The sequence below is a fragment of the Caulobacter sp. CCNWLW153 genome (genome assembly GCF_036889365.1).
Taxonomy (GTDB): Bacteria; Pseudomonadota; Alphaproteobacteria; order Caulobacterales; family Caulobacteraceae; genus Caulobacter; species Caulobacter radicis.
Genome location: NZ_JBAKFV010000007.1, coordinates 115,344 through 170,734 on the forward strand (window position 1 = coordinate 115,344; position 55,391 = coordinate 170,734).

Below are 55,391 nucleotides of genomic sequence, written 5' to 3' on the forward strand. Positions count from 1 at the left end.
GAAGTCGCCGCAGTCGACGTGCGGGGTGTAGTCGGGACGGTGCTTGCCGCGAAGACGCATGGCGATGAACGTCGCCAGACGACCGACAACGGCGTCCTTGGCGTCGACCACGATCCACTTCTTCTCGACCTCGGCGGGCTTCAGGGAAGCCGTGGTCTTTTGCATGGGATTGATCCGTAATTCTTGTGCGTCGGGAGCCGAGGAAGTGGTTCCGTCCGCGTGAGGGGCGGCTGATACCTAAGGGTTGGCCGCCTGTCAACATTGCGCATGCATAAAGTTCGGAAAGCCTTGCAGCGCAAGGGTTTGAGCGATGCGGTATTCAAATACCGCACTCATTCACTTTCCACGCCCGAGCAAGAAAAAGGCGAGCGTCCGAGGCCGCCCGCCCTTTTCCCTGGATGAGGCTGTCCCTTCGCCTACCTGGCGGCGTCGAAGCCGAAGGCGTGACGCATGACCTGGAAGATGTAGCTCTCCTCGACCACGCCGCGGACGAGGTAGGCGCCCGGACCGTCGGCATAGACCCCGACGTCCTCGCCGGCGTGGGCGGCGCTGGGCAGGTGGGCCACGGCCTGCTGGTGGTAGTCGACCTCGTCGAGGTCTTCCTTGGCCGGGTCGGCGCGCAGGTTGTTCCCTTCGACGCCGCCGGGACCGGTGGCGAAGCTCAGCACCGTATAGGCCTTGCCGTCGCCGGCCACGACCGGCTCGCCCTCGTTGCCGGCCAGGCCGAGGATCGGAGCGTTGCGCGCGGCATAGCCCGAGATCACCAGGCCGTGGCTGTGGTCGGCGGTGACGATGACCAGGGTGTCCTTCAGGTCGACCTTGTCGAGCACGGCCTGGACAGCGTCGGAGAACGCCGCCGTCTCGGTCAGGGTGCGCCTGGCGTTGTTGAGGTGGCTGCCCATGTCGATCTTGCCGCCCTCGACCAGCAGGAAGTAGCCCTTGGGGTTCTTCGACAGGATGTCGACGGCCTTGGTGGCCATGTCGGACAGCGAGGGCACGCCCTGCCCGCTCTGGGCGCGCTCGACCTCGTAGGGCAGGTGCTCGCCGGCGAAGAGACCGAGCACCGGGCCCGTCTTGGCCGGATCGATGGCCTTCAGCTGATCGGCGGTCGAGACATAGGCCGCTCCCTTGGCCTTGGTCCATTCGGCTGTCAGGTCGCGGCCGTCGGCGCGCTTGCCGCCCTTGGCCTCGGGCAGGAACCGCGAGCGACCGCCGCCCAGCGCGACATCGAGGCGAACCCCCGCCGGGGCCTCGACCAATTGGCGGGCGATGTCCTTGCAGCCGCCGGACAGGGCCTCGGCCGGCATGTCGCCGTCGCCTTCCCAGTCGCGATAGGCGGTATGGGCGAAGGTCCCGGCGGGCGTGGCGTGGGTGATGCGGGTGTTGGTGACCGCGCCGGCCGACAGGCCGTGGGCCTTGGCGATCTCGGCGATGGTCGCCACGCTGGTGGCGGCTTCGCTGGCGCAGCTCTCGGGCTTGGCCTCGCCGGTCAGGCCGATGACCTTGTTGCGGGTCTTCACGCCGGTGGTGATGGCGGTGATGCCGGCGGCGCTGTCGGTGACCTGGGTGTCGTGGCTGTAGGTCTTGGAGAGCGCGGTGAAGGGCAGCTTCTCGAACGACAGGGCATTGGACTCGCCGTCCACGCCACGCTGCTGGCCCTGCCAGATGCGACCCGCCACGGCGGTGGAGATGCCCATGCCATCGCCGAGGAACAGGATGACGTTCTTGGCGCGGCCGGTGTTGGGGGTCACCGCCATGGCCTTGGCCAGCGCCGCCTGGCCGGCCTTGTAGTACGGATCGGCCGCCTGGGCCGGCGAAGCGTCGGCGGCGTGAGCGAAGGCGGGCAGCAGGGCCAGGGCGCAGACGCCGGCCAGGAACGAGGAAGCGCGGATCACGGGGCAGTCTCCAGCAGGGACGTCGCGCGTGCTCTGCTGGAGTTTCGTGACAGTTCTTCGAGCGGGATCGCGGAAACCGCCGTTACGGCCGACGGACGCGCCAGGCGAAGGCGGTGGCCGCGCCCAGCAGCACGGCCGCGCCGGCCTGGTGCAGGACGCCCAGGCTCAGCGGCACGGCGGCCATCAGCGTCCAGACGCCCAGCCCGGCCTGCACCGTCACGACCCCGAGCAGGACGTAGGCGGTGATCTTGGCCTCATGCGGCAGGCGGCGGGCCCGCGCCGCTCCGGCCGCGATGACGATCGCGGCGGCGAAGACGGCGTAGGCCATCAGGCGGTGGTGCAGTTGCACCGCGCCCTGGCTGTGGGCCAGCGTGCCCCACAGGCCGTGACCGGCGTACTGGTCGGGCAGCAGCGCGCCGTTCATCAGCGGCCAGTCGTTATAGACGAGGCCGGCGTCGTTGCCGGCCACCAGCGCGCCCAGCAGGCTCTGGAAGAACACCGCGCCCAGGAAAGCCAAGGCCCAGCCGCGCCAGTCGCTGCGCTCCTCGACGCGCGGCGCGCCGTTCCAGGCGTCCAGCGCGGTCCAGATCAGCAACACGAAGAGAGCCAGCGCCAACCCCAAGTGAACCATCAGCCGCTCGGGCGCGACCGAGACCCGCTCGGACAGGCCGCTGGAAACCATCCACCAGCCGACCAGCCCCTGCAGGCCGCCCAGGGCCAGCATGGCCCCGCACCGCCAGATCAGGCGGCGCGGCAGCATGCGGCGCACCAGGAAGAAGGCGAACGGAACGGCGAAGGCGATGCCGACCACGCGCCCCAGCAGCCGGTGCGCCCACTCCCACCAGAAGATGCCCTTGTAGGCCTCCAGGGTCATGTCGGGGTTCACCAGGTGATACTGGGGGATCTGCTTGTAGAGCTCGAAATTGGCCCGCCAGGCGTCGTCCGACATCGGCGGCAGCGCGCCCATGATCGGCTTCCACTGGGTGATCGACAGTCCCGAGTCGGTCAGGCGCGTCGCGCCGCCGACGACGACCATGCCGAAGACCAGCACCGCCACGACGAACAGCCAGATGGCGACGGGTGCGGAACGGTCGGAACGCAGGAAGGAAGTCATGAAGCCGAAAAAACGCCTGTTCTGGGCCTAAATGGGGCGGCTAGACCCCTACCCCCGCCACGGCGCCGCTGTCCATGCCCGGCCCGCGCTTAAGGGAAGCCATGACGCGGACTGACGCCCGTGGCATGGTGCGACCGCTGCGGGGGCGCAGCGCGTTCCAGGGGGAAGTGCAATGAGCGGCGTGGGCGTGTTCAGCGCCGTGGTGATCGGCATCCTGGCCGGCTGGATCGCGGATCTGGCCCTGGCCCGTCGCCACAGCCTGTTCATCAAGCTGCTGATCGGCGTGATCGGCTCGTTCATCGGCGCCTTCATCGCCCAGCGCCTGCACCTGGCGATTCCCGGCTTTCTCGGCAGCCTGGTCGTCTCGGCCGTCGGCGCCACCCTGTTCCTGGCCGTGCTCGGCCTCTTCCGGAGATCCGCTTGAGCGCTCCCCTCATTCCGGCGCGCCTGCGCAAGCTGATCGGCTCGATCGGCGTGATCGTGATCCTGCTGGGTTGGATCTGGGCCTTCACCAGCCTCTACGACCACCTGCCGCTGAACCGCGCCGTGCACCTGATCTATTTCGTGGCGCTGGGCATGGGCTGGGTCCTGCCGGTCATCCCGCTGATCACCTGGATGGGCAAGGCGGACAAGCCGCTGGACGTCGGCCAGCGCTAGCCAGCGACCCGCACTGATCCGGAAACGAAAAAGGCCGCCCCGAAGGGCGGCCTTTGCGTTTCTTCCGCGGTGTTCTCTCCGGGGAGAGAATGGTCGGAGCGACAGGATTCGAACCTGCGACCCCTTGACCCCCAGTCAAGTGCGCTACCAGGCTGCGCCACGCTCCGACGCGGAAGGAGCGCCCTTATAGGCGCCGCTCTTCGCCTCGGCAATCGGAAATCTAGTGGTTTTCCACAGTCCTCAGGAACGCGTCAAAAGCCCGTCCAGACGGGCCTTGATGCTGGTGAGGTCGTCCAGCGCCTCGGTCAGGCGCCGACGCTGTTCGGGGCTGGGCGCCTGAACGGCCGCCGAATCGCCGAACGACTCATCGAGTGGAGATTCGAGAAAGGCCGCGCCGTTCTGGCCCAGGCCCGCGGCGATCACATGGGCCACGCCCTGCTCGCGGTGCAGCTTCTGGACGCCTTTGATGGTGTAGCCCTCGGCGTGCAGCAGCGCGCGCACGCCGTTGAGCACGGCGATGTCCTGCGGGCGGTAGAAGCGCCGCCCGCCAGCCCGCTTCATCGGGCGAATGAAAGAGAACTTGGTCTCCCAGAAACGCAGGACGTGCTGGGGGACGCCGAGTTCCTCGGCGGCCTCTGAAATCGTGCGGAAGGCGTTCGGCCCCTTCGCCACCGCACGGACTCCTTAGTCGTCCAAAGCGCTGTCGATGCGCGCTTTCATGACCTGGGAGGCCCTGAAGCCGATAACGCGCCGCGGCTCGATCTCGGCCGGCTCGCCGGTCTTGGGATTGCGCCCCATCCGGGCCCGCTTTTCGCGGACCTGGAAGACGCCGAATCCGGAAAGCTTGACCGTCTCACCCTTCTCGAGCGCCTCGGCCACGAGATCCAGGGTGCGCTCGACGAGACCGGCGCAGTCCTGACGAGTCAGGCCTACTTCCTCGTGGACAGCCTCGCAGAGGTCAGCCCGGGTCAGAGTCGAACCCTTCATAACGCCCCCTATACGCTTCAATGCGCGAACTCAGCACAGCCCGCGCCAATCGGTCCGTCTTGCGAAAAGGGGCGCACGAAAGCCCCGATCCCGCGCGACAAGACCTCGTCAACTTGAGACTGCATGCCGCGAATACCGCATGAAGTCAAAGGGTCAAGCCGGTTACTTCATATGCTGAAGCAGGCCGTGCGCCAACCCAAGGTCAAGCTTCGTCCGTGACCATCAAAGGCGCAGGACGCAGGCGCCCCAGGTCAGGCCGCCGCCCATCGCTTCCAGCAGAAGCAGGTCGCCCGGCTTGATCCGGCCGTCCGCGACCCCGTGGGCGAAAGCCAGGGGAATCGAGGCGGCAGAAGTGTTGGCGTGCAGCGCCACCGTCGAGATCACCTTTTCCTCGTCGATGCCGCAGCGATTGGCCACGCCCTGAAGGATTCGCTGGTTGGCCTGGTGCGGAATGAACCAGTCCACCTCGGGCACCGTCACTCCCGCCTTCTCTGCGGCGGCGTGGATGGCCTCGGAGATGTTGATCACCGCATGCTTGAAGACCTGGTTGCCCAGCATCCGCAGCTTGCCCACCGTGCCCGTGGTCGACGGACCGCCGTCGACATAGAGCAGGTCCTGCTTGGTCCCGTCGGCGCGCAGGGCGAAGCCCAGCATGCCGCGATCGGCCGTGGTCCCCTCGCCTTCCTGCGGCTCCAGCACCACAGCGCCGGCGCCGTCGCCGAACAGCACGCAGGTGCCGCGGTCGGTCCAGTCCATCAGGCGGGTCATGGCCTCGGCGCCGATCACCAGGGCGCACTTGGCGTTGCCGCGGGCGATGAAGCCGTCGGCCACCGACAGGGCGTAGACGAAGCCCGAGCAAACGGCCTGGACGTCGAAGGCGATGCCGACGCCCGCGCCCAGCTTGCGCTGCACGATGGCGGCGGTGGCCGGGAAGGTCAGGTCGGGCGTGGTGGTCGCCACGATGATCAGGTCGACGTCGGCGGGCGTCTTGCCGGCGCGCTCCAGCGCCTGCCTGGCGGCTTCCACGGCCAGGTCCGACACGGCCTGGTCGTCGGCGGCCTTGTGGCGCTGGCGGATGCCCGTGCGCTCGACGATCCACTCGTCCGAAGTGTCGACGATCTTGGACAGCTCTTCGTTGGTGACGATCTGCGGCGGCAGGTAGGCCCCGACGCCGGTCACCACGCTGCGAACTACGCTCACTCGGCGGCTCCCTGGGTTTCGGCGCCGTCAGCGCCGTCGTCCTTGGCCGCTTGGTCTTTTTCCGCGGTCAGACGCTTCAGATTACGATCGATCTCGGCGGTGAAGTCGCTGCGCGCGAGGTCCACCGCCACTCGGACGGCCGAGGCGAAGCCATTGGCGTCGGCGCCGCCGTGGCTCTTCACCACGATGCCGTTGAGGCCAAGCAGCGGTCCGCCGTTGACCCGGCCGGGGTCCAGACGCCGCTTCATCTTCTTCAGCGAGCCCGAGGCGATCAGCGCGCCCAGCATGGCCAGCGGGCCGGCCGTCAGGGTCTGCTTGATTTCATTGCCGAAGAACCGCGCCAGGCCCTCGGCGGTCTTCAGGGCGACATTGCCGGTGAAGCCGTCGGTGACGACCACGTCCACCGTGCCGTAGGCGATGTCGGTGCCCTCGACGAAGCCGCGATAGTCGAAGTCGAAGTGCGGGCTGTCCTGCAGGATGCGATGCGCCTCGCGCACCTCCTCGTGGCCCTTCTGCTCCTCGGAGCCGACATTGAGCAGGCCCACGGTCGGACGTTCCGAGCCGTGCACGGCGTGATGGAAGGCCGCGCCCATGATGGCGAACTCGACCAGTTGCTCGGCGTCGCTCTCGACATTGGCGCCGACGTCCAGCACCGCCGAGATCCCCTTCATCGTCGGCCAAGAGGCGACGATGGCCGGGCGCTCCAGATCCGCGCTCATGCGCAGGATCAGCTTGGAGATCGCCATCAGGGCGCCGGTGTTGCCGGCCGAAACGCAGGCGGCGGCCTCGCCCGAACGGATCGCCTCGACGGCGTTCCAAAGACTGGAGCCCTTGCCCCGGCGCATGGCCTGGGCGGGCTTTTCGTCCATGGCGATGGACTTGTCGGTATGGACGACGGTGCAGACCGCCCGCGCGGCCGGCGCGCGCGCCAGTTCGGCGTTCAGCGCGACCTCGTCGCCGTGCACCAGGAAGCGCACGTCGGGCAGGGTCTTGGCCGCGATCTCCAGCGCCGGAACGACCACGGACGGACCGTGATCCCCGCCCATGGCGTCGATCGAGATGACTACAGGCTTGGGCACGAGGCGCTATCGACTCCTTAGACGGTCGCGACGCGGCCGATGATTCCCCGGCGTGATATCACGCCGGAAGGCGTAAGGGCCAACTCAGCCCTCGTCGCCCTTCGTTTTAAGTCCCTTCAGGGCCGCGAAGGGAGAAAGCTCAACCGGTTCGGGCGGTTGCACGAACACCGCACCCGGCTTGCGCGGGAACGGGTCCAGCTCCAGCGCCAGATGTTCGATGACATAGCCCGAGACGTCGATCGCCTCGCCTTCCAGCACGTCGGGCGGATCGTCGCCGTCCGGCTCGAGACCCAACTCGCCGCCCTCGTCCTGCGGGGCGTGCTCGCTGTTGGCAGGCAACACGCGCAGGCTGAAGCGGGCGTCGATCGGCGTCTCGAAGTCCTCGCTGGTGACGCCGCAGGTCTGAACGACGCGGGCGCGCAGCACGCCCGACACCTCGGCGCCGTCCATCCACGAGCGCAGATAGACCTGGGCCTCCAGCAGGTCGAGCGACACCAGGCCCAGCTGCTTGGCGATGGCCTTGCGCACGGTTTCGTCGGGCGCGAGCTTCAGGTCCACCCCGCCGCGGTCGACGCGGGCCAGGGTGACGGTGCTCGGCCAGGGATCAATCAGACGTTCGGCCATTGCACTTCTCCGTTCAGCAGGGCGTCCAGCGACTGCTCCGCCAGAGCTTCGCGCGCCGACCGCACATAGGCGCTAACGGCCGCGACGTCACCCTCGCCGCGCTCCTCGAACACCGTGCGGGCCAGGGCGGCGTCCAGTTCGGCGGAGTCCGGCAACGTCGCGAAGGCCTCGTCATAGGTCTTCAGCCGGCCGTAGAAGGCGCCGGCCAGCTTCTTCATCTTCTTGCCGACGGCGGTGTCGGACACGCCGATTTCACGGAAGGCGTCGTCGAGACCGCGGACGTAGGAATCAAAAGCCGCCTGCGAGGTCTCGGCCGCAGCCTCGCCCTGCCCTTTCAACCGCTCGATCACCAGCACCACGTGCAGGGTGAAGAGCTCGAACCGGCCCTCCATCGAGTCGCGAACGCCCAGCTGCGCGTAGAATCGTGACGATCGGGCCTGGGCCGTCGCCGATGCATAGAGTTTTTCCCCCGCCAGCGTCGCGGGCCTAGGCTTGATTAGCCAATCCAGAAACATTCCACGCCTCTATTTCGCCGCGAGCCGCCACTAGATGGCCTGAGCATCCACGCGGGCCATTGAACTAAGCCCGCGCGGGCGATAGGTCAAAGTCCAGCCTTCTTCCGGTTCCGGAGCCTCAATGTCTCGCCCCGCCGTTTTCGCCGCCGCCGCCATCGGCCTCGCCGCCGTCGTCGGAGGCTGCACGCCGCTGACGAGCTATTCCGGTTTCCAGGCCATCGAGGCCAAGCCGGCCGACATGAAGATTGGCGAGGACAGCAAGTCCACCGTCCGCGAGAAGCTGGGCACGCCGTCGGCGGTCTCCACCTTCGACAACGACGCCTGGTACTACATCTCGCAGACCACCGACCGGGTGGCCTTCTACAAGCCGCGCGTGATCAAGCGCGACGTCGTGGCCATCAAGTTCAACACCGCCGACGAGAAGGTCGCCTCGGTCGACACCTTCACCCTGAAGGACGGCAAGGTCATCGCCTATAACGGCCGCGAGACCCCGACCCGTGGTCGCGAGATGACCGTGCTCGAACAGCTGCTCGGCACCGTCGGTCGCGGCGGCATGCTGCCTCAGGACGACGAGGGCGTTCCCGGCACCCGCCCCGGCGACCGTCGCTAGACTGACGATTAAGTCGGTTAACCGACACTTCAACCTTACCGAAGCTTGACTATAAGCGCGTGATTTCGTGCGACTTTTTGTCGCCGTATCAACGTTTCCTCAAGCACGCCCGTCACAACCTTCCCGTCTGATCGACGCTGGGGCCCCAACCTTGGCGTCGGTTGCTCTGGGGGAGATGGTCGTGAGCGCGCTCGATCTGCGGGCGTTGACGATGCTCATCGTCGACGACAACGCCAACATGCGCGGCATCCTGGCCGCGATCCTGAAGTCCGCCGGGGTGCGGCGCATTCTCGAGGCCGGCGACGGCGTCGAGGGCCTGAAGCTGTTTTCCGAACGCGAGGTCGACATCGTGTTCACCGACCTGATGATGCAGCCGGTGGACGGGTTGTCGTTCGTGCACTGGATCCGCAACTCGCAGGCCAGCCCAAACCCGTACGCGCCGATCATCATGATGACCGGCCACGCCACCCGCCGCAGCCTCGACGAGGCGCGTATGGCCGGGGTGACCGAATTCCTGGCCAAGCCGCTAACGGCGCGCGGGGTGATGCACCGCATCAACGAGGTCATCAACAACCCCCGCGATTTCGTCCGCACGGAGGCCTATTTCGGTCCCTGCCGCCGACGCCGCATCGACCATGACTTCGCCGGCGACGAGCGCCGCGGCGTCCAGCCCGCGCCGACGGCGCTTGGCGGCGAGGCCGAGATCCACGCGTTCGATCCGGAAGAGTGCTACTGAGGGCCTCTCTCCTTCCCAGTCCGGCCACCACGCTCGTCATCCCGGAAAGCGCGTAGCGCTTATTCGGCGACCGTGTTGGGTTGGCGGAAAAGGAAAACGCCCCGGAGCGTGAGCCCCGGGGCGTTTCCGTCTTCGTTGGAGGATCAGCCTTAGCCGTGCGCGAGCACGGCCAGCAGCAGCAGGGCCACGATGTTGGTGATCTTGATCATCGGGTTCACGGCGGGACCCGAGGTGTCCTTGTAGGGGTCGCCGACGGTGTCGCCGGTGACGGCGGCCTTGTGGGTTTCGCCGCCCTTCTTGTGTAGGACGCCGTCCTTGTCGGTGAAGCCCTCCTCGATCACCTTCTTGGCGTTGTCCCAGGCGCCGCCGCCGCTGGTCATCGAGATGGCGACGAACAGGCCGGTGACGATCACCCCCATCAGCATGGCGCCGAGGCAGGCGAAGGCGTCGACCTTGCCGGCGATGGCGTTGATGACGAAGAACAGCACCACCGGAGAGACCACCGGCAGCAGGGACGGCACGATCATCTCGCGGATGGCGGCCTTGGTCAGGATGTCCACGGCCTTGCCGTATTCGGGCTTGGTCTCGTAGGTCATGATGCCCGGGTTTTCGCGGAACTGGCGACGGACCTCGGCCACCACCGACTCGGCCGCGCGACCGACGGCGGTCATCGAAAGACCCCCGAACAGGAACGGCAGCAGGCCGCCGAACAGCAGGCCGACCACGACATAGGGGTTGGACAGGTCGAAGCTGACCGCACCCATGCCGTCGAAGAAACTGCCGGGGGCGGCGTTCTCGGAGAAGAACTTCAGGTCCTCGGTATAGGCCGCGAACAGCACCAGGGCCCCCAGTCCCGCCGAACCGATGGCGTAGCCCTTGGTGACGGCCTTGGTGGTGTTGCCGACCGCGTCGAGGGCGTCGGTGGTTACGCGGACTTCCGGGGGAAGGCCGGCCATCTCGGCGATGCCGCCGGCGTTGTCGGTGACGGGGCCGAAGGCGTCCAGGGCGACGATGAAGCCGGCCAGGGACAGCATGGTGGTGGTGGCGATGGCGATGCCGAACAGGCCCGCCAGGTTATAGGTCACGACGATGCCGACGATGATGGTCAGGGCCGGCAGGGCCGTGGACTCCAGCGACATGGCCAGGCCCTGGATGACGTTGGTGCCGTGACCGGACACCGAGGCCTGGGCCACCGACTTCACCGGACGGAAGCCCGTGCCGGTGTAGTACTCGGTGATCACCACGATCAGCGCCGTCACCGCCAGGCCCACGAGGCCGCAGTAGAACAGGTTGTCTGCGGTGAACAGCCGGCCGTCGAGCTCGATCGAGGTCGGGACCAACTGATGGATCACCCACCACACCGCCGGGATCGACAGGATCCCGGTGACGATCAGGCCCTGGTAGAGGGCTCCCATGATGTTGTTCTTCTTGCCCAGGCGGACGAAGAAGGCGCCGACGATCGAGGTGACGATGCACACCGCGCAGATGGCCAGCGGCAGGATCATCATCGAGCCGACGACGTCGGTGCCGGTGAAGAAGATCGCCGCCAGCACCATGGTTGCGACCGTGGTCACCGCATAGGTCTCGAACAGGTCGGCGGCCATGCCGGCGCAGTCGCCGACGTTGTCGCCCACGTTGTCGGCGATGGTCGCGGCGTTGCGGGGGTCGTCCTCGGGAATGCCGGCCTCGACCTTGCCGACGAGATCGCCGCCCACGTCGGCGCCCTTGGTGAAGATGCCGCCGCCCAGGCGGGCGAAGATCGAGATCAAGCTGGCCCCGAAGCCCAGCGCCACCAGGGAGTCGATCACGACCCGATCGGCGCCCTCATGCCCGACCGACAGCAGCAGGGTGTAGTATCCGGCCACGCCTAGCAGCGCGAAGCCCGCCACCAGCATGCCGGTGACCGCGCCCGAGGTGAAGGCCATCGACAGGCCCTTGGCCAGGCTCTCGGACGAGGCCTGGGCGGTGCGCACGTTGGCCCGCACCGAGATCAGCATGCCGGCGAACCCCGCCAGGCCCGAGAGGATCGCGCCCAGCGCGAAGCCGACAGGCTGCTCCCAGCCCTTGAAGAAGAACGCGAGCAAAGCCACAACCACGACGCCGACGATGGCGATGGTCGTGTACTGACGGTTCAGATAGGCCTGGGCGCCTTCCTGAATGGCCGCGGCGATCTCCTGCATCTTCGCATCGCCCGGCGAGGCCTTCAAAAGCCTGGCGGTCTGAACCGCGCCATACAGCACCGCCAGAAGCCCGGCGCCGATGGCTACGTAAAGCCAAGAACTCATGGGTGTTGTGCCCCTTCGTGTTTCAATCACGAGGGGTCGCGGTTCCCGGCATGGAGGATCGACGAGCGCCCCAGGCCAGGAGCGGCGGGCGGGCCTTAGGGCCTCATTCCCCCTCGAAGCTCCCTGATCTGGCCCCGACATCGGCGCCAGGGGGAAACACTGACATCCACAAGCCTAGCGCGCAACCGCTTGCGAGAACGGCGTTCGCGAAGCTTCAGGGGATGATCGGAGCCGAATCGACGGGCGGCGAGGCCGGCTTGGCCGCGGCCTTCGGCGCCGCCTTGGGGAACGGCACGAAATTGCGCGGCGTCTGCTTGCCGATGGTGACGGCGGCGACCTTGCCCTTGCCGACCAGAACGACGGCCTCGCGCATGACGATGGCCTTCACCTTGCCCTCGTCGAGCAGGACGTAGCTGCCGGGCTTGTTGAGCGGCTGCTTGTGGGCCGCGCGCACCAGCGCGTCACGCAGCAGCGGCTCCTTGCCGGCAAAGGCGGTGACGTCGCCCGTCGGCGGCAGGGTCAGCGACAGCTCGACGAAGATGTAGTTGATCAGGCGCCCCTCGGCGACGATCGGCAGGGCCATGGAGCCCAGCTTGATGACCGGATCTTCCTTCTCCTTCTCGCCCTCCCCGCCTTCCTTCTTCTTCTCCTTGCCGGAGGCGAAGGCGGGCGCGGCGCACAGCGCGAGCGGCGCGGCGAGCGCCAGCAGGGCGCGACGGGACAGAGCGGTCGAAGTCATGCCCGCCTGTTAACCGAGAAGGCTTGAGGTTTCGCTACCGAGGGCGGTCGCTGAACGGCGTCAGCCGTGCAGCCAGCCCAGCCGCTGGGGCGTGATGTCCTTGCCCTTGAACAGGGCGGCCACGCCTTCGCCCTCGACGAACTCGCCGATGTCGCGCACCGGCAGGCCGGCGGCGAAGGCGGCGGCCTGGAAGGCGGCGACGTCGGCGGCCGGAACGGCGCAGACGACCTCGTAGTCGTCGCCGCCCGAGGCCAGGGACATGCGGGCTTCGCCGCGCTCGGGCTGGGCTTCCAGCCACTTGCGGGCGCCGGTCGACAGCGGCAGGCGGTCGAGGTCGACCTTGACCTGAAGGCCGCTGGCCTTGGCGATGTGGCCCGCGTCGGCCAGCAGGCCGTCGGAGACGTCGGCGGCGGCGTGGGCGAACTGGCGCAGGGCCTCGCGCAGCGCCAGACGCGGCGCGGGCGTGCGATAGCGACGCACCAGGCCGCCGTCGGGATCCTCGACCTCGCCCCAGTGGGCCAGGAGACCCAGCCAGCCGTCGCCGATGCTGCCGCTGACCATCAGGCGGTCGCCGGCCTTGGCGCCACGCCGCAGAACGGCCGCGCCTTGCGGCACCCAGCCCAGCAGGGTCGCCGAGACGACCAGGGCGCCCGAGGTGGTGACCGTGTCGCCGCCCAGAAGATTGATGCCGTAGGCCTGGCCGTCCTCGGCCAGTCCGCGGGCGAAGGTTTCGCGGTCCTCGACCGTCGTGCCCGAAGGCCAGCCGACGGCCAGGAAGTAGCCGTAGGGCTCGGCGCCCTTGGCGGCGAGGTCGGACAGATTGGTGCGCAGCAGGCGCCGGGCGACGATGTCGAGATCCTCGCCGGCCAGGAAGTGCACGCCCGCGACCATGGCGTCCTTGGTGATCACCAGGTCATAGCCGGGGCGCGAGGGCAGCACCGCCGCGTCGTCGAGCAGATCGAGCGCGACGGGATCGCCGTTGGTCAGTGGACGCAGGTGGGTCGCGATCAGCTCGAACTCGTCCGGCCCCGACGGCGCGGCCGCCGGAGGGACGTCGTCGAACCACGACTCGTCGTCCTCCGCCGCCGGCGCTACGGCCGGGGCGGGATCGTCGAACCAGTCGTCGTCAGACTCGGGCGTCACGCGCGATGGCGTCCAGGGCGCCGTTGATGAAGCCGGCTTCCGGCCCCTCGAAGAACGACTTGGCGATCTCGACGTACTCGTCGATCACCACCTCGGTCGGAACGTCCGGGCGGTTCATCAGCTCGTAGGCGCCGGCGCGCAGCACGGCGCGGGCGGTGGCGTCCAGGCGCTCGAGCTTCCAGCCCGAGGCCAGGCGGCGCACGATGGCCGGGTCGATGATCGCCTGCTTGGAGACGACGCCCTTCACCAGGTCGGCGAAGAAGGTCTCGTCGGCCTGGGCCAGCTGGGCGCCTTCGGTGTCCTCGACGGCCCGGTCGAAGCGGTGCTCGGAGAATTCGCGGACCACGGCGTCGACGCCGGCGCCGGAGACTTCCATCTGGTAGAGGGCCTGCACGGCCGCCAGACGCGAAACGGAACGGGGCTGGATGCGCTTGCTCATCGCGCTTGTCCCGACAGCTGACGCTTCAAACCCACGATCTCCAGGCATTCCCGAGCGGCTTGGCCCCCGCGGTCGCCCTGCGAGAGGCGCGCGCGATTCCAGGCCTGATCCTCGTCATCAACCGTCAACACGCCGTAACCAATGGCCAACCTTTTTCCGACCGCCAGGTCCTGCAGGCCGCGGGCGGTCTCGTTGGACACGATCTCGAAGTGGTAGGTCTCGCCGCGCACGACGGCGCCGAGGGCAATGTAACCGTCGTAGCGCACGCCCGACGGGCCCTTGCCGGCCTCTTCGGCGATGGCGATGGCGGCCGGGATCTGCAGGGCGTCGGAAACCGTGACGACCTCGTACTCCGCGCCTTGGGCCTCGATCGCCTGCACGGCGCCGGCCAGCAGCGCGTCGGAAAGGCCCGAATAACGGCGCCCCTCGACGATCAGCAGACGAATCCTGTCTTCCACCATATGCCTCTGAACTCCTGGGCGGACGGGAGGCCTCGCTGGGCCGTCACACGCCGACCCGAAAAAACGAATCGTAGGATGCGCCTATAGCTCGTCTTCGGCGACGTCGCTCAAGCCTTCTTCGCCCAAAAACTTCGCGAAATCACTGGTCTCCCGGAAATCGCGATAAACCGAGGCGTAGCGGACATAGGCCACGTCATCGAGCGACTTCAGGGCCTTCATGACCATTTCGCCGACGACCGACGACTGAAGCTCGGTCTCGCCCTGGCTTTCCAGCTGGCGGACGATGCCGTTGACCATCCGCTCGACCCGTTCGCCCTCGATGGGCCGCTTGCGGGTGGCCAGCGAGATCGAACGCATCAGCTTGTCTCTGTCGAACGGCGAGCGACGGCCCGACCGCTTGACGATGATCAGTTCACGAAGCTGGACGCGTTCGAAGGTCGTGAACCGACCGCCGCACTCCGGACAGAGGCGGCGGCGGCGGATGGCCGCCCCGTCTTCCGACGGGCGGCTGTCCTTCACCTGGCTTTCGGCGTGGCCGCAGAATGGGCAGCGCATGATCTTGGGCCCTCCCCTGCGGCCTTAGCCCATTAGTTGTAGATCGGGAACCGAGCCGTCAAGGCCAGCACTTCCTCGCGCACCTTGGCCTCGACCGCGGCGTTGCCTTCCGGACCGTTGGCGGCCAGGCCGTTGACGACCTCGCCGATCAGCTCGCCCACGCGGGTGAACTCGGCTTCCTTGAAGCCGCGGGTGGTGCCGGCCGGCGTGCCCAGGCGGATGCCCGAGGTGATCGTGAACGGCGCGGTGTCGAACGGCACGCCGTTCTTGTTGCAGGTCATGTGGGCGCGCTCGAGGCTGTGCTCGGCGTCGCGGCCGGTCACGCCCTTGGGACGCAGGTCAACCAGCATCAGGTGGCTGTCGGTGCCGCCCGAGACGATGTTGACGCCCGACTTGCCCAGCGCGTCGGCCAGGGCCTTGGCGTTGGCGATGATCTGGCGGGCGTAGTCCTTGAAGGCCGGCTGCAGGGCTTCCCCGAACGCCACGGCCTTGGCGGCGATGACGTGCTCCAGCGGGCCGCCTTGCAGGCCGGGGAACACGGCCGAATTGACCTTCTTGATGATGGCTTCGTCGTTGGTCAGCACCATGCCGCCGCGCGGGCCGCGCAGGGTCTTGTGGGTGGTGGTGGTGACGACGTGGGCGTGCGGGACGGGATTGGGGAACACGCCGCCGGCCACCAGGCCAGCGAAGTGGGCCATGTCGACCATCAGGTAGGCGCCGACGCTGTCGGCGATCTCGCGGAAGCGGGCGAAGTCGATCTCACGGCTATAGGCGCTGCCGCCTGCGATGATCAGCTTGGGCTTTTCGCGCTGGGCGACCTCGGCGACGTTGTCGTAGTCGATCAGCTGGTCCTGCTGGCGCACGGTGTAGGACACCGGCTTGAACCACTTGCCCGACTGGTTGGCGGGCGAGCCGTGGGTCAGGTGGCCGCCGGCGGCCAGGTCCATGCCCATGAAGGTGTCGCCCGGCTGCAGCAGCGACATGAACACCGACTGGTTGGCCTGCGAGCCCGAGTGCGGCTGGACGTTGGCGAAGGCCGCGCCGAACAGCTGCTTGGCGCGTTCGATGGCGATGGTCTCGATCTCGTCGACCCATTCGCAGCCGCCGTAGTAGCGCTTGCCCGGATAGCCTTCGGCGTACTTGTTGGTCAGGATCGAGCCCTGGGCTTCGAGCACCGCCTTCGAGACGATGTTTTCCGAGGCGATCAGCTCGATCTGGTTCTGCTGACGACCCAGCTCCCGACCAATGCGATCGAAGATGTCGCGGTCGGCGGTCGCAAGATCGGCGCCGAAGAACTTGGTCAGGTCGGTGGAGGTCGTCATCGGCAGCTCCTTGGGGCGGGCGGCTGGGCTTTGGGCGGCGCGCTCCCGCGAGCGGGAGTCGACGGCGCTCTCTTTAGCGTCCTTCGCGCCGCGATCAATGACGGAACCGCGACGATAACCATGCGTTGGTGACGAACCTCGGCGGGGTGTTGCCGCCGCGCCGAGCGTTTTTGAGTGCAAACGAACAGAACGGGCGGGATGCGTATGGCGGCTTCACACGACGAAACGGGGTCGGATTTCTCGGACGACACCGAACTGCTGGCGCTGAGCGCGAGCATCGTCGCGGCCTATGTCGGCCAGAACAAGATTTCCCAGACAGCTGTCCCCGACCTGATCCGCACCGTGCACGGAGCCCTGGTGGGCCTGCATGGCGAGCCGGCCGCCGCCAAGCCGGCCGAGAAGCAAAAGCCCGCCGTGCCCATCTCGCGCTCGGTGCAGCACGACTACATCGTCTGCCTCGAGGACGGGAAGAAGCTGAAGATGCTCAAGCGCTACCTGCGCTCGCACTACGACATGAGCCCTGAGGACTACCGCCGCAAATGGGGCCTGCCGTCGGACTATCCGATGGTCGCTCCGGCCTACGCCGCGCGACGCTCGGACTTCGCCAAGCAGATCGGCCTGGGCAAGGGCGTGCGCCGAAGGGCCTAGAGGCTTCCTTCTTCATTCCTTCTTGCCCCAGTGGTCGTCATCTCGGCCGAAGCGCAGCGTAAAGCCGGGACCCAGGCGCCGCCGCACGGAGTCGGCGACCTCTGAAGAGGCTGTTGCAAGCGCGGCCTCCAGTCCCCCCGGGTCCCGGATAAGCCCCGCGGGCTTTCCGGGATGACGAGTTTTGGGGGCATGGGTGTGAAGCCCGAAGCCTCACGCCGCCGAAAAGATGTCGCGTTTCTTGAAGCCGGCGGTCATGAACCGGCCCATGGCCTTGGGCATGGTCAGCCAGCGCACCGGCGCGGCCGTGGCCTCGCCCTTGAGCACGCCGTCGGCGATGAACGGCGCCACCGTCTCCACGCGATCGCCGAGGATGTTGTAGAGCTTCATCGACTTGGCGCGGTCTGCGTCCGAGGCGTCGCGCATCTCCGACTGGAGGAGGTCGGTGGCCACGATGCCGGGGCTGATCGTGCCCATGCGCACGTTGGTGCCGTCGAGTTCCTTGCCCATCGACTTGGTGAAATAGGTCACGGCCCGCTTGGTGGCGCCGTAGAGCGTCAGGCCCGAGGCGGTCATGCCGTCGCTGCCGAAACCCTCGAAATTGTAGATCGCCCCGCCGCCCGGCTGGGCCAGCATGCGGATCATGGCCAGCTTGGAGGCCTTGATGACGCCCAGCAGGTTGGTGGCCACCACCGCGTCGATCTCGGCTTCCTCGATCTGGTCGAGGCGCACGCGCGGCGACACCGAGCCGGCGTTGTTGATCCAGATGTCGACCGAGCCAAAGCGCTCGACGGCGGTGTTCCAGAGCGCTTCCAGATCCGCGACCTTGCTGACGTCGCAGGCCTTGGCGGCCACCGCGCCGCCGGTTGCCTCCAGCTTGGCCAACGCCTCGGCCAGCACCTGCGGATTGCGACCCGAGATCACGACCTGGCAGCCGCGTTCGAGAAAGGCTTCGGCGAGGCCAAAGCCGATGCCGCGGCTGCTGCCGGTGATCACGATGGTCTTCACGGGGCGACTCTCCTGCGCACGAGGGCGCATCCAGCCCCAAGCCGCCACCGCGCGCAGCGGCGACGTGGCGGGAAACCGCCACGCGGAGAGGCTCAGCCCGCCCCTTCCCGCTCCAGCCAGCCCCTCGCCTCGGCCCGCGCCCAGGCGATCTCCGGCCCGATATCGAACCGCGCGTCCTCGTCGGCCAGCGACAGCAGGTCCTCGACCTCGTCGAGGGCCGAGAGGTCGAGGGCGGCGTCGCCCAGATAGGCGCCGGGCAACTCGTGCTGGTGGAAGGCGATGTCGGCCAGGATGGCGCGAACCAGGTCCACACGGGCCGGCACGCACAGCGGATCGCGGGCCAGGGCCTGGCGCAGGAACGGCGCGGGCGGCGCGTGCCAGGTCGAGCCGCCGCTCGACAGTCGGGCCTGCCAGACCAGCGGCCAGGGATCGGCCGGCTTGGCATCCGCCCACTCTTCCAGGGTCGGGCGGACCAGCAGGCGAAACAGCGGAACGGGCAGAACCGCCTCGGGCTGTCCCCGATAGGCCAGACGCTTCTCGCCGATCCAGGCGGCGAAGGCGACGCGGTCGGCCAGCGGCCAGCTCACAGCCCCGGCGACGAAAGCGTCGAGCGCTTCCAGCGCCTCGCGGCGCAGGCCCTGGTGACGAAAACGGAAGTAGTCGGCCACGCCGGACCAACCGGGATGCTCGAACGCGTCCTCGGCCAGCTCGCGCAGGTAGCCCAGATCGAAACCCAAGGCGGGTGCTTAAGCCGCGTGGCCGCCCATGCGAGCGACGTTGCAGTGCGCCCAGAGCTTTTCCATCGCGCCGACCAGCTTGCGCATCATGTCGTCGGTGTGGAACGGCGTGGGCGTGAAGCGCAGGCGCTCGGTGCCGCGCGGCACGGTCGGATAGTTGATCGGCTGCACATAGACGCCGTGATCGGCCAGCAGCATGTCGCTGATCAGCTTGGTGTGGACCGGATCGCCGACCAGCACCGGAACGATGTGGCTGTCGTTCTCCATCACCGGCAGGCCGGCGTCCTGGAACATCTTCTTCAGGGTGGCGGCGCGTTCCTGGTGGGCGTCGCGCACCTCGGGGTGCTGCTTCAGCCACTTCACGCTGGCCAGCGCCCCGGCGGTCAGGGCCGGCGGCAGCGAGGTGGTGAAGATGAAGCCCGAGGCCATCAGGCGCACGGCGTCGATCACCTCGGCGTCGCCGGTGATGTAGCCGCCCATGACGCCGAACGCCTTGCCCAGCGTGCCCTCGATGATGTCGATCTGGTCCATGACGCCGTCGCGCTCGGCGACGCCGCCGCCGCGCGGACCATACATGCCGACCGCGTGGACCTCGTCGAGATAGGTCATGGCGCCGTACGTCTTGGCGAGGGCCGCCGTGGCGCCGATGTCGGCGATATCGCCGTCCATCGAATAGACGCTCTCGAAGGCGACCAGCTTGGGCGCGTCGGCCGGGGCGGCCGCCAGCAGCTCTTCGAGGTGCGCCAGGTCGTTGTGGCGGAAGATGTGACGGGGGCCGCCGCCGTTGCGGATGCCGGCGATCATCGAGGCATGGTTCTGGGCGTCGGAGAAGATGATCAGGCCCGGCAGGATCTTCTGCAGGACGCTGAGCGTGGCTTCGTTGGAGACGTAGCCCGAGGTGAACAGCAGTGCGGCCTCTTTGCCGTGCAGGTCGGCCAGCTCGGCTTCCAGCTCCACGTGGTGGTGGTTGGTGCCCGAGATGTTGCGGGTGCCGCCCGAGCCCGAGCCGTGGTCGTCGATCGCCTGGTGCATGGCGTCCAGCACGACGGGGTTCTGGCCCTGGCCGAGATAGTCGTTCGAGCACCAGACCACGACTTCGCTCTCGCCGCCGTCGGCGCGTGTCCAGGTGGCGCGCGGGAAGGCGCCGCGATGGCGCTTTAGGTCGGCGAAGACCCGATAGCGACCCTCGTCGCGGATCTGGGAGACAGCGGCGGTGAACGCGGCTTTGTAGTCCATGCTGGTCTCTACCCGTCGAGCCGAAGCTAGGCGGTCCTTCTCTTCTTGCACGGCTTTTCGCACCACGCAGGCATAGTGTCCACCTAAGGGCCTCTACCTACAAATTGGAATTGGGCGTGGTGTCGCATCGATTGGTTCTATAATCGCAGATCGCAACCCTGCCTTGTTCAAACCAGCTCAGCAATACGCCCGCGCAGCATCTGCAGGACGGCGGAAAAGTCCTTGCCGCCGAAGCCGTTGGCGTCGAACAGCGCATACAGCGCCTCGGCCTGCGCCCCCATCGGCGTGCTGGCGCCGGCGCGCGCGGCCGCCTCCTGCGCCAGCTTCAGGTCCTTGAGCATCATGGCCGTGGCGAATCCGCCCTCGTAGCCGCGATCGGCCGGCGTGCTGGGCCCCACCCCCGGAACCGGGCAGTAGGTCGAAACCGACCAGCACTGGCCCGACGACTGGCTGGCGATCTCGAAGAAGCGGTCGGCGGCCAGGCCCAGCTTCTCGGCCAGGGCGAAGGCCTCGCAGGTTCCCAGCATCGACACGCCCAGCAGCATGTTGTTGCAGATCTTCGCCGCCTGCCCCGCGCCGTGGCCGCCGGCGTGGATGACCGCCCGGGCCATCGGCTTCAGCGCCGCCTCGACCTGCGCGAAATCGGCGTCGTCGCAGCCGACCATGAAGGCCAGGCTGCCAGCCTCGGCGGCCATGATGCCGCCCGACACCGGCGCGTCGGCGAAGCGGAAACCCGCCGCCCCGGCCTGCTGCGCCACCGCGCGGGCGCTGTCGACGTCGATGGTGGAGCAGTCGATCAGCAGGGCCGACTTCGGCGCATTGGCCAGAACCTGCTCGCCATAGACCGAGCGGACGTGCGGCCCCGCCGGCAGCATGGTGATGACGATCTCGGCGCCCTCCACCGCCTCGGCCACCGACGCGGCGGCGACGCAGCCCGCGCCGACCGCCTTTTCCAGCGCCTTGGCCGAAAGGTCGAAGGCCGCCACGGCGTGGCCGGCCTTGGCCTGGTTGGCGGCCATGCCGCCGCCCATGTTGCCCAGGCCGATGAAGGCGATCCTGGTCATCGTTACGCTCCCTAAATGCGAACCGCGCCTACGTGGGCGCGGTCCTTGTCGTTGTCGTCCGCGCGAGCGGGGCGCCTAGCGCGCCCCGGCCGGCTTGCGGAACTTGTAGATGAACTGGTCGGTCTTGCCGCGGATCGACGGGTCGAAGACCGAGACGTTGCGCTTGTCGGCGGCGTCGCGCAGCACGCGACTTTCGCCTTCGAACACGAAGCCGGCGGCTGTGACCTCGGCCTTCACGGTCTCGGGGTCGATGCGGTGCAGCTTCTCGGCGTCGCGCAGGCCCGACCCCGGTTGAGCCGAGTGGTCGAGCACCAGATAGACGCCGCCCGGCTTCAGCGACTGGAAGACCTTGCGGTTGACCACCGCCATGTCGGGCCTGCCCATCAGCGGGGTGTGCATGTCGTGGTAGTTCTGGGCGGTGAACACCAGGTCCAGCTTCTCCGGCGCGCCGAAGTTGGGCAGCAGGTTCAGGACCACCGAGACGTTCTTGTAGGCGGGGTCGGCGGCGATGGCGTTCACGGCCGGCTCGCGGTTGGCCAGCTTGGTCAGCTCGTCGGGCACATAGGCGTAGACGTGGCCGCGCGGGCCGACGGCCTTCGACAGGATGCGGGTGAAGTAGCCGGTGCCGGGAATCAGGTCGGCGACCTTGGCGCCGCTGCGCACGCCGGCGAAGGCCAGCACCTGGGCCGGCAGGCGGTCGGCGTCGCGCCTGGTGTCGACCTCGGGACGCAGCGGATTGTCGACCGCGGCGATGATGTTGGCCGGGATGGAGACCGGGGCGTCGGCGGGCGGCGGCGGCGGCGGCTCGGCGGGCCCCATCGGGGTCGTGGCGCACGCGGTCACGGCGAGCGCGGCGACGAGGCTGAGAAGCGGCTTACGCATGGTCTTCCTTCCGGCGGACTTTCTTCTTTGTCTGGCGGCAAGCTAGCGAGGCCGGGCGACGGCTTCAATGCCGCTACGGCAGAACGCTGTCAGGCGTCCGACGCATGTCGGAGGACCGAACGCCTTTTAGGCGTCCGCCAGGGGCGTCCACTCTTCTTCCGGCGGGAGGGGCGCGAAGATCGCCTGGATATCGGCGTCATCCACGGCCTCGATGCTCGGCGGGTCCCAGCGGGGCGCGTTGTCCTTGTCGACGATCACCGCGCGCACGCCCTCGATGAAGTCATGGCGGCGCACGACGCGCGAGCCGATCCGATACTCCATGGCCATGTTGTCGGCGAAGTCGGTCATGGCCTCGCCGCGCTTCAGCTGCTCGAAGGCGACCTTCAGGGTCTGGGGCGACTTGGTCTTCAGCACGGCCAGCTGGGCCTTGCCCCAGTCGCAGGAGTCAGCCTCCAGGAACTCGAAGATCTGCTCGACGCTCTCGCCGACAAACAGGCGGTTGAGGTCCTGCTCGAAGCCGACCAGCGGCGCCTTGCCGGCGTCGGCGCGATACATGCGCAGGGTCTCGTCGATGCGGCGATGGTCGGCCAGGATCGCCTTCTTCAGCCCTTCGACCGCGCCGAACTCGACGAAGTGGGTGGCGATGCCCAGACGCATGCAGTCCGAGCCCTTGATGCGCGCGCCGGTCAGGGCCAGCCACAGGCCCGCCTTGCCCGGCAGCCGCGGCAGATACCAGCCGCCGCCGACGTCGGGGAACAGGCCGATGCCGGTCTCGGGCATGGCGAAGGTCGTGCGCTCGGTGGCGATCCGGTAGTGGGCGGGCATCGAGATGCCGACGCCGCCGCCCATCACCACGCCGTCCATGATCGCCACGATCGGCCGGTCATAGTGGAACAGCAGGTGGTTCAGCCGGTATTCGGTGTGGAAGAACTTCCGCGCCTCGACGCCGTCGCCCGCCCCGCTCTCGGCCAGCATTCGGATGTCGCCGCCGGCGCAGAAGCCGCGCTCGCCCGAGTGGTCGATCATGACCATGTCGATCTCGGGATCGGCCTGCCACGCCAGCAGGGTTTCGATCATGGTCTCGCACATGGACAGCGTCAGGGCGTGCAGCGCCTTGGGCCGGTTCAGGGTGATCCGGCCGACGTTCTTCTTGACGCTGACGAGGACTTCGCGGGCTTCGGTCATCTGGGTTCTCAGGCGAATTCGGGATCTTCGACCGGGGCGCAGTCGAAGCGGTCGATCTGGCCGGCCAGCAGGCGGTAGACCGCGTCCTGCGGAACCTCCTGGGCCAGGGTGTCGGCGCGCGACAGGCCGGCATAGGCGCCGCGCAGCAGACGGCCGGCGACACCGTGGCTGACCACGATCAGGCGGCGCTGGCCTTCCGGGGCCTGTTCGGCCAGCCAGCCGGCGACGCGGGCGGTGACGTCCTCGAAGGTCTCGCCGCCCGGCGCGCGGAAAGCCCATTCGTAGCTGGCGAACACCTCGGGATTGTCGCGGCGGATGTCCTCGCGCAGGCGGCCCGACCATTCGCCGACGCTGATCTCCAGCAGACGGTCGTCGAAGCTCAGCGGCAGGCCCGTGCGCTCGGCGATGGCCTCCGCGGTATGGCGCGCGCGGCGCAGCGGACTGGCGACGATCCGCCAGGCGTCGGACGGCTCGCGCGCGATCAGGTCGGCCAGCAGGTCGCCCATGGCCCGCGCCTGGGCGCGGCCCAAGGCGGTCAGGTCGGACTCGGTCTGCCCCTGGAAACGCCCCTCGCGGTTGAACTGCGTCTGGCCGTGGCGGCAAAGATAGATCATGCGGTCGTCGCCCTCAGGTCGAAGCACTCGATGCCAGCGTTGGCGGCCGCCTTTAGCAGGGCGTCATCCCGCGAGGCCAGCGGCCAGTCGTGCTGCGCCGCCAGAGCTAGGTAGGCTGCATCGAAAAGGCTGAGCTTGGCGTCCCGCGCCAGGATGGCGAGCCCATCGACACCGAAGGCCGGTTCGCTGAAGCGCACCGATAGATCCTCGTAGATCGCGACCGCCTTTTCATACTCGTCGTCGACCAGGACCCCACGACGAGCCAACGTCAAAAGTACGCTATGCAACTCCCATTCAAAGATACTGGGGGCTTCGAAGATCAGGGCGTTGCTTTCCGCCAACAGAGCTCGCGCCGCAGGCGTAGCCTGTGTCGGAAGCAGCCAAGCCAAGGCCGCCGAAGCATCCAGAACGACCTGCCTCACCGGCGAGCGTCTTCTTTCAATTGCTCCCAAGTCAAATTCTCGGCGTCAGGGTTTGCAGCGGCTATCCGTTCACGCAACGCCTTGAAGCGCTCCACCAGTTCGGCGGCCGAAGCGCGACGCGGCGTGGTCGCCGCTTCCTCCGCCGGCGACAGCTTGGCCACCGGCCGTCCGTTGCGGGTGATGAGCACGGCTTCGCCCCCCTTCTCGACGGCGTCGAGCAGAGCCGACAGGTGGGTCTTGGCTTCCAGGACGCCGACTTCGCGCATGACGGGCTCCAATCTGACCAGTCTGGTCAGATTATCACGATCCTACCGCCGGAACATCTCGCGGGCGATGATGACGCGCATGATCTCGTTGGTGCCTTCCAGGATCTGGTGGACGCGCAGGTCGCGAACGATGCGCTCCAGCGGGTAGTCCTGCAGGTAGCCGTAGCCGCCGTGCAGCTGCAAGGCGTCGTTGGCCACCTGGAAGCCGGCGTCGGTGGCGAAGCGCTTGGCCATGGCGCACAGCTTGGTGGCCTGAGGATCCCTATTGTCGAGCGCGTGGGCGGCGCGGCGCACCATCAGGCGGGCGGCCTCCAGCTCGGTGGCCATGTCGGCCAGCTTGAACTGCAACGCCTGGAAGTCCTTCAACGGCCGGCCGAACTGGTTGCGGGTCTCCAGATAGGCCTTGGCGGTGTCGAGGGCGAACTGCGCGCCGCCCAGCGAGCACGAGGCGATGTTCAGGCGCCCGCCGTCGAGGCCCATCATGGCGAAGCGGAAGCCCTCGCCCTCCTGGCCGATGCGGTTTTCGACGGGAACGCGGCAGTCGTCGAAATTGACCTGGGCCGTGGGCTGGGCGTTCCAGCCCATCTTGCGCTCGTTGGCTCCAAACGAGAGACCCGCCGCCCCCTTCTCGACCACGAAGGCCGACACGCCCTTGGGCCCGTCGCCGCCCGTGCGGGCCATGACCACATAGACGTCCGACACGCCGCCGCCGGAGATGAAGGCCTTGCCGCCGTTCAGCACGTAGTGGTCGCCGTCCAGCCGCGCGGTCGTGCGCATGCCCGCCGCGTCCGAACCCGAGCCCGGCTCGGTCAGGCAATAGCTGGCGATCAGCTCCATGGTGGTCAGGCGCGGCAGGTAGCCTTGACGCAAGCTCTCCGAGCCGAAGCGGTCGATCATCCACGAGGCCATGTTGTGGATGGTCAGGTAGGCCGCGACCGGCACGTCGCCGTAGCTGAGGGCCTCGAAGATGATCGAGGCGTCGAGGCGCGACAGTCCGCTGCCGCCGACGTCGTCATTGACGTAGATGCCCGCGAATCCAAGGCCGGCGGCCTCGCGCAGGACGTCGACGGGGAAGTGCTTGTGTTCGTCCCACTGCGCGGAATGCGGGGCAAGCCGTTCCGCGGCGAAGCCCGAGGCCATATCTTGAATGGCGCGTTGATCATCGTTCAGCGCGAAATCCATGCGCCACTTCCTCCCATGCGGGGCATATCCGCCCTCACCTTCTTGACCGCTGACCTGCCCTGAGCAGCCAAGTGTGTCAATCATATCTCAGTTGGCGAATTTGAATGCGGCGCCGCAGCGAAATCGGGTGCGAAAGGTCGCACCTCCCTTGATCCGACACCTCGTCGGTATCAGATCACGCCCATCGGAGGCGTCGTCTCGGTTCCCATGTCTAAGTTCATTACCGCTCTGGCCGCGGTCGCGGCCCTGTTCACGTTCGTGTCCGCGCCGGCTCACGCCGAGAATCTCGGTGTGTGGCGCAACCCGAAGGACAACATCCGCCTGCACATCACCGACTGCGGTCCGAGCATGTGCGGTTGGGTCGTCTATGCCAGCCGCAAGGCCGAGGCCGACGCCAAGAAGAGCGGTTACGACACCCTGGTGGGCCAGCAGGTGCTGCGCGACTTCGCGCCCACCGGCAACGGAAACATGCGCGGCCGGGTTTTCGTTCCGACGCTGAAAGTGACCCTGAACGGGACCGCCGAGTTCATCGACGCCCGCACAATGCGCGCCAAGGGCTGCGTGCTGGGCGGCCTGTTCTGCAAGTCCCAGGTCTGGACCCGCGTCGACGGCGGCGTCCAGCAGGTCCGCGTCACCAAGACCGGGGAATAGCTCCTTAAGGGCCTTAACGCCTTGCCTCGACCGGCGTCGCGCGCGAAACCCTTCGCATGACCGTTCCGCCGCTCGCTCCCTACCCCGCCACGCGCCTGCGCCGCCTGCGCCAGGCCGACTGGACCCGCCGTCTCGTCCGCGAGACGGAAGTCCGTCCGTCCGACCTGATCTGGTCGATGGTGGTGCACGAGGGCGAGGGCGCCGTCCCCGTGGCCTCGATGCCCGGCGTCCAGCGCCTGAGCGTCAAGGAAGCCGCCAAGGCCGCCGTCCGCGCCCGTGACCTGGGCATCCCCGCCATCGCCATCTTCCCGCACATCGACCCGTCGCGGAAGGACGCGACCGGCTCGATCGCCGCCGATCCCGACGGCGTCATCCCGCGCGCCGTCAAGGCCATGAAGGACGCCGCCCCCGAGGTCGGCATCATGTGCGACGTGGCGCTGGACCCCTTCACCGACCACGGCCACGACGGCGTGGTCGAGAACGGCAGGATCCTCAACGACGCCACCATCGAACGCTTGATCGAGCAGGGCCTGATGCAGGCCGCCGCGGGCGCCGATATTCTTGCGCCTTCCGACATGATGGACGGCCGCATCGGGCGCCTGCGTGGCGCGCTCGAAGGCGACGGCTTCCAGGACACGATGATCATGTCCTACGCCGCCAAGTACGCCTCGGCCTTCTACGGCCCCTACCGCGACGCCATCGGTTCGGCGAAACTCAGTGCGGGCCCCAATGGTCAGGGATTGGGCGACAAGAAGACCTACCAGATGGATCCCTCCAACACCGAGGAAGCCATCCGCGAGGTCGCCCTCGACATCGCCGAGGGCGCCGACATGGTCATGGTCAAGCCGGGCCTGCCCTATCTCGACATCCTGCGCCGCCTGGTCGACGAGTTCCGCATGCCCACCTACGCCTTCCAGGTGTCGGGCGAGTACGCGATGATCAAGGCGGCCGGCGCCAACGGCTGGATCGACGAAGAGCGCGCGATCCTCGAAAGCCTGGCCGCCTTCAAGCGCGCCGGCGCGGCCGGGATCATCACCTACTTCGCCCCCTGGGCCGCCGAGAAGCTGGGCTGACATGGCCGCGCCGAGAACCGCCTTCGCACCAGGACGGTTCTACGGCGCGCCGACGATCGAGCGGCGGCTGCCGGGCGTGCGGCTGGCCCACCTGGCCGCCACCATGAGCGCCGAGCACGTCGACGAGCACAGCCACGACGACGCCCACTTCGTGCTGGCCACCCGCGGTCGCTACGAGACCACGGCCTGGGGCCCGGAAACCGAAGGCCCGGTCCTCGTCTACAATCCACCCGGCGTGGTCCATCGCGATCGGTTCGTAGAGACAGGCGGCTACTTCCTGGCCGTCAGCTTCGCCGCCGGCGACTGGCGGGCCCTGGCCGACGGCGGCGCGGCGATCGACGCCCTGCGCCTGACCGGCCCCGTCGCCCGCCGCGCGGCGCTGCGCCTCACCCGCTCGCTGCTCTCGGCCGACGCCGAGCCGCTCTCGCTGGAAGGCCTGAGCCTCGAACTGGCCGCAGAGGCCCTGGCGCCGCCTCGCGACAGCGATCGCCGGCCGCCCTGGCTGGACCTGGCCGAAACCTACCTGGCCGACGCCTTCGACCAGCCGATCGGCGTCGCCGATCTCGCCCGCGCCGCCGGGGTGCATCCGGTGCACCTGGCGCGCGGCTATCGCCGCTGGCTGGGGGCCGCGCCCGGCGAGCGGTTGCGCGCGCGGCGACTGGAACGCGCCGCCGACCTGCTGATGCGGGGCCGCCTGCCGATCGGCGAGATCGCCCTGGCGGCGGGCTTCTGCGACCAGAGCCACCTCAACAGGCAGTTCCGCCACGCCTATGGCGTGACGCCCGGTGAGTTCGCGCGCCTTTGCAGCCCCCGCCCCACCAGACGGCCCGATGTTTCAGGCGTCCAAGACGAGGCTCCAGTCACGCCCTAGCTTGGCGGCGCACGCCGTCGGAGTCGCTTTCGTGAAACGCTTCCTGTTCGCCGCCGCCCTGGCCCTGGCGCCGCTGTCGATCGCCTCGGCCGCTTCCGACATGCCATCCGCCGCCCCCGCTGCCGAAGGCCTGTCGGCCTCCAAGCTCGAGGCCATGTCGACCGCCATCAAGGCGGGCCAGTTCCAGAAGATCACCAGCGTGCTGGTCGCCCGCCACGGCAAGCTGGTGTTCGAGGCCTACTACGACGACGGCAAGCCCGACGGCGGCATGGAGGCGAGACGCAACACCCGCTCGGTGACCAAGACCGTCACCGCCATGCTGGCTGGCGCGGCCATCGATCGCGGCGCGATCCCGAACGTCGATGCGCCCATAAAGCCATACTTGAAGGGACGCCCGCCCGCCGCCGCCCCTGATCCGCGCAAGGACAAGGTCACGGTCGAGGACCTGATGACCATGAGCTCGATCGCCGAATGCGACGACGACAACCAGTTCTCGCGCGGCAACGAAGAGCGGATGTACCTGATCGAGGACTGGGTCGGCTTCTATCTCGACCTGCCGGTGCGCGGCTTTCCCGACTGGGTGCAGAAGCCCGCCGACGCGCCTTACGGCCGCAGCTTCTCCTACTGCACGGCGGGGGTGACGACGCTGGGGGCGGTGGTCCAGGGCGCGGTCGGCAAGCCCCTGCCCGTCTTCGCCCGCGAGGCGCTGCTTGGTCCGCTGGGCATCGAGGGCGAGCGCTGGCAGGTCTCTCCCCTCGGCCTGGCGCAGGGCGGCGGCGGCCTTGGCCTGCGCAGCCGCGACCTGCTTAAGCTGGGCCAGCTCTATCTCGAAGGCGGCAAGTGGAACGGTCGGCAGGTGCTGCCGGCGTCCTTCGTCAAGGCCGCCACCTCACCACACGCCAACGCGCGGCCCGAGACCGACTACGGCTACCTGATCTGGCTGCAGACCTTCAGCGGTCACAAGGCCTGGGCGATGAGCGGCACGGGCGGCAACAAGGTGGTGATCGTCCCCGATCTCGGAATCGTCGCGGTCATCACCACGGCGAACTTCGACGTCCGTCAGCCGCACGCCATCACCGAGCGGCTGCTGACCGAGCATATCCTGGCCGCCGTCGAGCCCTGAGGGCCCCGAATCCGCTAGTCTGGCGGGCATGAGCAAGGTCCTCGACATCGTCACCGCCGTCATCCACGACCAGGACGGCCGCATGCTGCTGGTGCGCAAGCGCGGCACGGCGATCTTCATGAAGCCGGGCGGCAAGCGCGACGGCGGCGAGGACGACCTGACCGCCCAGGCTCGCGAACTCGACGAGGAACTGGGCTGCCGGCTGGTCTCGGCGACCTTGCTGGGCCGGTTCTGCGCCCCCGCCGCCAACGAGGCCGGATTCACGGTGCAGTCGGCGACCTACCTGGCCGTGGTCGAGGGCGAGATCGCCGCCAGGGCCGAGATCGAGGAACTGGCCTGGATCGATCCGGCCGCGCCGCCGGCAGGCATGGCCCTGGCCCCGCTGCTGAAGGACGAGGTCATTCCCGCACTACTGGCTCTGGCCTGACAATCTGCAACCCGTGCTATAGGGCGCGGATGACGACGATCTACATCGACGCCGACGCCTGCCCCGTGAAGGACGAGACCTACAAGGTCGCGGCCCGCAACGGTCTGAAGACCTATGTCGTCTCCAACAGCTGGATCCGCGTACCCGCCACCCCGACCATCGAACAGGTGGTGGTCAACGCCGGCCCCGACGTGGCCGACGACTGGATCGCCGAGCGCGCCGGACCGGGCGACGTGGTGGTGACCAACGACATTCCCCTGGCCGATCGCGTGCTGAAGGCCGGCGGCCAGGCCATCGCGCCCAACGGCCGGGTGTTCACCAACGACATGATCGGCGCCGCTCTCGCCTCGCGCTCGATCGGCGAGCACCTGCGTTCCATGGGCGAAGTCACCAGCGGCCCCAAGGCCTTCGGCCCTCAGGACCGCAGCAAGTTCCTCCAGGCGCTCGACCAGGCCGTGGTCAAGGCAAGGCGCGTGGTCGTCCGATGATCGAGATCACCTCCTGGCTGCGCATCGACGAGGATGAACTGGTCGAGAAGGCCGCCCGCGCCTCGGGCCCCGGCGGCCAGCATGTCAACAAGACCTCGACGGCGATCGAGTTGCGGTTCGACGTCGCCAACTCGCCGTCCCTGACCGACGACATCAAGGCCCGCCTCACCGCGCTGGGCGGCAGCCGCATGACCCAGGAGGGCGTGCTGGTGCTGTTCGCCCAGGGCCATCGCTCGCAGGAACTGAACCGCCAGGACGCCCGCGAACGGCTGGTCGAGCTGATCCGCCGGGCGACCGAGAAGCCCAAGCCCCGCCGCCCGACCAAGCCGACCTATTCCAGCAAGCTCAAGCGGCTGGAGACAAAGACGAAGCGGTCGGGCGTGAAGTCGATGCGCGGCCGCGTCCGTCACGACGACTGACCGCGCCGAAGTCAGCTAGTCCGGGAGGACGACGCCGACGCCCAGACGGGCGCCGTCGGCCTGCTGCTGAACCACGAAGACCCCCTCGCCCTGGTTCAGCTGGGTGAGTTGGCCGCCCTCGATGGTTCCGAAAAGATTGGCCAGAACGATGTCGGCCGAGCCCTGCCCGCCGTCCTGGACCATCGCGTCCCAGCCCATCATCCGATAGGTGGCGCCGCCTGCCTGCACGGCGAAGCCCGTGCCGCCATCGGCATAGGACTGGATGTGCTCGGCGACCTGTTTGACGTTCACGTGGTGAAGCTCCCCTCGCGCGGCCCCTAGCAGCCGCAGAACTCCACCTTAGGGCGCAAGCCCCTTAATCGGAGATTGCGCCTTGGGCGTCGTCGAGGCTTTTTCAGGCCAGACGCGGAATCGGCGGCCCGAAAGAGAGGATCTCGTCCTTCCAGTCGGGCTCGGGGATCAGGCCGCCCAGCATCTTCTTCAGATAGAAGGCCAGGGCCGACTGCTCGTCCGCGCTCAGTTCGGAGCAGGCTTCCTGGTGCAGCGGCGTCAGCTCGTCTCGGATCCGTTGCAGCAGCGCCGCCCCGGCGTCCGTGAGACGCACGACCACCTTGCGGCGATCGTTCGGCGCCCCGCCGCGCTCGACCAGGCCATCGCGGATCAGCCCGTCGATCGACCGGGTAAGGGTCGTGCGGTCGGCCGCCGAAAGCTTGGAAAGCCGCGTCATCGAACACTCGCCGAACCGGGCCAGCGACAACATCGCCACCCACTTCGGAAACGACAGACCGTGTCGCGCAACATGGTCGGCGGCCATAGCCCGCCGATGTTGCTCGGTCTGGTACATCAAATAGCTCAAATAGCTGGGCAGGGGCATGGATTGCCCCTCCCTCAAGTCATGCTCAGGCATGGTGTCCCCCCGCGCCGTGCGCCTTGATCTCACAACCTCTGCTGTCGCGCAATCGCCACGAGGCCCCTAGCCCGCATAGCGTTCACCATGTCGCGAAACGCCTGTCTCGTCCGCACGTTCCGCAGGCGAGAAAGACCCCTCACGCGCGAACATCAGCGGCGGGGCGGAGACGGCGCGGCGGGAGGAGCCGGCGGCGCCGGCGGGGCGGGCATGCCGCGCATGACGGTGATGCGCTTGACGCGACCCGTGCAGCTCTTGAGCGACAGGCCCTGCGGCAGGCGAGCCTCGCCGCAGGCTTCGTCCAGCTGGTCCTGGGTCAGGCCGCGCGCGCCGCTGAGGTCGACGCCCTGGAAGCGCACGCCCGTGAAATCCGCGCCCTTGAAATCGGCGCCGGCGAAGCTGCCGCCGCGCAGGTGCGAGGCCGTCAGCGAGGCGTTGCGGAACTGGGCGCGGTCGAACCGGCCGCCGCTGAGGTTGGAGCCGTTGATCTCGGCGTTCGAGAAGTCGGCCCCGCGGGCGTTCACCGACGACAGGTTGGAGCCGTTCAGCTCGGAATTGGCCAGCCGGGCGTCGATCATGGTGGCGGCTTCCATGTTGACCCCATGCATCTCCGACGAGGTCATGTCAGCGCGCGACAGATTGGCGTTCTGGAAGTTGGCCCCGGCCGATTCCACACCCGACAGGCGGGCGCCGTTAAAGTTGGCGCCCTGGAAATTGGCGGCCCGCATCTCGGCACCGCGCAGGTCGGCGCGGGTCAGGTCGGCCGCCGCGAAGTTGGAGCCGAAAAACACCGCGCCGCGCAGGTCGGCGCCGATCAGGTTGGCCTTGGCGAAGTTGGCGCCGGTGAACTTGGCGCCGGTCATCTTGCGGCCGGCCAGATCGCAGCTGACGCACACCCCGCCGAGAGACACCAGGCGCGCCACGTCCTTGTCCTCGATCGAGGCCTTGGCCTGGGCCTGGCCGGCCAGGGTCGTCAGACCCATGACCAGGGCGGCGGCGAGTGTCATGCCCATGCGGGCCATCGGCGGTCTCCGTGCGGTCGATAAGCGACCTTGCTTGGTAACGGTTTGAGCCCCGCACCGCCGCTAGACCACTTAAATCGCGGTAATGACGGGGATTCGTCATCCCCGTCGCCCGCCAAACACTTGTTGGCCTTAGCCTTCCAGCGCCCGCCGCGTCAAACCGCCACGCCCTCCCCGGCTAGTAGAAAGTCACGTCGTCGAGCTCGAACCACAGCTTGGCGCCGGCCGGACGCTCGCCCTCGACGCCGACCTGCAGGAGATCGGTTCCGGTGAAGGCGGCCTTTTCCCGCCCCGCCGGCTTGAAGGCCGTAAACGGCAGTTCGACGGTCTTCCACTGCGAGCCGGCCTCGACCTTGGTCGTCCAGCGGCCGGTCGCGCCCACCAGACTGACGACATAGGCGCCGCCATCGCCGCGCACGGCGAGCTTGAGACCCTTGAAGGCCGTGGCGTCGGTGGGAACCACCGAGCCGCGGGTCAGGGGCAGCAACACGCCGGCCGAGGCGTCGTCCTTGGTGGCCATGCGAGCGCCGACGCTCAGAACCTTGCCGCCAGCTTCGCGCTCGATGACCTGCGACACCTCCAGGCTGCGGTCGCGGCCGCCGTCGAAGTCGTCCAGCCGCAGCGTGTCGAGGCTGGTGCGGCCGTCGGCGCGCTCGAAGTCGTCGACCAGGGCCTGGGCCTTCACCGCCGGCGGAGCGATGCGGTCGTTGGCGGCCGAGCGCTTGGCGCCCGGGCCGTAGGACAGCTTGCCGTCGATGAAGACGCGCTCGACCTTGCGGATGTCGGAAATGGTTTCCCACGGCTTGCCCGCAACCAGCACAAAGTCGGCGCGCTTGCCCGCCTCCAGCGTGCCGCGATCGGCCAGCTGGTTCATGGCCCTGGCGCTACCCGCGGCGCCGATGATCAGGGCCTGGGTCGGCGTCAGGCCGGCCTGCACCAGAAGCTCCAGCTCGCGCAGGGTCGAGGAACCGTGCGGCGTGCCCGTCATGCCCGCGTCGGTGCCCAGCGCCAGCGGCACGCCGGCGTCGAACAGCGCCTTGGCGTTGGAAAGGGCGTAGCCGAACTTCAGGCGGCTCTGGCGCGCGCGCGGGCTGTCGGGATCGGCCGGCGGCTTGGCGCCGGGCTTGACCGGTTCATAGACCGCCAGGGTCGGGGCGTAGAACAGGCCCGAGGCCTTGATGGAAGCGATCGTGTCCGCATCCAGCGGCGCATCCTGAAGGCTGTGGGCGATGACGTCGACGCCGCTGCTGGCCGCGACCTTGCCCTGCTCGACCGTGACCGTGTGGGTCAGGACCTTCAGCCCGTACTTGTGGGCGGTCTCGGTCAGGGCCTTCAGGGTCCAGGCGTCCATGGTGGTGTTGTCGGGCGCCGAGCCGTAGCGCCAGCCGTCGGTGAAGGCCTTGATGGCGTCGGGCTTGTAGGCGGCGATCGCCTCGACGGCGGCCCGAGCCCCTTCCGGCGTGTCGACCCAGCGGGTGGTCGCCTGGTCGGCCCAGTCGGCGCCATGGCCGCCCGGCGTGCTGATGCGGGCGACGAAGTTGACGTAGGGCGCGGTCAGGGTCCCGAGCCAGGCCCGGCGCGGCGCGAAGCTCTCTGGCTGCTGATGGAAGTCGTTCACCGAGGTGACGCCGGCGGCGACATAGGCGTCGGCGATCTTAGGCGTGACGTCGGGAACGCCGTTGGGCGTCCAGTGGGTGTGGACATCGAACAGGCCGGGGATCAGGGCCTCGCCCTTGGCGTCGACGATCGTCGCTCCCTTGGGCGCCTTGACCTTCGGGCCGACCGCCAGGATCCGCCCATTGTCGACCACCAGCGTCCCGCGATACGGCGCCGCGCCCGTGGCGTCGAAGATCTCGGCATTGACCACCGCCAGCGGCTGGGCGGCCGCCATGGCGGTCGAAAGCGCGGCGGCGCAGAGGCCGCCGAGCAGGATGCGGGCGCGGGTCATGGGCGGTCGTCCTCGTTCGAAACGGGCGCTTTCAGACGCGCCCGTTCCTCATGACGAACCAGGCGCGCAAAACCAGCAGTCCTCCCCGCCGATCGGCATGCCGGGCGGCAAGGTTTCCACCGCGCCGCTACGCGGAGCGGCCAGGGCCTTGCGATCGCCGGAGGTCAGCAGGCGCGAGATGCGGGCGGCCTGGTCGGCCTCCGCCCCCTGCCCCTTCCAGCCGGCCAGGGTCTTGGCGTAGCGCAGCAGGGCCGCGTCGACCTGGGCGGCGGCGGTGGGCGACAGGGTCTTGTCGTCGAGCACGGCGACGAGATCGCCGACCAGGCGCGCACGCACCCGGCGGCGCAGCTCGCCGGTGCGCCCCTCGGCCTGCGGACCGCCGGGCGCCACGGCGGCCAGAAGGGCGTCGACCGTCTCGGTGACGTCCAACTGGCCCGCGTCGCGGCGCTTCTGTTCGACCAGGCGGTTCAGGCGCGCCGGGGTCAGCAGCAGCGACAGCGGCAGGTCGGCGGCGGTCTCGGCGGCCGTCGGCAGGTCGAACACCGACGCGCCCGAGGTCGGGAAGATCTCGATGGCGTAGGCCTTGTCGCGCGAGCCGGACATGCCCGACGACAGCAGAGACAGCAGCGGATCGGGCAGGTCCAGCGCCGCCGGATCCAGCGTGCGGACCAGGGCGGCCAGGGCGCGGCGCTGGTCAGGGGCCGGCGTGGCGGGCGCGGCCTCGCGACCATCGCCGACCACCGCATAGCCGTAGTCGACCCCGCCGACGAACTTCACCGCCGCTTCGACCTGGTAGCGATGGAAGAGGTAGATCGGCACGAGCGCCCGACGCAGATCGGCGGCGGGCGAGCCGGCCGGCACGCTGTTCAGGCCGAAACGCGACAGGGCGATACGACGCACGGCCATGACGTTGTCGAGCTCGACCACCGGATCGGCGCCGTTGTCCCACAGCGCCCCGTACGGCTGAGCCGAGGCCGCGCCCCGGGCGTCGGCGTCGGAGACGTAGCGATAGCCCTTGGCCTGGGCGTCGCGGGCCAGCTTGTCGAGGCGCGCGGCCTCGTCGCTTCCCGGCGCGCCCTCGGAGTAGAGCCAGTCGATGGCGAAGGCGTCCCACGCCCCCACGCCCTTGGCGTAGGCGTCCGAAAGGTCGAGGCGGTCGCCGTCTACCTTCACCAGCGGCGCGGGGTAGTCCATCACCGAGGCGCGGCCGTAAACGCTGCCAGCGAAATTGTGCGACAGGCCGATGGCGTGGCCGATCTCGTGGGCGGAAAGCTGGCGGATACGGTTCAGCGCGATCTGGATCGGATCATCCGGACCGCCCTTGCCCGTCCTGTCCGCGCCCAGCAGCCCTTCGAAGATCATCCGGTCCTGGCGGATGCGCAGCGAGCCCAGTTGGACCACGCCGCGCACGATCTCGCCGGTGCGCGGATCGACGACCGTCGTGCCGGTGGACCAGCCGCGCGTCTGGCGGTGAATCCAGTTCACGACGTTGTAGCGGGCGTCCATCGGATCGACGCCCTCGGGCAGCGACTCCACGCGGAAGGCGTCGATGTAGCCGGCGGCCTCGAAGGCCTGGTTCCACCAGCGCCCGCCCTCGACGAGTGCGCTTCGCACCGGCTCGGGCGCGCCACGGTCGACATAGAAGACGATCGGCTTCTTGACCGGCGATTTCGCGGCCGTCGGGTCGGTCTTCTCCAGGCGGAAGCGGCGCACCAGGCGCTGCACGGTCGGCTGGTCGAGACCGACGGCGTAGTCGGCGAACAGGACCTGGGCCGAAGTGCCAGTGCGTGGATCGAAGGCGCGTGGCGTGAAGCCCGGCCCCGGCAGGCGGATGAAGCTGTGATGGACGCCGAAGGTCACGGCCCGGGCGTCGGGAACGATGCCCGAGACCTCGCCGCCCGGATCGTCGGCCGTGAAGGTCTGGCGGGTCTCGAACTCGAGATTGTCGGGGAACACGCCGACATGGCTAAGATCGACATAGCTGAGCGTCGGCGCGGCCTTGAAGCCGCCCTGCTTGGCGTCCTTCAGCGAGCCTGTGATGTTGAAGGCGTCGCGCAGCAGGAAGCCGGCCAGATCGACGCTGAAGCCGCCGTCGGGCGCCTCGCTCGCCACCTCGCCTGACCAGACCACCGAGCCGGGGAAGCTGTCGCGCACCGTGCGCTGCTCCTCGGCAGTGCCGCCGATGGCGCGGAAGCCGAAGTTCTCGAACTCGGCCAGCACGCGCTTGCCGACACGGCGGAAGACCAGCACCTGGGTGTCGCCCGTGGCGGCGCGGTCGAGCCCGACGGGCGTGGCGCCGAGACCGCCGCTGAGGCTAGGCTGATAGAGGAAGCGACCCGAGATCCCGTCGGCGTCCGGCGCCGGCAGCGTGACCAGCACCGCGCCCTTGGCCGCGTCGGTCTTGACCGGCAGCAGGCTGGCCGTGGTTGCGGGCGCGGCGGCGGCGGCCGGAGCCGTGGCGGCGATCGCCGGAGCGACGGACAGCGCCATGGCGGTCAACGCGCTCGCCACCGCCAGGGCGCGCAGCGACGCGCCGCCGAAGTCCGATTTCCTCATCTGCCCCTCCGATTCCCGCTCAAGTCGCGGCGGGCGACGGTTTCGCCCCGGGCCAGCGCAGGCAAGCCTCTTTTTGCTGGAACGGGCCTCAGCGGATCTCGCGGGCCAAGGCGCGGGCGACCAGCTCGCCGGCCTGCCTGCAACGATCCAGCGACGGGCGCCGGCTTTCGATCGGACGTGGCTCGGTCCTAAGGCGATCAGGCTGCGGCTGGGCGGAAAGATGGATCATGAGCCGGCCGTGTCGAAAGCCCGCGCCTCGGCCTCGAACTCGGCCAGGGCCGCCTCGGCGGCGTCGGCCATCCGGCTCCAGCCGAGAAGGACGGCGTCCAGATCCGGCGTCGCGGCCTCGGGCGCGGCGAGCCCCGCCTCCAAGTCGTCGATCACCGCGTTCCAGTCGCCGCGCAGGCCCCGCACGCCGGCCACGGTCGCGGCCAATCCAGCCGCCGGGGCGACGATGTCGTGCAGGGCGATCTCACGGCGGCTGCGCGGCGGGGGACTGAACGTCCATTGCTGCGCCGGCAGGCCCGTCTTCTCCCACAGGCGCAGCGGCGCGCCGGCCTGCACCTCGGCGACGTCGAGCGCGTGCCCCGGAAAGGCGATGTTCTCCAGCGTCGCGCCCTGGCGAGGCGGCGCCCGGAAGAGATCGGCGCCGGTCGGCAGGTCTTCCTGCCCGCCCACCCGAGGCGGCGGCCCCTCGCTGATCAGCGGGAAACCGAACGGCGTCGAGGCGTTGGCCAGCGTCCAAAGCTTGTCGTCGGCGGTGATGTGCAGGCGCAGCGACGGATCGGCGGCCGATCGAAGGCGATGGGCGTCGGCGGCCTGGTCGAGCTGAAGGCGCCAGAACTGGCGAGCGGCGCCGCCCTTGACCGGCTCCAGGTGCGCCACGCCGTCATCGTCGTAGGACAGGCACAGCTCCGGCGCCTCGCGCAGCGAGATCCGCACCGCCGGGTCGCGCTCGAAGGCGGCGAAGGCCGCGGCGAAGGCGCCGGCGCGAGTAGCGAAACCGCGCATCGCCGCGGCCAGGGCGGTGGCGCGGTCGGCGCGCATGCGGATCTGCAGGCGCAGCGCCTCCAGCGCAGCGCCCCGATCGCCGGTCAGCACCTGCCGATAAAGGGACGGCGCGACGTCACGGCCATAAGACACCAGATCGCGGGCGAAGGCGGCCATGCCAAGCTGGAGATCCAGACCCTGCCCTTCCAGCACCGCGTCCAGGTCGGTCCAGACGGAAAGCAGGCGTTGGGCCTCGGCGCACAGTTCGCCCGCCTCGACGGCGCGACCGCCGCGTCGCGGTTCCAGGGCCGAGCCGACCACTTCCCCCAGAAAGTCGACGATGTCGCGACGCTGGCGTGAAGCGCGCAACGTGGCGCGGGTTTCGGCTGCGACACGGCCGAGCGCGGCGACGTCGCGCCAATCGGCCAGGCCGAGATCGAACAGATTTCCGGATTGCGCGGAACGGCCGCTGGCGTCGCCGGCGAAGAGCAGAAGCCCGTTCATCGCCAGCCCCGCGGCTCAAGCCGTCGGTCCTCGATGCTTCGCAACGCCGCTACTCCACTCTGGGGTCGGCGATGGGCCGCTCGCGAGCGTCACGAGCGGCCCCCGCCCCGCATGCGAAGAGCCCCCCAAGACTTCCTCGCGCGCCAATGGCCTGGGAAACCCGGAGCCATCATGGCGCGACGGCTCCGGGTCCCTGATCGTTGGACGTCCGCTCTGGAGGCTTTTCGGCCCGGCCGTCCTTGATCTGCGACAGAATGTCCCAAGCCCTACAGCCCCGCTGTGCAATTTTTCACAGGGGGTCCGGTGAGCTTCAGCGGCGCGAAAGATTGAAGATCGAAACCGGCGGGAAGCTCTTGCGAGGCGTCGTTCGACCAACGTAGCCACAGCGGTACTGGTCGGCATGGCGCGTGGCCAGTATGCCGGCCATGGCCTCGCTGACATAGGCCGCGCCCGGGGCCACGTCGGGCTCGATGCGGGCGGCGACGACCACGTGGGCGCCGACCACCGCCTGGGCTCCGGTGATCGGGTTCACCCGCAGGTGCACCGGCCCGTAGTGCCCCCCGATCCGCAATGCCAGGTGACGCGGCAGGCCGCGCGCCCGCAAGTTCAGGCGGCGATGGGCCTCCAGCAGGACGAGCGCGGCTTCGGCGGCGTCCGACGGTTGGTCGAACACGAGGAACACGCCGTCGCCCCAGGTCTCCACATGCTCGGGCGGCGCGGCGAGACCGGCTATGGCCTCCGCCATGCCCGCCATGACGACCTCGAAGAAGGCCGGCACCTGGGCGTCGTGCAGGGCTCCGAAGCCGCGGACGTCGATGAACAGCATCGCCTTGACGCCGCGCTCGCCCGCCTCGGTCGCCGCGACGGCGGCAGGCGCATCGGGCGCGGGGCGCTCGAAGGGCAGGATCGACTGAGGCCGTCCGGTCTCGCGCCAGTAGGCGACGTCGGCGCCGGCGCCGGCCGGACCCGCGGCCGCCCGTCCGTCCCAAACGGCGACCTGCACCGCCCGGGTCGACAGGCCCTCGGCCCGCAGGATCGCACAGCCGATCGCGAAACGGCTGGCGTAGGCGAAGACCTCGTCGTCGCCGGCATAGGGGTCGCGGGCGGCGAACCGCACCGAGGCGGCCCTCGCCAGGCAGGCCTCGAACCGCCCGACCCAATGCTCGCCGAACGGCCGCACCGAAGTCTCGGCATAGGAGGCCAGAGCCAGCGGCGTGACGACATGCAGCTCCGCCCCCGCCGCCAGCAGGGTCTCGGCCCACAGGATGTCGGCGCCTGCGGCCAGGCCGCCATAGCCGAAACCAATCTTCTGCGCCCTCACGAGATCGGCCATCCTGGCCTTGAGCGCGACGTCATCGCCGGCCTCGCGCGCGACGAACATGTGGCCCGTGAAGTGGGCCGTCGCGGGCGGACGAAGGATTTCCAGCCAGGCGGCCGGCGCGCCGATCTCGGCGGCGATCATCGACAGCTGGCGCAGGGTCGAGGCATGGGCCGACAGGCTGCCCGGCGCGCCGGCGACGGCGGCCTCCAGCATCCCGGCGGCCTCGGCCCGTCGCCCCAGGAGAAACAGCGCCTCGGCTCGACTGGCGCGGTCGAAGTAACCAGCCTCGCCGTTCGCGGCCACGCCGGCGGCGTCGAGGGCGGCGGCCGCCAGTTCGGCGGTCCGCCCGACATCACCGGCCAGCAGGCTCATGGTGGCGGCGTTGACCAGGCCATAACGGCCACCGCCATTGAGCGCGGCGGCGACATAGGCGCGCGCGGAGGCGCGGGAGAAGGCCCGCCGGCGCGGACCATCGGCCGCCAGGGCCACGTCCTTCAGCAGGCGAGCCCCCAGCGACAGGGCTTCGGGATCGTCGGAGGTGGAGAGGCCCAGGCGCACGAACTCGGCGCGGGCGAAGTCGGTGGCGCCGGCGCGGGCCAGCGAAAGCACGGCCGCATGGGCCAGCGGGAGCGAGCTTTTATCCTCGTCGAGCGCCCGGCGCGCCAGATCGTAGGCGGAAAGGTGCTCGCCGCGCCGAAGCAGCGCGGCGAGCTCGTCGAAGGACGCTTCGGCGCTCAGCTTAGGCGCCGACACCGTTTTCGATCAGCGGGTCCAGGTCGATCGGCTGACCCAGGCCGTCGTGCATGAACAGGCTGTAGACGAAGATGCCCATGCGCTTGCACTCGTAGATCACCTTGAACTGCGAGTACGGAACCGGCTCTTCCGCGCCCGGCGGGATGTAGTTGGTCCAGTAGTAGCTGGAGAAGTTCTGGCCCCAGTCGTTCTCGAACGAGATCGGGGTCGGCTGGAAGCCCCAGCCCTTGGAGAGCAGGTCGTCGCTGAGGCGGAACTGCAGGACGCAGCGCTGCTTCAGGTCCAGGTCGAGCGGCTCGGGCGGGCTCGGGAACAGGTCCATGAAGCTGAGGTTGCCATCGAAGCCAACGATGATGTCGATGACCAGATCCGGCTCGGGATTGGCGCCGTTGTGGCTGAGCATAGAAAATTCCCCCTGTAGGCGAGTTAACCTAGAGATGAATCGCGTGAGAACGCAACGAAGTCGGGTCTCGCATAACCGTGTAAACGAAGTTTGTTCACTATGGCCGACGCCTCGGAAATTCGTCCCAGGCTATGCAGGGCCCGGGCGAGGACGTCGAGTTTCTCGGGCGAGAGGCTGTCGCGACGCGGGCCCAGGAAGCCGATGACCTGATCCGCCCTGCCCTGTTTCAGGTAGGCCAGGCTGAGCAGCCAGTCCTCGATTTCGGCGTCGCCCTTCTTGCCGGTTCGCCTGGCGAGCGACTGCTCGATCTCGCGCGCCGCGGCCTTGGCGGCCTCAGGCTTGCCGTCGATCTCGGCCAGCCGGATCGCCTGCACCCGCAGCTTTCCGCTGAGCCGCGCCATCCAGACATAGACCTCGGGATTGAGCGCCCGCAGCCGCTCGATTCGGCGCTCCGCCTCGGCATGGGCCGCGCGCGCGGTCGCCAGGTCGCCGGCGACGAAGGCGACGTCGAAGGCGTCCAGCTCCACATTGGCGGCATAGTCCAGCCAGGTGGCGTTCTCCGGGTCCAGGGCGGTCAGGTCACGGAAACCGCGCCGCGCTCCGTCGACCAGCCGGCGCGCCTCGTCGACGCGCCCCATGTCCAGGGCCCGACGCGCCAGGGCCAGTTGGCCGGCATAGAGCTTGGCGGTCATCGGCCGGTTCTCGGGATCCTTCTTCAGAAGGCCCGCGACGATGGACTGGGCGATCGCGCGCTGCTCGTAGGCCTTGTCCACCTGCCCCAACCGATAATGGGCGTCCGACAGCCAGGCATGGACGTCGGCGAGGTCCTTCATCGGCTGGACGGCGCCAGGCGAGGCCTTGGCGGCGGCCTCGAAGCGGACGCGGGCGTCGTCGAACACGACCAGCGCGTCCTTGCTGCGCCCCTCGCCCAGCAGCAGGGTTCCGAGGTTGTTGCGGGCGTAGGCGACTTCCATCCTCCACTCGACATTGCTCGGATCGAGTTTCGTCAGCCGCTCGGCCAGTTCGCCATAGCGGCGGAACCCGGCCTCGGCGTCAGCGATCCGCGCCAGCCGCCAGTCGACATAGGCCAGCCAGAAGACGTTCTGAGCGTGGTCGTAGAGGCGCGCCCCGTCCTGCGGGTTGCGATTCGACAGCGCTTCGGAGGTCAGGGCGGCCTGCGAGAACGCCTGGCGGGCGCCCTTCAGGTCGCCGCGCTTGTCGCGGATCTCGCCGAGCAGGGTCTGGGCCTTGGCCTGCTGCGACAGGTCTTCGTCGTCGAGGTCGCGAGCGTCGACATGGGCGTAGTGCGCCAGGGCCCGCGCGCCGACGCCGTCGAGCACGTCCAAGCGCCCCACCGGCTCGAGCTTCTTGCGCAGGTCGCCCAGCATGTAGGCCACCAGGTCCTCGGCCTCGGCGCGCTGGGCCTCGGCCTCTCGACGGGCGTCGAAGGCGACCACCGCCAGCGCTCCGGTGACGACGGCGACGCCGAGCGCGCCCGCCGTGGTCGCCGCCATCCAGCGCGAACGCCGACGGGCGTCGCGTTGGATCAGGTTGTCGAGCCGCACGCCCAGCAGGGTGGCGGCCACCTTCAGGAAGGCCAGGCGCCGGCCGTCTCCACCAGGCCGCAGATCGGCGGCCAGCGGTTCGCCGCCAGGCGGAAAGGCCTCGCGCAGCACCGGCGGCAGGCAGTCGATGACCTCGCCGCCTCCCTCGGGCGCATCGACCAGAACGCAGATCACCCGTTGTGGACCGTGCGTCGACAGGAAGTGGCTGATCTCCTCGCCGACCCAGCGCGAACGCCGCGAGGCCTCGGAGCAGACGACGATCAGGTGCTCGGATCGGTCCAGGGCCTCGCGAATCGCTCCGCCCAGGTCGGCCGCGGCCGAAAGCTCGGCGCGGTCACGGAAGATCGGGCGCAGCGGACGCGCGTCCGCCGGCCCCACGCCCCTTGGCGGGCGATAGGCCTCCAGCCTCTTGTGCAGCCAATCGACGAGCTTGCCGTCGCCATGGCTGTAGCTGATGAAGGCCTTGTAGTTTAAGTCCCCCATTGCCCCCTCGACTCTCCCCGTACGCGAACTCAGGAGCGGCGATTATGGACTCTTCCGCGAGCGCCGCCACCGCTGGCGCTTCGAATGCGACGGGCTTTGGCGATCAGGCCTCCCGTCTTCAGGCCCTGGCCGGCTGCCGGCTGCTGCGCCACATGGCCACCGCCGAGGTCGAAGCCCTGACCTCGCGCATCGAAATCCTGTCCGTGCGCCGCGGCGCGCGCCTCGTGCAGCGGCACGATCCGGGCGGCGCGATCTATGTCGTCGTGCAGGGCCTCTTGCTGGTGAACCAGTACGCCCGCTCGGGGCGCGAGGTCGGCTACCGCCGGCTGCAGCCGGGCTCCTATTTCGGCGAGATCGCCGCCATCGACCGCCTGCCGCGCTCGGCCAACGTCACGGCGCTGACCGAAGCGGTGGTCGGCCGCCTGCCCGAGCCGCTGGTCGCCGAGCTGATGGCAGGCTCGCCCAACTTCACCCGCGCGGTGATGGAGGACCTGGCGGCCATGGTGCGGGCGCTGAGCAGCCGGGTGTTCGAGCTGAACGCCGTCTCCGCCCCCTGTCGCGTGCAGATGGAGCTGCTGCGCCTGGCCACCGACGTCGGCATCGAGGACAATCGCGCGGTGCTGGTGCGCGCGCCCACCCACGCCGAGATCGCCGTCCTGGCCGGCGCCCAGCGCGAAGCCGTGACCCGCGAGCTGAACCGGCTGGAGACCCGCAACCTGATCGCCAAGCAGGGGCGCACCCTGACCATCCTCGACATCGACGGCCTGGTCGCCGAGATCGAGCGCCTGGGCGGGGACGAGCCGGAACTCTAGTTCCCGCTCTCCTGCAGGGCGCGGGTCACGCCGTTGGTCCAGCCGAAGCCGTCCTGCAGCGGATACTCCCCGCCTCCGCCGGCCTTGGCCTCCTCGACATCGTACTTCTCCAGCATCTTGCCGCTGGCCCGGTACTCGCGCTCGACCGTGGCCAGCCAGCGCGTGGAGACATCGGCCGCCAGCTGGGTCTCGCCGTAGCGACGCAGGCCAGCGACGGCCACCCACTGCAGCGGCGCCCAGCCGTTGGGCGTATCCCACTGCTGGCCCGTGCGGCGGGTGGTGGTGCGCAGGCCGCCCGACGCCAGCAACTGGGCGCGGGTCGCGCCCGCCACCGCCCTGGCCTGATCCGGAGAGGCCGCGCCGACGAACAGCGGATAGAGGGTCGCGGCGCTCAAGGCGTCGATCCGCTCGCCGCCGGTCCACAGCCAGTCGAGATAGACCCCGCGCGAGGCGTCCCAAAGCACCGCGTCCATCGCCGTCCTGCGGGCCTTGGCGCGGCCGTCGAACTCGGCGACGCAGGCCGCATCGGCGATGCGGGCGCAGCCGGCCGAGATCGCGACCTCCAGGCCGTACATCAGGCTGTTGAGGTCGACCGGAACGATCGCCGTGGTGCGAATGGTCTTCAGGTGTTCGCCGTCGGCCATCCAGCGCGACGAGAAGTCCCAGCCGCTCTCGGCCCCGGCCCGCAGGTCGCGGAACACCTCGGCGGGCGGCCGCCCCGTGGCCAGGGACGCCTGGCGGGCGGTCTCCAGGTCCTCGCGGTAGGACTCGTCACGCGGCGTGACGCGGTCGTCGTAGTAGCGGTTCAGCACCGCCCCGCCCGGCAGGGCGACGACACGGCGATGCGCCTTGCCCGCCGCGATCGTTTTCTCGCCGTCCATCCAGAAGGCGTGCTCGCGCCTCATCAGGTCGACGCGGGCCTTGACCACCGCTGGATCGGTCGCCTCCGACAGGCCGACCATGGCGTAGAAGAACGGCGGCTGCGAGCGGCTGAGATAGTAGGTGCGCGCGCCGTTGGGGATGTGGCCGTAGGCGTCGATCAGACCGCCGAAGTCGTCGATCATGTTCTCGACCAGGTCCGAACGCCCGTCGAGCTTCAGGCCCAGCATCGTGAAGTAGCTGTCCCAGTAGTAGATCTCGCGAAAGCGCCCGCCGGGCACGACGAAGGGCTTGTCCATCGCCAGGGCCGAACCGCCGGCCACCGGCTTCACCGCATCCCGGGTCAGGTGCGGCCAAAGCTGCGCGACGTGAGCCTTCAGCGTCGTGCGCTCGGCGCTGGGCGCGGGCGCGGCCCCGGCCTCGGGCACGACGAAGTTGGCGCGCACGAAGCGCTTCAGCTCGGCGTCGGTGAAGCGGGCGTGGGCGCGATAGGCCTTCAGGATAGCGGCCGGGTCGCGCCGGGGCGTGGCGTCGACGAAGGTCTTGCCGTCGGGAAACAGCCGCCGGGTCTGCACCTGGTGGAACAGCTCCTGGTAGGTGTCCGCCGGCGTCTGGGCCACGGCGAACGACGTGAGGGCCGTCCAGGCCGCTGCGGAAACGACGGCGAGCAGGCGGGCGCGGATCATCGGGGCCTCATCGAAAAAAGACGCGGGCCAGCAGGGAGGAAGGCCGGCCCGCGCGCAGGGTCTGTTGCAGGTCAGAACCCGCGAGATCGTCAGAAGTTGTAGCCGACGCTCAGCCGCACAGAGCGGCCAAGGATCGGACGAGCGTTGGCGCCGCTGGTCGAGCGCGGGTCGCCTTCGGTCAGGCCGTGGCTGTCGGTGAGATTGTCGGCGGCGATCTGCACGTCGAACTGGGCGACGCGGAAGATCGCGCCGAGATCCAGCTTCTCGTAGCCCTTCAGCACCTGGGTGTTGGCGTTGTCGCCATAGCGGTCGTCGACCGCGCTGAGCGTGCCGTAGAAGGTGGCGTCCACCGCGCCCAAGGTCACGTCCCAGCTGGGCGTGAAACGGACCTGCCAGTCGGGCTGGCGCTGAGCGCTGTTGCCGGCGTTGGCAGGGATCGAGGACTGCTTGATCTCGGTCTTCTGGAAGGTGCCGTTCAGCGCCAGCGACAGGCCGAAGTCCGACCGCCAGCGGCCGTCGAGCTCGACGCCGTGGGCCTTGTTGGTGTTGCTTTCCTGGATGCCGCCGACGTCGGCGAACTTGGCGCCCTTGAACTCGTTGGCGAAGCCGGTGGCATAGAGCTCGAACGGCCCGCTGCGCAGCTTGTAGCCCAGTTCGTACTGGTCGACCTTCAGGGTGTCGGTCAGGTTTTCGCGGAAGTTGTCGAAGCTGGGGAACTTGTAGCCCCGCGAATAGCGCACGAAGACGCCCGACACGTCGTTGAGGTCATAGTTGGCGCCGACCGTGTAGGAGGTCTTGCTCTGGCTGTAGTCGGTGGTGCGGATGGCCAGGCCATCCGGATAGCCGTTGCCGTCGTCGACCACGTAGTCGGTCTTGAAGCGCTCGCGACGCAGGCCGAGGTCGATGCGCAGGGCTTCGGTGGCCTGCCAGGCGTCGGCCAGGTAGAGCGCATCCACCCGCCCGTCGCCGGCCGAGACCAGGCCGTAGTTCCAGCAGCCCGTACCGCTGCCGGCCGTCGCCAGGTTGGCGCAGCTGACATTGGCGGCCAGGTAGTCGCCGTTGGCCTTCACCTGCATCGGCCGGAAGTTGCCGATGGTCCAGAAGTCGTCCGACGAGAAGCTGGAGGCGTAGTAGCCGGCCGAGACCTCGTGGGTCCCGAAGGCCTTGGAAACGCTGAAGTCGTTGGTCAGCGCCTCGATCTCCTTCTCGACGATCCAGGCGCCCCAGGCCTGCACGTAGTCGTTGGCGCCCAGCGTGGTCCCGCCGCGCGTCACCACCGGTCCGCCGATGACGGTCGCCACCGACGAGGCCGTCACCGCCCCGCCGTCTGGCACCAGGCCGTAGGTGTTGGCGTCGCCCTTGGTGAAGCTGAAGCGGTCGCGCACCGTCCAGCCGTCGCCGAAGTCGTGCTCGAAGCTGCCGCCCGCGACATAGCCCTTCCAGCCGCGGCCGTCGGCCAGGTCGAAGCTGCGGGTCGCGCCATTGGCGTGCACCTGCAGGGTCTGGTGGCGCGAAAGCTCGCCCAGCTGGGTGTAGGTCCCCTTGTCGACGCCAGGCACGTTGATGGCGAACGGCAGGTACCAGGCGCCGTGGTCGTCGGTGGCGCGGGCGTAGAGGTTGATCTTGCCGTTCTCCAGCTTCTTGGTGAGGTTCACCGTGAACTGCTGGCCCTTCTCGCTGTCGAACTGGGTGTCGCGCACGCCCGGCGAGCGGGTGACGTAGCCGCCGACCATGAAGAACAGGTCGTCGGCCAGCTTGCCGCTGACCACGCCATCGACGCGACGCAGGCCGTAGTCGGAGGTCGAGGCCTTCACCAGGCCCTTGGTCTCCTCGCCGCCCTCCTTGAGCATGAAGTTGGTCGTCAGGCCCGGCTGGCCGTTGGAAAAGATCGGGTTGGGGCCGCCGCGCAGCGCCTCCATCCGCGAGATCGTTTCGTCGACGCGGAAGATCGACGAGTTCTCGAGGAACGACAGGGTGGACGGCGGATAGATCGGCGCGCCCTGCAGCTGGATGGTCAGGAACTCGGCGTCGCCGGTGGCCGGGAAGCCGCGCACGAAGACGTTGGCGCCGGCCACGCCGCCCGAGGTCTCGACCCAGACGCCGGGCACCAGGGCCAGCAGTTCGGCGCTCGACTTGGGCGAGGCCTTGGTGATGTCGGCGGCGTTGATGGTGCTGACCGCGAAGCTGGCCGACAGCTTGTCGATGCCCGCGCCGCCGGGGGTGCCGACGACGATGACTTCCTCGACCTCGGACGGCGTCTCGGGCTGAACCGGGGGCTCGGCGGCGACGGCCGGCGAGGCCTGGGCCGTGGCGCTGGCGGCGACCAGCAGGCTGCGGCCGCGGATGGCGTAGACGCCGCTGGCGGTGGGCTGGGCTGCCATGTCGGAGCCGGCCAGCAGGCGCTTGAGGCCCTCATCGGCGGAATAGCTGCCCTTCAGGCCGGTGCTGCGCTTGCCGCGCAGCTGGGTCTCGTCGAAGGCCAGCTGCTGGCCCGACACGCGACCGAAGGCGCGCAGGGCGCCGCCCAGGTCCTGGGCCGGAATGTCGAAGCTGTATGTGGCGCGCGCCTGGGCGTAGCCGGCGGTCGGCGCGATCAGGGCCGCCAGGACGGCGGCGGCGGTGGTGGAGCCCCAGACGAGGCGGCGGTCGAAGCTCTTGCGCATCACTTCCCTCCCTCGCGCCGATCATTGTTCTTTGGCGGCGCTTTGGTCAGTGAGACGCCTCAGTCCGCGGAAGACTCACCAGCGCCGCTGATCTTTTTTTGCCCCCGGTCGTTTTGTCCCCGGTCGATCCGCAGCACCGTTTCGCCCGAAGCCGGCTCGGCCCGCACCGGCAGAACGGCCGTGACGCCGTCGACGAAGGCGCGCGTGTCGCCCGAGGTGAAGACGCCGCTGATCTTCAGCCGGCCCACGGCCGGATCGGCGATCCGCAGCTTCTCGCGCGCGTAGCGGTTCACCCGCTCGACGGCGAGGTCCATGGGCTCGTCCTGGAACACCAGCTGGCCGCTCTCCCAAGAGGCGGCGCGAGACGGGTCGGTGGCCGAGACAACCGTGGTCCCGAAAGTCGTCGAGGCGACCAGTTCATGGTCCGGCGTCAGCAGGCGTTCGGCCGGCGCGCCGTCGACCTTCAGCGAAGGCGGCGGACGGCCGCGACCGCCCTCTCCGTCCAGCACGGCCACGTGGCCCTCGTAGAGCACCACGCGCATCTGGCCCGGCAGGCGCTCGACGCTGAACGTCGTGCCCGTGGCGACCACCAGCTTGCCGTCGGCGGCCACCGAGAACGGCCGCAGCGGATCCTTGGCCACCGAGAACTTGGCGCGCCCCTCGTCCAGCCACAGCCGGCGACGCCCGCCGTCGTAGCGCACGCGCAGCACGGTGGCCGCATCCAGAGAGGCGCGCGAGCCGTCAGGCAGTTCGACGATGCGGCGCTCGCCCTCGGTGGTGCGATAGACGTCCGGCAGGCTGGCGCGCCAGGCAAGGCCGCCACCGGCCAGGGCCGCCGCAAGGCAGGCGGCGACGGCGCCGCCGATCACCGCGCGACGTCCAGGCCTGCGCGACCACCGCGCCTGCTGGGCCCGGCGCAGGTCTTCCAGCGCCTCGCCGCGCAGGGCGACCATGCCGGGGCTCATGGCCTGCTCGTCCACCGCGCGCCAGGCGCTGACCGCGTCGTCCAGCAAGGCGCGATGCTGCGGATCGGCGGCGAACCAGGCTTGCAGGTCGTCGTGCTCCGCCGGCGACAGCTCCCCCTCGGCCAGGCGCACGCACCAGGCAGCGGCTGCGTCCAGGGCCTCCTCGGCGGGCGTGTGGTTCATGTCGGGCCCGCTCATTCCCCGGCCCTCGTACGCTTGGTCAGGTGGCCCATGGCCTTGAGAATATGCTTCTGCACGCCACTGGTGGTCATGCCGTAAAGCTGCGCCAGCTCGGCCTGCTTCATGCCCTCCAGCCGGAACAGCAGGAAGATGGCGCGGGTGCGCTCGGGCAGTTCGCGCAATGCGTCTGACACCTCGCCCAGCCGCTCGCGCCCGATCAGCACACGGGCCGGATCGAGAGGCTCCAGGTCCAGTGGCTCGGCGCGGATCTCGGCGCTGTAGCTCGATCGGACGCGCTCGCGTCTCGCCCGGTCGCGCAGCAGGTTGGCGGCCATCTGGAAGATGTAGGCGTCGGCGTTGTCCATCGTGCGCTCGCCGTCGGACAGGGCCAGCTTGGCGAACAACTCCTGGGTCATGTCCTCGGCGTCGCTGTGGCTGGCCGCGCGGCGCATGAAGAACGCCATCAGCGCGGGCCGATAGCGCCGATCCAAGCTCCCCAGGTCCTGTTCACTCTTGGCCCGCACGGTCCGTCTCGATAGCTTTCCCGGAGTGCATGACGCACATCCTCGCCGGATGCACACCAGCGGGCGACGATTTTCTCGTCTCAGGTTCCGGTCAGTCGCTTGAGACGATCGCGCAGCGGCGTCTCCACCCAGCGCCAGGCGGTCCAGGAGGCCGTCGGCAGCACGAAGAAGGCCAGGACGCAGAACCACAGCGGCAGGTCGCGCTTCCAGCCGTCGGGATAGATCGAGATCATCACGTACCAGAACGCCCAGTGCAGGGCGTAGAGCGGATAGGACACCCCGCCCAGCCGCTCGCACAGCTTGGCCAGCCGACCGCCCGGATCATAGGCGCCCAGCAGCACCAAGACCGGGAAGAGCAAGGTCGAACAGGCGAAGTCGTAGAGGCCGTTGGCCACCGGGCTGGGCCACACCGGCAGGACCAGCACGACCAGCAGCAGCGCCGCCGGCAGCCAGGTCTTGCGGGCGGTGAAGGCGGCGCGATGGCGCCAGCACATCCAGCCGATGGCGAAGGGAAAGGCCGCGCGCAGCACGCCCAGACCGAAGGTCGCCTGGTCCCAGCCGGTCTGCAACCCGCCCATGCCGATGGCCACGAACAGCAGGGCCGCGCCCGACATCAGGATGAACATGATCACCGCCATGTCGGGCGCGCGGCGGAACGGATACCAGGCCAGGCTGACCAGCACCTCCAGGCACAGCGACCAGGCCAGCGGATTGAAGGGAAACAGCGACGGGAACGTCCCCGCCTCCATCGGCGCGAACTTGGGGATCAGCAGCAGGCCCTTGGCGAAATCGATCCAGGTCTCGGCGTCGCCCTTGCCGGTCAGCAGCGCGCCAGCGACCGTGGCGATGGCCAGCATCGGCCACACCCGCACCCAGCGGGCGACCAGGTACTTGCCGAACCCCATCCGGCGCTGCTCGAAGGCGTGGGCCAGCACGAAGCCGCTGAGGCAGAAGAAGAAATCGACCGCCAGGTAGCCGTGCGCGAAATGCCCGCGCCGCCCCGACCAGTCGGCGATGTGGTAGAGCAGCACCCCAAGGGCCGCGACGCCGCGCAGCCCGTCCAGGGCGGTGAACCGTCCTTCGTCCCTGGTCGCCGCGATCGTCACCCGATGGTGGTGTCACGATGCGGGGGCGCGGGGCAACCCTTTACCGCCCCACCCTTTTCGTCATCCCGGCCGCAGCGAAGCGAAGAGCCTGGACCCAGGAGCGGCCGCAAGGCGCCGGCTACTGCTTGCGGATCCAAACGTCGCGCCCGGTCCCATGGGTCCCTGGTCTGCGGCGCTTCGCGCCTTCGCCAGGGATGACGATGTTTGGGTGGGCGGCAAGTAAGGAGCCAAGCTACCCCAGCCGCCTGATCGCCGCCTTCAGGGGCCTCCCCGCCTCCGCGTAGTCGGCCCAGGCCGTGCTCTTGGCGATCAAATCCGGCGCTGTGCGGATCGTGAACCGCGTCGGATCCAGGCCCGCCTTCACCTGCGTCCAGTTCAGCGGCATCGACACCGTGGCCCCCGGCCGCGCCCGCGCCGACAGCGGGGCCACCGCCGTGCTGGTGCGGTCGTTGCGCAGGTAGTCGAGGAAGATCTTTCCGGCCCGCGCCTTCTTGCTCATGGTGATCAGGTAGCGGTCGGGCTCATCGGCGGCCATGCGGGCGCAGACCTCGCGGGCGAAGGCCTTGGCCTGGTCCCAGGGAACCTTGTCCGAAAGCGGCGTGACCACGTGCAGCCCCTTGCCGCCGGTGGTCTTGCAGAAGCTGACCAGCCCAAGCTCCTCCAGCCGGTCGCGCATCTCGCGGGCGGCGGCGATGACGTCCTCGAAGGTCAGCTCCGGCGCCGGGTCGAGGTCGAAGACCAGACGGCCGGCGACTTCCGGATCGCCCGGCTGGCAGTTCCAGGGGTGGATCTCGACAGCCGCGATCTGGGCGGCGGCGACCAGGGCCTCGACGCGGTCGAGCCTGATATAGGGCTGGCGGTCTCCATCCACCGTCACCGTCTCGATCAGCGACGACATCCCGCGCATCGCGTGGCGCTGGAAGAAGGTCTCGCCATCGATGCCGTCGGGCACGCGGATCACCGAGGCCGGACGTCCCTTGATGTGCGGCAGCATCCACTCGCCGACGACGGCGTAGTAGCGGGCCAGATCCAGCTTCGTCCCGGGCTCGCCGTCGCCGGCGTCTGGCCACAGCGGCTTGTCGGGCTTGGAGATCGGCACGCCCAGCACGACGCTTTCGGCCTTCGAGGCCGTCGCCTTCACGGCCTTGGGCGTCGGCTCGGCCAGTTCCGCCTGTGCGGCGGGCACGGCGTCGGCCTCGACCTCGGAAGCGGGCTTGTCCTCGCGCAGCCCCTTGAAAGCGGCCTGGCGGATCGCGCCCTCGCCGGTGAAGCCGGCGTACTCGACCTCGGCGACCAACTGCGGTTTCACCCAATGGATGTTGGCCGCCTTCCTCGGCGCGCCCTGCCCTTCGAACGGCGAGCGGTCTGTCTCCAGCGCCTTCAGCTTCGGCAGCAGCTTGGCCACCTTGTCCTTGCCGAAACCCGTGCCGATGCGGCCCACATGGACCAGCCTGCCGTCGCGCATCACCCCGGCGATCAGCGAGCGGAAAGCCGTTCCCGTCGTGGTCCAGCCGCCGATCACCACCTCGTGGCCAGCCCGGCACTTGGCCTTGGTCCAGGTCTCGCTGCGCCCCGAACGATAAGGGGCGTCGAGCCGCTTGGAGATGATGCCCTCCAGCTCCAGCTTGCAGGCCGACAGCAGCACCGCGTCGCCCGCCGTCTCGAAATGGTCGACATAACGCAGGCGGGGTTCGTCCTCGCCGAGCAGCGCCTTCAGCCGAGCCTTGCGCTCGCGCAGCGGCAGGCTCCGCAGGTCCTCGGCCCCTTCGAACAGCAGGTCGAAGGCGAAGAAGATGATCTCGCCCTCCCCGCCTTCGGCCAGGGCCGCCTGCAGGGCCGCGAAGTCGGGCTGGCCGGCCTCGTCCAACACCACCGCCTCGCCGTCGATGATCGCGTCGGGCAGGTCCGCGGCCGCCTCGGCGACCCCTGCGAACCGCTCGGTCCAGTCGAGGCCCTTGCGGGTTCTCAGCACGGCGCGGCCATCCTCGACGCACAATTGCAGGCGATAGCCGTCGAACTTGATCTCGTGCGCCCAGCCGGCGCCGGCCGGGGGGCGATCCACCGACTTGCACAGCTGAGGCTCGATGAAGCGTGGCATGGCGTCGGCCTTGGTCGCCCCGGCCTTCTTGGCCGGCGCGAAGCTGCGGTTTTCCTCGGCTTCCTTGGCTAGCGCGTCACGCTCGGCCTTGGTGCGCGATTTCCACACCGCGTCGGCCTTGCCCTTGGATTTCAGGATGAACGGCTTGGGTGATCTGCCCTTGCCCGCCGCGATATCCGCCATGCTGCGGCTCGAGGCGATCGAGCGGTCTTCCTCCAGGACGGCGTCTCCCTTTCCCGGCTTGGCCGCCCCGTCCTGGTGCTTGATCAGCAGCCAGTTGCTGCGCCTGCCTTTTCCGTCCTTGGCGTTGCGGTCGTGCTTCATGCGCACCAGCACCCAGCCGCCGTGCAGGCGCTCGCCCTCCAGCACGAATTTCAGCTCGCCCTTCTTCAGGGCCTTGCCGACGTCCTCGAAGCCGGGCTCGGGCGCCCAGTAGCCGCGATCCCACAGCTGCACCGTGCCGCCGCCGTACTGGCCCTTGGGGATCGTGCCCTCGAAGTCGCCGTAGTCGAGCGGATGGTCCTCGACCTCGACCGACAGCCGCTTGTCGGCCGGATCCAGCGACGGACCCTTGGTCACAGCCCAGGACTTCAGGACCCCGTCGACCTCCAGCCGGAAGTCGTAGTGCAGGCGCGTGGCGTCGTGCTTCTGGATGACGAATCGCAGGTGCGGCGCGGCCGCCACGGCGCGCTCGCCGCTGGGTTCGGCGGTCTTCTTGAAGTCGCGCTTGCGGCGGTATTCGGTGAGTTGCGACTGCGCCATTTTCCCGATCCCTGTCTGAAAACAAGAGTCTCCGAGCGCATGAACGGTTCCCCTCCGCGCTGTGACGTGTTTCAGTGGACCAATTGTCAATGACACCGGTTTCCATTAGAGACAGCGCAGGTCCGACGAACGGGCCAGCCATGAGTAATTCGAGGGAGGCTACGCGGCGTGACCGTTTCTGAGGCGCAAAGCGACCTATTCGCACCGGCGTCGATCGCCCCCCAATTCGTTGAAGCCCGCCAGAAGGGCGTTTCGGTTCCCGGCTATCCCGGCGGCGCCCTGCCCCAGTCGATGGCCGACGGCTATGCGGTGCAGGACATCGCCATCGACCTGTGGCCCGACGAACTTGTCGGCTGGAAGGTGGGCCTGGTTCCCCCGCAGCACCGCGAGCGCCTGGGCGTCGACCGCCTGGCCGGCTGCATCTTCAAAAAGAACGTCTGGGACGCCGGCGCCGAGCCGACCCCGTTCCGCGCCATTCCTGGCGGTTTCTGCGCCGTCGAGGCCGAGTTCATCATCCGCCTGTCCAAGGACGCCCCCGAGGGCAAGACCGAGTGGACGGCGGAAGAAGCCGCCGACTATGTCGGCGAGCTGATCCTCGGCGTCGAGATCGCCGGCAGCCCGCTGAAGACCATCAACGAGCTGGGCCCGCCCATCGTCGTCTCCGACTTCGGCAACAACGACGGCCAGATCCTGGGTCCGGTCATCGAGAACTGGCGCGAGATCGGCTGGGAAGCCATGCCGGCCGAGACCTTCGTCAACGGGTTGAGCGTCGGCAAGGGCGGCGCGACCTCGATCCCCGGCTCGCCGCTGGCGGCCCTGGCCTTCCTGCTCGGCCACGTCGCCTCGCGCGGCCGGCCGCTGAAGAAGGGCATGCTGGTCACCACCGGCGCCAGCACCGGCATCCACGACGTAGCGGCCGGCGACGAGTCGACCATAAGCTTCGGCCCGCTGGGCGAGGTCCGCTGCAGGGCGGTTCCCGCCTGACGGCGGGCCGCCGCAAAACAACAAACCAGAACAAAGACTAGGGTAAGGAAGACGAAGTCCATGGACGTATCCGCGGCCCCTGCGCCGTCTGAAAAGATCGGGCGCTATCGCTGGGTGATCGTCAGCCTGCTGTTCGCGGCGATGGTCATCAACTATGTGGACCGGCAGACCATCGGCCTGCTCAAGCCGAACCTCTCCAAGGAGTTCGGCTGGAGCGAGGGCGACTATGCCGACCTCGTCTTCTACTTCCAGCTCTCCTACGCCATCGCCTACCTGGCGTGGGGCAAGATCATGGACAAGATCGGGGCCCGCTGGGGCTTCGGCATCGCGTTCGCCATTTGGCAGATCGCCCACATCGCCCACGCTGGCGCGCGCGGCCTGTCGGGCTTCATCTTCGCCCGCATGGGCCTGGGCGTCGGCGAGGCCGGCGGCTTCCCGGGCGGCATCAAGGCCGTGGCCGAGTGGTTCCCCAAGAAGGAACGCGCCTTCGCCACCGGCATCTTCAACGCCGGCACCAACATCGGCGCCATCGTCACCCCGCTGGTCGTGCCAGGCATCACCCTGGCCTTCGGCTGGCAGATGGCCTTCATCGTCACCGGCGTAGCGGGCCTGATCTGGCTGCCGAT

At 68.9% G+C, this 55,391-nt stretch carries 56 protein-coding genes, 1 tRNA gene and 1 pseudogene (2 of these 58 cut by a window edge); 15 read left to right on the forward strand and 43 right to left on the reverse strand.

Features of this window, described 5'->3' with window-relative positions:
- The 3 genes from rplM to V6S85_RS12870 form a co-directional block, all read right to left on the reverse strand.
- Nucleotides 1–165: the 5' portion of a 50S ribosomal protein L13 gene (gene rplM, locus V6S85_RS12860; protein ID WP_116564231.1), read on the reverse strand. 309 nt of this gene lie to the left of the window's left edge; the window shows 165 of its 474 coding nt (coding positions 1–165); the start codon lies at nucleotides 163–165; the stop codon falls past the left edge of the window.
- 251 nt (nucleotides 166–416) lie between these two features.
- Complete coding sequence (locus tag V6S85_RS12865; protein WP_334349128.1) at nucleotides 417–1,895, reverse strand: alkaline phosphatase; 1,479 nt, start codon at nucleotides 1,893–1,895, stop codon at nucleotides 417–419.
- Nucleotides 1,896–1,977: 82 nt separating this feature from the next.
- Nucleotides 1,978–3,009, reverse strand: a complete 1,032-nt coding sequence (locus tag V6S85_RS12870; protein ID WP_116564229.1) for a COX15/CtaA family protein — start codon at nucleotides 3,007–3,009, stop codon at nucleotides 1,978–1,980.
- Nucleotides 3,010–3,181: 172 nt separating this feature from the next.
- On the opposite strand from V6S85_RS12870, the gene V6S85_RS12875 reads away from it, so the two are divergent.
- Entirely contained in the window at nucleotides 3,182–3,433 is a 252-nt protein-coding gene (locus V6S85_RS12875) for a GlsB/YeaQ/YmgE family stress response membrane protein (protein ID WP_101719722.1), read from the forward strand.
- Nucleotides 3,424–3,666, forward strand: a complete 243-nt coding sequence (locus V6S85_RS12880) for a DUF2842 domain-containing protein (RefSeq protein WP_334349213.1) — start codon at nucleotides 3,424–3,426, stop codon at nucleotides 3,664–3,666. Before V6S85_RS12875 ends, V6S85_RS12880 begins: the two co-directional genes overlap by 10 nt.
- Nucleotides 3,667–3,756: 90 nt before the next feature.
- On the opposite strand, the gene V6S85_RS12885 is transcribed toward V6S85_RS12880, so the two are convergent.
- From V6S85_RS12885 to V6S85_RS12915, 7 genes are all read right to left on the reverse strand, one after another.
- A tRNA-Pro gene (locus tag V6S85_RS12885) sits at nucleotides 3,757–3,833 on the reverse strand.
- Nucleotides 3,834–3,906: 73 nt separating this feature from the next.
- Nucleotides 3,907–4,338 (reverse strand): MerR family transcriptional regulator, encoded by a 432-nt coding sequence (locus V6S85_RS12890; protein ID WP_116564225.1) that lies wholly within the window; start codon nucleotides 4,336–4,338, stop codon nucleotides 3,907–3,909.
- Nucleotides 4,339–4,350: 12 nt separating this feature from the next.
- A complete protein-coding gene (locus V6S85_RS12895; protein ID WP_058346906.1) occupies nucleotides 4,351–4,653 on the reverse strand; it encodes an integration host factor subunit alpha in 303 nt (100 codons plus the stop codon).
- 222 nt (nucleotides 4,654–4,875) lie between these two features.
- Nucleotides 4,876–5,853: a beta-ketoacyl-ACP synthase III gene (locus tag V6S85_RS12900; protein WP_116564223.1), complete on the reverse strand. Its 978-nt coding sequence runs from the start codon at nucleotides 5,851–5,853 to the stop codon at nucleotides 4,876–4,878.
- Nucleotides 5,850–6,932, reverse strand: a complete 1,083-nt coding sequence (plsX, locus tag V6S85_RS12905) for a phosphate acyltransferase PlsX (protein ID WP_116488817.1) — start codon at nucleotides 6,930–6,932, stop codon at nucleotides 5,850–5,852. The genes V6S85_RS12900 and plsX overlap by 4 nt, the downstream gene beginning before the upstream one ends.
- An 84-nt stretch (nucleotides 6,933–7,016) precedes the next feature.
- Nucleotides 7,017–7,556, reverse strand: coding sequence for a YceD family protein (locus V6S85_RS12910; protein WP_116488818.1), 540 nt, complete (start codon nucleotides 7,554–7,556; stop codon nucleotides 7,017–7,019).
- Nucleotides 7,541–8,071 (reverse strand): ubiquinol-cytochrome C chaperone family protein, encoded by a 531-nt coding sequence (locus V6S85_RS12915; protein WP_116564221.1) that lies wholly within the window; start codon nucleotides 8,069–8,071, stop codon nucleotides 7,541–7,543. Before V6S85_RS12915 ends, V6S85_RS12910 begins: the two co-directional genes overlap by 16 nt.
- Nucleotides 8,072–8,192: 121 nt before the next feature.
- Between V6S85_RS12915 and V6S85_RS12920 the strand changes: the two genes are divergently transcribed.
- Nucleotides 8,193–8,681 (forward strand): outer membrane protein assembly factor BamE, encoded by a 489-nt coding sequence (locus V6S85_RS12920; protein WP_116564219.1) that lies wholly within the window; start codon nucleotides 8,193–8,195, stop codon nucleotides 8,679–8,681.
- 181 nt (nucleotides 8,682–8,862) lie between these two features.
- Nucleotides 8,863–9,417 carry a response regulator gene (locus V6S85_RS12925; RefSeq protein ID WP_116564289.1) on the forward strand — a complete coding sequence of 185 codons (555 nt, stop codon included), beginning with the start codon at nucleotides 8,863–8,865 and terminating at the stop codon, nucleotides 9,415–9,417.
- 149 nt (nucleotides 9,418–9,566) lie between these two features.
- Here V6S85_RS12925 and V6S85_RS12930 read toward each other — a convergent pair whose 3' ends face one another.
- The 7 genes from V6S85_RS12930 to glyA all read right to left on the reverse strand — a co-directional run bounded on the left by V6S85_RS12930 (nucleotide 9,567) and on the right by glyA (nucleotide 16,361).
- Nucleotides 9,567–11,702, reverse strand: a complete 2,136-nt coding sequence (locus tag V6S85_RS12930; RefSeq protein WP_334349130.1) for a sodium-translocating pyrophosphatase — start codon at nucleotides 11,700–11,702, stop codon at nucleotides 9,567–9,569.
- A gap of 214 nt (nucleotides 11,703–11,916) precedes the next feature.
- The gene (locus V6S85_RS12935; protein ID WP_334349131.1) at nucleotides 11,917–12,441 is read right to left on the reverse strand and encodes a hypothetical protein; all 525 of its coding nucleotides are present in this window, start codon (nucleotides 12,439–12,441) and stop codon (nucleotides 11,917–11,919) included.
- Between the two features lie 60 nt (nucleotides 12,442–12,501).
- Complete coding sequence (gene thiL, locus V6S85_RS12940) at nucleotides 12,502–13,584, reverse strand: thiamine-phosphate kinase (protein ID WP_116564212.1); 1,083 nt, start codon at nucleotides 13,582–13,584, stop codon at nucleotides 12,502–12,504.
- Entirely contained in the window at nucleotides 13,568–14,023 is a 456-nt protein-coding gene (gene nusB / locus V6S85_RS12945) for a transcription antitermination factor NusB (RefSeq protein WP_101714274.1), read from the reverse strand. The genes thiL and nusB overlap by 17 nt, the downstream gene beginning before the upstream one ends.
- Nucleotides 14,020–14,484, reverse strand: a complete 465-nt coding sequence (locus tag V6S85_RS12950; RefSeq protein ID WP_101719709.1) for a 6,7-dimethyl-8-ribityllumazine synthase — start codon at nucleotides 14,482–14,484, stop codon at nucleotides 14,020–14,022. Before V6S85_RS12950 ends, nusB begins: the two co-directional genes overlap by 4 nt.
- A gap of 81 nt (nucleotides 14,485–14,565) precedes the next feature.
- The gene (nrdR, locus tag V6S85_RS12955) at nucleotides 14,566–15,039 is read right to left on the reverse strand and encodes a transcriptional regulator NrdR (RefSeq protein WP_101714276.1); all 474 of its coding nucleotides are present in this window, start codon (nucleotides 15,037–15,039) and stop codon (nucleotides 14,566–14,568) included.
- A gap of 32 nt (nucleotides 15,040–15,071) precedes the next feature.
- Entirely contained in the window at nucleotides 15,072–16,361 is a 1,290-nt protein-coding gene (gene glyA / locus V6S85_RS12960; RefSeq protein ID WP_334349132.1) for a serine hydroxymethyltransferase, read from the reverse strand.
- Between the two features lie 204 nt (nucleotides 16,362–16,565).
- On the opposite strand from glyA, the gene V6S85_RS12965 reads away from it, so the two are divergent.
- The gene (locus tag V6S85_RS12965) at nucleotides 16,566–17,009 is read left to right on the forward strand and encodes a MucR family transcriptional regulator (RefSeq protein WP_334349133.1); all 444 of its coding nucleotides are present in this window, start codon (nucleotides 16,566–16,568) and stop codon (nucleotides 17,007–17,009) included.
- A gap of 210 nt (nucleotides 17,010–17,219) precedes the next feature.
- Here the strand turns inward: V6S85_RS12965 and V6S85_RS12970 are convergent, their stop codons facing one another.
- From V6S85_RS12970 to V6S85_RS13015, 10 genes and pseudogenes are all read right to left on the reverse strand, one after another.
- On the reverse strand, nucleotides 17,220–18,014 hold the full coding sequence (locus V6S85_RS12970; RefSeq protein WP_334349134.1) for an SDR family NAD(P)-dependent oxidoreductase: 795 nt from the start codon (nucleotides 18,012–18,014) through the stop codon (nucleotides 17,220–17,222).
- A 92-nt stretch (nucleotides 18,015–18,106) separates the two neighbouring features.
- Nucleotides 18,107–18,751, reverse strand: a complete 645-nt coding sequence (locus V6S85_RS12975; RefSeq protein WP_334349135.1) for a hypothetical protein — start codon at nucleotides 18,749–18,751, stop codon at nucleotides 18,107–18,109.
- 9 nt (nucleotides 18,752–18,760) lie between these two features.
- Nucleotides 18,761–19,987 carry a 5-aminolevulinate synthase gene (gene hemA / locus V6S85_RS12980; RefSeq protein WP_116564202.1) on the reverse strand — a complete coding sequence of 409 codons (1,227 nt, stop codon included), beginning with the start codon at nucleotides 19,985–19,987 and terminating at the stop codon, nucleotides 18,761–18,763.
- A 167-nt stretch (nucleotides 19,988–20,154) separates the two neighbouring features.
- Nucleotides 20,155–21,093: pseudogene (mmsB, locus tag V6S85_RS12985) on the reverse strand (3-hydroxyisobutyrate dehydrogenase); the annotation flags it as partial.
- Nucleotides 21,094–21,126: 33 nt separating this feature from the next.
- Nucleotides 21,127–21,933 carry a class I SAM-dependent methyltransferase gene (locus tag V6S85_RS12990; RefSeq protein WP_116564198.1) on the reverse strand — a complete coding sequence of 269 codons (807 nt, stop codon included), beginning with the start codon at nucleotides 21,931–21,933 and terminating at the stop codon, nucleotides 21,127–21,129.
- Between the two features lie 126 nt (nucleotides 21,934–22,059).
- On the reverse strand, nucleotides 22,060–23,118 hold the full coding sequence (locus V6S85_RS12995; protein WP_116564196.1) for an enoyl-CoA hydratase/isomerase family protein: 1,059 nt from the start codon (nucleotides 23,116–23,118) through the stop codon (nucleotides 22,060–22,062).
- An 8-nt stretch (nucleotides 23,119–23,126) separates the two neighbouring features.
- On the reverse strand, nucleotides 23,127–23,732 hold the full coding sequence (locus V6S85_RS13000; protein WP_334349136.1) for a histidine phosphatase family protein: 606 nt from the start codon (nucleotides 23,730–23,732) through the stop codon (nucleotides 23,127–23,129).
- The gene (locus V6S85_RS13005) at nucleotides 23,729–24,154 is read right to left on the reverse strand and encodes a type II toxin-antitoxin system VapC family toxin (RefSeq protein WP_334349137.1); all 426 of its coding nucleotides are present in this window, start codon (nucleotides 24,152–24,154) and stop codon (nucleotides 23,729–23,731) included. Before V6S85_RS13005 ends, V6S85_RS13000 begins: the two co-directional genes overlap by 4 nt.
- Complete coding sequence (locus V6S85_RS13010) at nucleotides 24,151–24,420, reverse strand: type II toxin-antitoxin system Phd/YefM family antitoxin (RefSeq protein ID WP_334349138.1); 270 nt, start codon at nucleotides 24,418–24,420, stop codon at nucleotides 24,151–24,153. Before V6S85_RS13010 ends, V6S85_RS13005 begins: the two co-directional genes overlap by 4 nt.
- A gap of 42 nt (nucleotides 24,421–24,462) precedes the next feature.
- Nucleotides 24,463–25,602: an isobutyryl-CoA dehydrogenase gene (locus tag V6S85_RS13015; RefSeq protein WP_334349139.1), complete on the reverse strand. Its 1,140-nt coding sequence runs from the start codon at nucleotides 25,600–25,602 to the stop codon at nucleotides 24,463–24,465.
- Nucleotides 25,603–25,809: 207 nt separating this feature from the next.
- On the opposite strand from V6S85_RS13015, the gene V6S85_RS13020 reads away from it, so the two are divergent.
- The 7 genes from V6S85_RS13020 to arfB are packed head-to-tail and all read left to right on the forward strand — an operon-like array spanning nucleotide 25,810 to nucleotide 30,654.
- Complete coding sequence (locus V6S85_RS13020; RefSeq protein WP_116564186.1) at nucleotides 25,810–26,253, forward strand: DUF2147 domain-containing protein; 444 nt, start codon at nucleotides 25,810–25,812, stop codon at nucleotides 26,251–26,253.
- A gap of 56 nt (nucleotides 26,254–26,309) precedes the next feature.
- A complete protein-coding gene (gene hemB / locus V6S85_RS13025; RefSeq protein ID WP_334349140.1) occupies nucleotides 26,310–27,326 on the forward strand; it encodes a porphobilinogen synthase in 1,017 nt (338 codons plus the stop codon).
- A 1-nt stretch (nucleotide 27,327) separates the two neighbouring features.
- Complete coding sequence (locus V6S85_RS13030; RefSeq protein WP_334349141.1) at nucleotides 27,328–28,197, forward strand: helix-turn-helix domain-containing protein; 870 nt, start codon at nucleotides 27,328–27,330, stop codon at nucleotides 28,195–28,197.
- A 31-nt stretch (nucleotides 28,198–28,228) separates the two neighbouring features.
- Nucleotides 28,229–29,320 (forward strand): serine hydrolase domain-containing protein, encoded by a 1,092-nt coding sequence (locus V6S85_RS13035; RefSeq protein WP_334349142.1) that lies wholly within the window; start codon nucleotides 28,229–28,231, stop codon nucleotides 29,318–29,320.
- Between the two features lie 28 nt (nucleotides 29,321–29,348).
- Nucleotides 29,349–29,747, forward strand: coding sequence for an NUDIX hydrolase (locus V6S85_RS13040; RefSeq protein ID WP_334349143.1), 399 nt, complete (start codon nucleotides 29,349–29,351; stop codon nucleotides 29,745–29,747).
- 29 nt (nucleotides 29,748–29,776) lie between these two features.
- Entirely contained in the window at nucleotides 29,777–30,235 is a 459-nt protein-coding gene (locus V6S85_RS13045; RefSeq protein WP_334349144.1) for a YaiI/YqxD family protein, read from the forward strand.
- A complete protein-coding gene (gene arfB / locus V6S85_RS13050) occupies nucleotides 30,232–30,654 on the forward strand; it encodes an alternative ribosome rescue aminoacyl-tRNA hydrolase ArfB (protein WP_116564174.1) in 423 nt (140 codons plus the stop codon). Before V6S85_RS13045 ends, arfB begins: the two co-directional genes overlap by 4 nt.
- A 15-nt stretch (nucleotides 30,655–30,669) precedes the next feature.
- Here the strand turns inward: arfB and V6S85_RS13055 are convergent, their stop codons facing one another.
- The 10 genes from V6S85_RS13055 to V6S85_RS13100 form a co-directional block, all read right to left on the reverse strand.
- Nucleotides 30,670–30,945, reverse strand: coding sequence for a hypothetical protein (locus tag V6S85_RS13055; RefSeq protein WP_116564172.1), 276 nt, complete (start codon nucleotides 30,943–30,945; stop codon nucleotides 30,670–30,672).
- 103 nt (nucleotides 30,946–31,048) lie between these two features.
- The gene (locus V6S85_RS13060) at nucleotides 31,049–31,528 is read right to left on the reverse strand and encodes a MarR family winged helix-turn-helix transcriptional regulator (protein ID WP_244286773.1); all 480 of its coding nucleotides are present in this window, start codon (nucleotides 31,526–31,528) and stop codon (nucleotides 31,049–31,051) included.
- Between the two features lie 185 nt (nucleotides 31,529–31,713).
- Complete coding sequence (locus V6S85_RS13065; protein ID WP_116564170.1) at nucleotides 31,714–32,583, reverse strand: pentapeptide repeat-containing protein; 870 nt, start codon at nucleotides 32,581–32,583, stop codon at nucleotides 31,714–31,716.
- A gap of 178 nt (nucleotides 32,584–32,761) precedes the next feature.
- Complete coding sequence (locus tag V6S85_RS13070; protein WP_334349145.1) at nucleotides 32,762–34,531, reverse strand: CIA30 family protein; 1,770 nt, start codon at nucleotides 34,529–34,531, stop codon at nucleotides 32,762–32,764.
- A 48-nt stretch (nucleotides 34,532–34,579) separates the two neighbouring features.
- Entirely contained in the window at nucleotides 34,580–37,087 is a 2,508-nt protein-coding gene (locus V6S85_RS13075; protein ID WP_334349146.1) for a zinc-dependent metalloprotease, read from the reverse strand.
- 88 nt (nucleotides 37,088–37,175) lie between these two features.
- Nucleotides 37,176–37,316, reverse strand: a complete 141-nt coding sequence (locus tag V6S85_RS13080; protein WP_334349147.1) for a hypothetical protein — start codon at nucleotides 37,314–37,316, stop codon at nucleotides 37,176–37,178.
- The gene (locus tag V6S85_RS13085; protein WP_334349148.1) at nucleotides 37,313–38,581 is read right to left on the reverse strand and encodes an RICIN domain-containing protein; all 1,269 of its coding nucleotides are present in this window, start codon (nucleotides 38,579–38,581) and stop codon (nucleotides 37,313–37,315) included. The genes V6S85_RS13080 and V6S85_RS13085 overlap by 4 nt, the downstream gene beginning before the upstream one ends.
- A gap of 310 nt (nucleotides 38,582–38,891) precedes the next feature.
- Nucleotides 38,892–40,655, reverse strand: coding sequence for an adenylate/guanylate cyclase domain-containing protein (locus tag V6S85_RS13090; protein WP_334349150.1), 1,764 nt, complete (start codon nucleotides 40,653–40,655; stop codon nucleotides 38,892–38,894).
- Complete coding sequence (locus V6S85_RS13095) at nucleotides 40,642–41,058, reverse strand: hypothetical protein (protein WP_116564160.1); 417 nt, start codon at nucleotides 41,056–41,058, stop codon at nucleotides 40,642–40,644. Before V6S85_RS13095 ends, V6S85_RS13090 begins: the two co-directional genes overlap by 14 nt.
- A gap of 23 nt (nucleotides 41,059–41,081) precedes the next feature.
- A complete protein-coding gene (locus tag V6S85_RS13100; protein WP_116564158.1) occupies nucleotides 41,082–43,106 on the reverse strand; it encodes a toll/interleukin-1 receptor domain-containing protein in 2,025 nt (674 codons plus the stop codon).
- Between the two features lie 44 nt (nucleotides 43,107–43,150).
- Here V6S85_RS13100 and V6S85_RS13105 point away from each other — a divergent pair, with 44 nt between their 5' ends.
- Nucleotides 43,151–43,918, forward strand: a complete 768-nt coding sequence (locus V6S85_RS13105) for a Crp/Fnr family transcriptional regulator (protein WP_243410444.1) — start codon at nucleotides 43,151–43,153, stop codon at nucleotides 43,916–43,918.
- On the opposite strand, the gene treF is transcribed toward V6S85_RS13105, so the two are convergent.
- From treF to ligD, 6 genes are all read right to left on the reverse strand, one after another.
- Nucleotides 43,915–45,483: an alpha,alpha-trehalase TreF gene (gene treF, locus V6S85_RS13110; RefSeq protein WP_334349151.1), complete on the reverse strand. Its 1,569-nt coding sequence runs from the start codon at nucleotides 45,481–45,483 to the stop codon at nucleotides 43,915–43,917. The two genes, V6S85_RS13105 and treF, sit on opposite strands and share 4 nt — an antisense overlap.
- An 89-nt stretch (nucleotides 45,484–45,572) precedes the next feature.
- Nucleotides 45,573–48,146: a TonB-dependent receptor gene (locus tag V6S85_RS13115; RefSeq protein ID WP_334349153.1), complete on the reverse strand. Its 2,574-nt coding sequence runs from the start codon at nucleotides 48,144–48,146 to the stop codon at nucleotides 45,573–45,575.
- 59 nt (nucleotides 48,147–48,205) lie between these two features.
- Nucleotides 48,206–49,309: a FecR family protein gene (locus V6S85_RS13120; RefSeq protein ID WP_334349154.1), complete on the reverse strand. Its 1,104-nt coding sequence runs from the start codon at nucleotides 49,307–49,309 to the stop codon at nucleotides 48,206–48,208.
- Complete coding sequence (locus V6S85_RS13125; RefSeq protein WP_334349155.1) at nucleotides 49,306–49,782, reverse strand: RNA polymerase sigma factor; 477 nt, start codon at nucleotides 49,780–49,782, stop codon at nucleotides 49,306–49,308. Before V6S85_RS13125 ends, V6S85_RS13120 begins: the two co-directional genes overlap by 4 nt.
- A gap of 113 nt (nucleotides 49,783–49,895) precedes the next feature.
- Nucleotides 49,896–50,921, reverse strand: a complete 1,026-nt coding sequence (locus tag V6S85_RS13130; RefSeq protein ID WP_334349156.1) for an acyltransferase family protein — start codon at nucleotides 50,919–50,921, stop codon at nucleotides 49,896–49,898.
- A 232-nt stretch (nucleotides 50,922–51,153) separates the two neighbouring features.
- On the reverse strand, nucleotides 51,154–53,781 hold the full coding sequence (gene ligD / locus V6S85_RS13135; protein ID WP_334349157.1) for a DNA ligase D: 2,628 nt from the start codon (nucleotides 53,779–53,781) through the stop codon (nucleotides 51,154–51,156).
- Between the two features lie 168 nt (nucleotides 53,782–53,949).
- On the opposite strand from ligD, the gene V6S85_RS13140 reads away from it, so the two are divergent.
- Nucleotides 53,950–54,765, forward strand: a complete 816-nt coding sequence (locus V6S85_RS13140) for a 2-keto-4-pentenoate hydratase (RefSeq protein ID WP_116564146.1) — start codon at nucleotides 53,950–53,952, stop codon at nucleotides 54,763–54,765.
- 60 nt (nucleotides 54,766–54,825) lie between these two features.
- Nucleotides 54,826–55,391, forward strand: the 5' end (the start) of a protein-coding gene (locus V6S85_RS13145; RefSeq protein ID WP_116564144.1) for an MFS transporter. Its footprint extends 709 nt past the window's final position; 566 of the gene's 1,275 nt are visible here — the first part of the coding sequence; the start codon lies at nucleotides 54,826–54,828; its stop codon lies beyond the right edge, outside the window.

Bases quoted from the DNA above. Each gene is read 5' to 3' on its own strand.
- V6S85_RS12870 (WP_116564229.1), bottom strand. From the start codon at position 3,009: ATGACTTCCTTCCTGCGTTCCGACCGTTCCGCACCCGTCGCCATCTGG.
- V6S85_RS12875 (WP_101719722.1), top strand. From the start codon at position 3,182: ATGAGCGGCGTGGGCGTGTTCAGCGCCGTGGTGATCGGCATCCTGGCC.
- V6S85_RS12895 (WP_058346906.1), bottom strand. From the start codon at position 4,653: ATGAAGGGTTCGACTCTGACCCGGGCTGACCTCTGCGAGGCTGTCCAC.
- V6S85_RS12910 (WP_116488818.1), bottom strand. From the start codon at position 7,556: ATGGCCGAACGTCTGATTGATCCCTGGCCGAGCACCGTCACCCTGGCC.
- V6S85_RS12915 (WP_116564221.1), bottom strand. From the start codon at position 8,071: ATGTTTCTGGATTGGCTAATCAAGCCTAGGCCCGCGACGCTGGCGGGG.
- V6S85_RS12920 (WP_116564219.1), top strand. From the start codon at position 8,193: ATGTCTCGCCCCGCCGTTTTCGCCGCCGCCGCCATCGGCCTCGCCGCC.
- V6S85_RS12930 (WP_334349130.1), bottom strand. From the start codon at position 11,702: ATGAGTTCTTGGCTTTACGTAGCCATCGGCGCCGGGCTTCTGGCGGTG.
- V6S85_RS12935 (WP_334349131.1), bottom strand. From the start codon at position 12,441: ATGACTTCGACCGCTCTGTCCCGTCGCGCCCTGCTGGCGCTCGCCGCG.
- nusB (WP_101714274.1), bottom strand. From the start codon at position 14,023: ATGAGCAAGCGCATCCAGCCCCGTTCCGTTTCGCGTCTGGCGGCCGTG.
- V6S85_RS12950 (WP_101719709.1), bottom strand. From the start codon at position 14,484: ATGGTGGAAGACAGGATTCGTCTGCTGATCGTCGAGGGGCGCCGTTAT.
- nrdR (WP_101714276.1), bottom strand. From the start codon at position 15,039: ATGCGCTGCCCATTCTGCGGCCACGCCGAAAGCCAGGTGAAGGACAGC.
- glyA (WP_334349132.1), bottom strand. From the start codon at position 16,361: ATGACGACCTCCACCGACCTGACCAAGTTCTTCGGCGCCGATCTTGCG.
- V6S85_RS12965 (WP_334349133.1), top strand. From the start codon at position 16,566: ATGGCGGCTTCACACGACGAAACGGGGTCGGATTTCTCGGACGACACC.
- hemA (WP_116564202.1), bottom strand. From the start codon at position 19,987: ATGGACTACAAAGCCGCGTTCACCGCCGCTGTCTCCCAGATCCGCGAC.
- V6S85_RS12990 (WP_116564198.1), bottom strand. From the start codon at position 21,933: ATGCGTAAGCCGCTTCTCAGCCTCGTCGCCGCGCTCGCCGTGACCGCG.
- V6S85_RS12995 (WP_116564196.1), bottom strand. From the start codon at position 23,118: ATGACCGAAGCCCGCGAAGTCCTCGTCAGCGTCAAGAAGAACGTCGGC.
- V6S85_RS13000 (WP_334349136.1), bottom strand. From the start codon at position 23,732: ATGATCTATCTTTGCCGCCACGGCCAGACGCAGTTCAACCGCGAGGGG.
- V6S85_RS13010 (WP_334349138.1), bottom strand. From the start codon at position 24,420: ATGCGCGAAGTCGGCGTCCTGGAAGCCAAGACCCACCTGTCGGCTCTG.
- V6S85_RS13015 (WP_334349139.1), bottom strand. From the start codon at position 25,602: ATGGATTTCGCGCTGAACGATGATCAACGCGCCATTCAAGATATGGCC.
- V6S85_RS13020 (WP_116564186.1), top strand. From the start codon at position 25,810: ATGTCTAAGTTCATTACCGCTCTGGCCGCGGTCGCGGCCCTGTTCACG.
- hemB (WP_334349140.1), top strand. From the start codon at position 26,310: ATGACCGTTCCGCCGCTCGCTCCCTACCCCGCCACGCGCCTGCGCCGC.
- V6S85_RS13030 (WP_334349141.1), top strand. From the start codon at position 27,328: ATGGCCGCGCCGAGAACCGCCTTCGCACCAGGACGGTTCTACGGCGCG.
- V6S85_RS13040 (WP_334349143.1), top strand. From the start codon at position 29,349: ATGAGCAAGGTCCTCGACATCGTCACCGCCGTCATCCACGACCAGGAC.
- V6S85_RS13045 (WP_334349144.1), top strand. From the start codon at position 29,777: ATGACGACGATCTACATCGACGCCGACGCCTGCCCCGTGAAGGACGAG.
- arfB (WP_116564174.1), top strand. From the start codon at position 30,232: ATGATCGAGATCACCTCCTGGCTGCGCATCGACGAGGATGAACTGGTC.
- V6S85_RS13060 (WP_244286773.1), bottom strand. From the start codon at position 31,528: ATGCCCCTGCCCAGCTATTTGAGCTATTTGATGTACCAGACCGAGCAA.
- V6S85_RS13065 (WP_116564170.1), bottom strand. From the start codon at position 32,583: ATGGCCCGCATGGGCATGACACTCGCCGCCGCCCTGGTCATGGGTCTG.
- V6S85_RS13070 (WP_334349145.1), bottom strand. From the start codon at position 34,531: ATGACCCGCGCCCGCATCCTGCTCGGCGGCCTCTGCGCCGCCGCGCTT.
- V6S85_RS13075 (WP_334349146.1), bottom strand. From the start codon at position 37,087: ATGAGGAAATCGGACTTCGGCGGCGCGTCGCTGCGCGCCCTGGCGGTG.
- V6S85_RS13080 (WP_334349147.1), bottom strand. From the start codon at position 37,316: ATGATCCATCTTTCCGCCCAGCCGCAGCCTGATCGCCTTAGGACCGAG.
- V6S85_RS13085 (WP_334349148.1), bottom strand. From the start codon at position 38,581: ATGAACGGGCTTCTGCTCTTCGCCGGCGACGCCAGCGGCCGTTCCGCG.
- V6S85_RS13095 (WP_116564160.1), bottom strand. From the start codon at position 41,058: ATGCTCAGCCACAACGGCGCCAATCCCGAGCCGGATCTGGTCATCGAC.
- V6S85_RS13100 (WP_116564158.1), bottom strand. From the start codon at position 43,106: ATGGGGGACTTAAACTACAAGGCCTTCATCAGCTACAGCCATGGCGAC.
- V6S85_RS13105 (WP_243410444.1), top strand. From the start codon at position 43,151: ATGGACTCTTCCGCGAGCGCCGCCACCGCTGGCGCTTCGAATGCGACG.
- treF (WP_334349151.1), bottom strand. From the start codon at position 45,483: ATGATCCGCGCCCGCCTGCTCGCCGTCGTTTCCGCAGCGGCCTGGACG.
- V6S85_RS13115 (WP_334349153.1), bottom strand. From the start codon at position 48,146: ATGCGCAAGAGCTTCGACCGCCGCCTCGTCTGGGGCTCCACCACCGCC.
- V6S85_RS13120 (WP_334349154.1), bottom strand. From the start codon at position 49,309: ATGAGCGGGCCCGACATGAACCACACGCCCGCCGAGGAGGCCCTGGAC.
- ligD (WP_334349157.1), bottom strand. From the start codon at position 53,781: ATGGCGCAGTCGCAACTCACCGAATACCGCCGCAAGCGCGACTTCAAG.